The 57,671-nt window shown below is 40.9% G+C and carries 54 protein-coding genes (1 of these 54 running past the window's edge); 46 read left to right on the forward strand and 8 right to left on the reverse strand.

Annotated elements, in window-relative coordinates; genetic code table 11:
• Positions 1–1,011: 1,011 nt before the first annotated feature.
• A complete protein-coding gene (locus CVN76_RS15930) occupies positions 1,012–2,895 on the forward strand; it encodes a S8 family peptidase (RefSeq protein ID WP_100532095.1) in 1,884 nt (627 codons plus the stop codon).
• Between the two features lie 52 nt (positions 2,896–2,947).
• On the opposite strand, the gene CVN76_RS15935 is transcribed toward CVN76_RS15930, so the two are convergent.
• On the reverse strand, positions 2,948–3,526 hold the full coding sequence (locus CVN76_RS15935; RefSeq protein ID WP_232732279.1) for a VOC family protein: 579 nt from the start codon (positions 3,524–3,526) through the stop codon (positions 2,948–2,950).
• Positions 3,527–3,547: 21 nt separating this feature from the next.
• Positions 3,548–3,739: a hypothetical protein gene (locus tag CVN76_RS15940; protein WP_100532096.1), complete on the reverse strand. Its 192-nt coding sequence runs from the start codon at positions 3,737–3,739 to the stop codon at positions 3,548–3,550.
• A gap of 374 nt (positions 3,740–4,113) precedes the next feature.
• Between CVN76_RS15940 and CVN76_RS15945 the strand changes: the two genes are divergently transcribed.
• Positions 4,114–4,881, forward strand: coding sequence for a tyrosine-protein phosphatase (locus tag CVN76_RS15945; protein ID WP_100532097.1), 768 nt, complete (start codon positions 4,114–4,116; stop codon positions 4,879–4,881).
• Positions 4,882–4,926: 45 nt separating this feature from the next.
• On the opposite strand, the gene CVN76_RS15950 is transcribed toward CVN76_RS15945, so the two are convergent.
• On the reverse strand, positions 4,927–5,709 hold the full coding sequence (locus tag CVN76_RS15950; RefSeq protein ID WP_100532098.1) for an SGNH/GDSL hydrolase family protein: 783 nt from the start codon (positions 5,707–5,709) through the stop codon (positions 4,927–4,929).
• Positions 5,710–5,908: 199 nt separating this feature from the next.
• Between CVN76_RS15950 and CVN76_RS15955 the strand changes: the two genes are divergently transcribed.
• The 17 genes from CVN76_RS15955 (at position 5,909) to CVN76_RS16030 (ending at position 25,514) form a co-directional block, all read left to right on the forward strand.
• A complete protein-coding gene (locus tag CVN76_RS15955; RefSeq protein ID WP_100532099.1) occupies positions 5,909–6,649 on the forward strand; it encodes a YveK family protein in 741 nt (246 codons plus the stop codon).
• Positions 6,642–7,337: a CpsD/CapB family tyrosine-protein kinase gene (locus CVN76_RS15960; RefSeq protein ID WP_100532100.1), complete on the forward strand. Its 696-nt coding sequence runs from the start codon at positions 6,642–6,644 to the stop codon at positions 7,335–7,337. The genes CVN76_RS15955 and CVN76_RS15960 overlap by 8 nt, the downstream gene beginning before the upstream one ends.
• Before the next feature lie 96 nt (positions 7,338–7,433).
• Entirely contained in the window at positions 7,434–8,204 is a 771-nt protein-coding gene (locus CVN76_RS15965) for a tyrosine-protein phosphatase (protein WP_100532101.1), read from the forward strand.
• A 306-nt stretch (positions 8,205–8,510) separates the two neighbouring features.
• Positions 8,511–9,386, forward strand: coding sequence for a UTP--glucose-1-phosphate uridylyltransferase GalU (gene galU, locus CVN76_RS15970; protein ID WP_100532102.1), 876 nt, complete (start codon positions 8,511–8,513; stop codon positions 9,384–9,386).
• A 71-nt stretch (positions 9,387–9,457) separates the two neighbouring features.
• Positions 9,458–10,093, forward strand: coding sequence for a sugar transferase (locus tag CVN76_RS15975; RefSeq protein WP_232732281.1), 636 nt, complete (start codon positions 9,458–9,460; stop codon positions 10,091–10,093).
• A 53-nt stretch (positions 10,094–10,146) separates the two neighbouring features.
• The gene (locus tag CVN76_RS15980; RefSeq protein WP_100532103.1) at positions 10,147–11,271 is read left to right on the forward strand and encodes a glycosyltransferase family 4 protein; all 1,125 of its coding nucleotides are present in this window, start codon (positions 10,147–10,149) and stop codon (positions 11,269–11,271) included.
• Positions 11,272–11,318: 47 nt separating this feature from the next.
• Positions 11,319–12,332, forward strand: a complete 1,014-nt coding sequence (locus CVN76_RS15985) for a glycosyltransferase family 2 protein (protein WP_100532104.1) — start codon at positions 11,319–11,321, stop codon at positions 12,330–12,332.
• Positions 12,333–12,339: 7 nt separating this feature from the next.
• Positions 12,340–13,425, forward strand: coding sequence for an EpsG family protein (locus CVN76_RS15990; protein ID WP_100532105.1), 1,086 nt, complete (start codon positions 12,340–12,342; stop codon positions 13,423–13,425).
• A gap of 16 nt (positions 13,426–13,441) precedes the next feature.
• Positions 13,442–14,440: a glycosyltransferase family 2 protein gene (locus tag CVN76_RS15995; protein ID WP_100532106.1), complete on the forward strand. Its 999-nt coding sequence runs from the start codon at positions 13,442–13,444 to the stop codon at positions 14,438–14,440.
• Between the two features lie 477 nt (positions 14,441–14,917).
• On the forward strand, positions 14,918–15,997 hold the full coding sequence (locus tag CVN76_RS16000; protein ID WP_100532107.1) for a polysaccharide pyruvyl transferase family protein: 1,080 nt from the start codon (positions 14,918–14,920) through the stop codon (positions 15,995–15,997).
• Positions 15,987–17,462 (forward strand): murein biosynthesis integral membrane protein MurJ, encoded by a 1,476-nt coding sequence (murJ, locus tag CVN76_RS16005; protein WP_100532108.1) that lies wholly within the window; start codon positions 15,987–15,989, stop codon positions 17,460–17,462. The genes CVN76_RS16000 and murJ overlap by 11 nt, the downstream gene beginning before the upstream one ends.
• A gap of 234 nt (positions 17,463–17,696) precedes the next feature.
• Positions 17,697–19,532 carry a glycosyl hydrolase family 28-related protein gene (locus CVN76_RS16010; RefSeq protein ID WP_157805679.1) on the forward strand — a complete coding sequence of 612 codons (1,836 nt, stop codon included), beginning with the start codon at positions 17,697–17,699 and terminating at the stop codon, positions 19,530–19,532.
• A gap of 1,453 nt (positions 19,533–20,985) precedes the next feature.
• Positions 20,986–21,861, forward strand: coding sequence for a UTP--glucose-1-phosphate uridylyltransferase GalU (galU, locus tag CVN76_RS16015; RefSeq protein WP_100532110.1), 876 nt, complete (start codon positions 20,986–20,988; stop codon positions 21,859–21,861).
• Between the two features lie 109 nt (positions 21,862–21,970).
• Complete coding sequence (gene wecC, locus CVN76_RS16020) at positions 21,971–23,248, forward strand: UDP-N-acetyl-D-mannosamine dehydrogenase (RefSeq protein ID WP_100532148.1); 1,278 nt, start codon at positions 21,971–21,973, stop codon at positions 23,246–23,248.
• 221 nt (positions 23,249–23,469) lie between these two features.
• Entirely contained in the window at positions 23,470–24,612 is a 1,143-nt protein-coding gene (gene wecB, locus CVN76_RS16025) for a non-hydrolyzing UDP-N-acetylglucosamine 2-epimerase (protein ID WP_100532111.1), read from the forward strand.
• 288 nt (positions 24,613–24,900) lie between these two features.
• On the forward strand, positions 24,901–25,032 hold the full coding sequence (locus CVN76_RS32120; RefSeq protein WP_269800043.1) for a hypothetical protein: 132 nt from the start codon (positions 24,901–24,903) through the stop codon (positions 25,030–25,032).
• Positions 25,029–25,514 (forward strand): VanZ family protein, encoded by a 486-nt coding sequence (locus CVN76_RS16030; protein ID WP_100532112.1) that lies wholly within the window; start codon positions 25,029–25,031, stop codon positions 25,512–25,514. The genes CVN76_RS32120 and CVN76_RS16030 overlap by 4 nt, the downstream gene beginning before the upstream one ends.
• Before the next feature lie 571 nt (positions 25,515–26,085).
• Here the strand turns inward: CVN76_RS16030 and tagU are convergent.
• Entirely contained in the window at positions 26,086–27,015 is a 930-nt protein-coding gene (tagU, locus tag CVN76_RS16035; protein WP_100532113.1) for a polyisoprenyl-teichoic acid--peptidoglycan teichoic acid transferase TagU, read from the reverse strand.
• Between the two features lie 159 nt (positions 27,016–27,174).
• On the opposite strand from tagU, the gene CVN76_RS31070 reads away from it, so the two are divergent.
• The 4 genes from CVN76_RS31070 (at position 27,175) to CVN76_RS16050 (ending at position 30,636) form a co-directional block, all read left to right on the forward strand.
• Complete coding sequence (locus tag CVN76_RS31070; protein ID WP_157805680.1) at positions 27,175–27,315, forward strand: hypothetical protein; 141 nt, start codon at positions 27,175–27,177, stop codon at positions 27,313–27,315.
• A gap of 151 nt (positions 27,316–27,466) precedes the next feature.
• Positions 27,467–28,765, forward strand: coding sequence for a hypothetical protein (locus CVN76_RS16040; RefSeq protein ID WP_100532114.1), 1,299 nt, complete (start codon positions 27,467–27,469; stop codon positions 28,763–28,765).
• A gap of 319 nt (positions 28,766–29,084) precedes the next feature.
• Positions 29,085–30,122: a hypothetical protein gene (locus tag CVN76_RS31465; protein ID WP_198512582.1), complete on the forward strand. Its 1,038-nt coding sequence runs from the start codon at positions 29,085–29,087 to the stop codon at positions 30,120–30,122.
• Positions 30,123–30,453: 331 nt separating this feature from the next.
• Positions 30,454–30,636, forward strand: a complete 183-nt coding sequence (locus tag CVN76_RS16050) for a hypothetical protein (protein ID WP_100532115.1) — start codon at positions 30,454–30,456, stop codon at positions 30,634–30,636.
• 13 nt (positions 30,637–30,649) lie between these two features.
• On the opposite strand, the gene CVN76_RS16055 is transcribed toward CVN76_RS16050, so the two are convergent.
• Both CVN76_RS16055 and CVN76_RS16060 read right to left on the reverse strand, forming a co-directional pair.
• Entirely contained in the window at positions 30,650–31,915 is a 1,266-nt protein-coding gene (locus tag CVN76_RS16055; RefSeq protein WP_198512583.1) for a replication-associated recombination protein A, read from the reverse strand.
• A gap of 492 nt (positions 31,916–32,407) precedes the next feature.
• Positions 32,408–33,376, reverse strand: coding sequence for a nuclease-related domain-containing protein (locus CVN76_RS16060; protein WP_100532117.1), 969 nt, complete (start codon positions 33,374–33,376; stop codon positions 32,408–32,410).
• A gap of 338 nt (positions 33,377–33,714) precedes the next feature.
• Here CVN76_RS16060 and cymR point away from each other — a divergent pair, with 338 nt between their 5' ends.
• The 14 genes from cymR (at position 33,715) to CVN76_RS16130 (ending at position 47,315) form a co-directional block, all read left to right on the forward strand.
• Positions 33,715–34,134: a cysteine metabolism transcriptional regulator CymR gene (gene cymR, locus CVN76_RS16065; protein ID WP_100532118.1), complete on the forward strand. Its 420-nt coding sequence runs from the start codon at positions 33,715–33,717 to the stop codon at positions 34,132–34,134.
• Between the two features lie 60 nt (positions 34,135–34,194).
• Positions 34,195–35,340 carry a cysteine desulfurase family protein gene (locus CVN76_RS16070; RefSeq protein ID WP_100532119.1) on the forward strand — a complete coding sequence of 382 codons (1,146 nt, stop codon included), beginning with the start codon at positions 34,195–34,197 and terminating at the stop codon, positions 35,338–35,340.
• Between the two features lie 30 nt (positions 35,341–35,370).
• The gene (mnmA, locus tag CVN76_RS16075; protein ID WP_100532120.1) at positions 35,371–36,486 is read left to right on the forward strand and encodes a tRNA 2-thiouridine(34) synthase MnmA; all 1,116 of its coding nucleotides are present in this window, start codon (positions 35,371–35,373) and stop codon (positions 36,484–36,486) included.
• A gap of 124 nt (positions 36,487–36,610) precedes the next feature.
• The gene (locus CVN76_RS16080) at positions 36,611–37,276 is read left to right on the forward strand and encodes a tetratricopeptide repeat protein (protein WP_100532149.1); all 666 of its coding nucleotides are present in this window, start codon (positions 36,611–36,613) and stop codon (positions 37,274–37,276) included.
• Positions 37,277–37,313: 37 nt separating this feature from the next.
• Positions 37,314–39,722, forward strand: coding sequence for an SF1B family DNA helicase RecD2 (recD2, locus tag CVN76_RS16085; RefSeq protein WP_100532121.1), 2,409 nt, complete (start codon positions 37,314–37,316; stop codon positions 39,720–39,722).
• A 79-nt stretch (positions 39,723–39,801) separates the two neighbouring features.
• Positions 39,802–40,392 carry a LemA family protein gene (locus CVN76_RS16090; protein ID WP_100532122.1) on the forward strand — a complete coding sequence of 197 codons (591 nt, stop codon included), beginning with the start codon at positions 39,802–39,804 and terminating at the stop codon, positions 40,390–40,392.
• Positions 40,392–41,168, forward strand: a complete 777-nt coding sequence (locus CVN76_RS16095) for a TPM domain-containing protein (protein WP_100532123.1) — start codon at positions 40,392–40,394, stop codon at positions 41,166–41,168. Before CVN76_RS16090 ends, CVN76_RS16095 begins: the two co-directional genes overlap by 1 nt.
• A 162-nt stretch (positions 41,169–41,330) precedes the next feature.
• Positions 41,331–41,789 (forward strand): PRC-barrel domain-containing protein, encoded by a 459-nt coding sequence (locus CVN76_RS16100; RefSeq protein ID WP_157805681.1) that lies wholly within the window; start codon positions 41,331–41,333, stop codon positions 41,787–41,789.
• Positions 41,779–41,994: a hypothetical protein gene (locus tag CVN76_RS16105; protein WP_061143657.1), complete on the forward strand. Its 216-nt coding sequence runs from the start codon at positions 41,779–41,781 to the stop codon at positions 41,992–41,994. Before CVN76_RS16100 ends, CVN76_RS16105 begins: the two co-directional genes overlap by 11 nt.
• A 229-nt stretch (positions 41,995–42,223) precedes the next feature.
• Positions 42,224–43,300: an AI-2E family transporter gene (locus CVN76_RS16110; RefSeq protein ID WP_100532125.1), complete on the forward strand. Its 1,077-nt coding sequence runs from the start codon at positions 42,224–42,226 to the stop codon at positions 43,298–43,300.
• 312 nt (positions 43,301–43,612) lie between these two features.
• Positions 43,613–46,249, forward strand: coding sequence for an alanine--tRNA ligase (gene alaS / locus CVN76_RS16115; RefSeq protein WP_100532126.1), 2,637 nt, complete (start codon positions 43,613–43,615; stop codon positions 46,247–46,249).
• Between the two features lie 66 nt (positions 46,250–46,315).
• Positions 46,316–46,585 carry an IreB family regulatory phosphoprotein gene (locus CVN76_RS16120; protein ID WP_057911835.1) on the forward strand — a complete coding sequence of 90 codons (270 nt, stop codon included), beginning with the start codon at positions 46,316–46,318 and terminating at the stop codon, positions 46,583–46,585.
• On the forward strand, positions 46,585–47,010 hold the full coding sequence (ruvX, locus tag CVN76_RS16125; protein ID WP_064463555.1) for a Holliday junction resolvase RuvX: 426 nt from the start codon (positions 46,585–46,587) through the stop codon (positions 47,008–47,010). Before CVN76_RS16120 ends, ruvX begins: the two co-directional genes overlap by 1 nt.
• An 11-nt stretch (positions 47,011–47,021) precedes the next feature.
• On the forward strand, positions 47,022–47,315 hold the full coding sequence (locus CVN76_RS16130; protein WP_061143654.1) for a DUF1292 domain-containing protein: 294 nt from the start codon (positions 47,022–47,024) through the stop codon (positions 47,313–47,315).
• A 389-nt stretch (positions 47,316–47,704) separates the two neighbouring features.
• Here CVN76_RS16130 and CVN76_RS16135 read toward each other — a convergent pair whose 3' ends face one another.
• Positions 47,705–47,890 (reverse strand): hypothetical protein, encoded by a 186-nt coding sequence (locus tag CVN76_RS16135; RefSeq protein ID WP_100532127.1) that lies wholly within the window; start codon positions 47,888–47,890, stop codon positions 47,705–47,707.
• 295 nt (positions 47,891–48,185) lie between these two features.
• On the opposite strand from CVN76_RS16135, the gene mltG reads away from it, so the two are divergent.
• The 8 genes from mltG (at position 48,186) to CVN76_RS16175 (ending at position 56,516) form a co-directional block, all read left to right on the forward strand.
• Positions 48,186–49,328: an endolytic transglycosylase MltG gene (mltG, locus tag CVN76_RS16140; RefSeq protein ID WP_100532128.1), complete on the forward strand. Its 1,143-nt coding sequence runs from the start codon at positions 48,186–48,188 to the stop codon at positions 49,326–49,328.
• A gap of 255 nt (positions 49,329–49,583) precedes the next feature.
• The gene (locus CVN76_RS16145; RefSeq protein ID WP_100532151.1) at positions 49,584–50,252 is read left to right on the forward strand and encodes an O-methyltransferase; all 669 of its coding nucleotides are present in this window, start codon (positions 49,584–49,586) and stop codon (positions 50,250–50,252) included.
• Positions 50,239–51,168: a peptidase U32 family protein gene (locus tag CVN76_RS16150; protein ID WP_100532129.1), complete on the forward strand. Its 930-nt coding sequence runs from the start codon at positions 50,239–50,241 to the stop codon at positions 51,166–51,168. The genes CVN76_RS16145 and CVN76_RS16150 overlap by 14 nt, the downstream gene beginning before the upstream one ends.
• Before the next feature lie 31 nt (positions 51,169–51,199).
• Entirely contained in the window at positions 51,200–52,471 is a 1,272-nt protein-coding gene (locus CVN76_RS16155) for a peptidase U32 family protein (RefSeq protein ID WP_100532130.1), read from the forward strand.
• A gap of 1 nt (position 52,472) precedes the next feature.
• A complete protein-coding gene (gene udk / locus CVN76_RS16160; RefSeq protein WP_100532131.1) occupies positions 52,473–53,111 on the forward strand; it encodes a uridine kinase in 639 nt (212 codons plus the stop codon).
• A gap of 290 nt (positions 53,112–53,401) precedes the next feature.
• On the forward strand, positions 53,402–53,878 hold the full coding sequence (gene greA, locus CVN76_RS16165) for a transcription elongation factor GreA (RefSeq protein ID WP_061143648.1): 477 nt from the start codon (positions 53,402–53,404) through the stop codon (positions 53,876–53,878).
• Between the two features lie 129 nt (positions 53,879–54,007).
• A complete protein-coding gene (locus tag CVN76_RS16170) occupies positions 54,008–55,747 on the forward strand; it encodes a peptidoglycan D,D-transpeptidase FtsI family protein (RefSeq protein WP_100532132.1) in 1,740 nt (579 codons plus the stop codon).
• Positions 55,748–55,847: 100 nt separating this feature from the next.
• Positions 55,848–56,516 (forward strand): YrrS family protein, encoded by a 669-nt coding sequence (locus CVN76_RS16175; protein ID WP_157805682.1) that lies wholly within the window; start codon positions 55,848–55,850, stop codon positions 56,514–56,516.
• Positions 56,517–56,571: 55 nt separating this feature from the next.
• Here the strand turns inward: CVN76_RS16175 and CVN76_RS16180 are convergent, their stop codons facing one another.
• Positions 56,572–56,784 (reverse strand): DUF2536 family protein, encoded by a 213-nt coding sequence (locus tag CVN76_RS16180; RefSeq protein WP_057911652.1) that lies wholly within the window; start codon positions 56,782–56,784, stop codon positions 56,572–56,574.
• 269 nt (positions 56,785–57,053) lie between these two features.
• On the opposite strand from CVN76_RS16180, the gene CVN76_RS16185 reads away from it, so the two are divergent.
• A protein-coding gene (locus CVN76_RS16185; protein ID WP_100532134.1) for a class I SAM-dependent methyltransferase crosses the window boundary here: on the forward strand, positions 57,054–57,671 show its 5' portion. 21 nt of this gene lie beyond the right edge of the window; 618 of the gene's 639 nt are visible here — the first part of the coding sequence; the start codon lies at positions 57,054–57,056; its stop codon lies off the right edge, out of view.

Below are 57,671 nucleotides of genomic sequence, written 5' to 3' on the forward strand. Positions count from 1 at the left end.
CGCAGGAGTGTCGTTGCCTTCCGTTACATTCCACTCTGCGTGAAAATGAAGATGGAATTCCGTTTTCCATAGTATTGGAGGCTTTGTACATCGAACGTTTCATTCCACTGCAGGCACTCGCTTTCCGCGGGCGGTCCGTGAGCATCCTCGGCTTTCAGCCTGTGGTGTCTCACGTAGACGCGCAATTCCCGCAGGAGTGTCGTTGCCTTCCGTTACATTCCACTTTGCGTGATAATGAAGATAGAATTCAATTTACATATAGTTTTAGGTATGTCCATCGAACGTTTCATTCCACTGCAGGCACTCGCTTTCCGCGGGCGGTCCGTGAGCATCCTCGGCTTTCAGCCTGTGGTGTCTCACGTAGACGCGCAATTCCCGCAGGAGTGTCGTTGCCTTCCGTTACATTCCACTTTGCGTGATAATGAAGATAGAATTCAATTTACATATAGTTTTAGGTATGTCCATCGAACGTTTCATTCCACTGCAGGCACTCGCTTTCCGCGGGCGGTCCGTGAGCATCCTCGGCTTTCAGCCTGTGGTGTCTCACGTAGACGCGCAATTCCCGCAGGAGTGTCGTTGCCTTCCGTTACATTCCACTTTGCGTGATAATGAAGATAGAATTCAATTTACATATAGTTTTAGGTATGTCCATCGAACGTTTCATTCCACTGCAGGCACTCGCTTTCCGCGGGCGGTCCGTGAGCATCCTCGGCTTTCAGCCTGTGGTGTCTCACGTAGACGCGCAATTCCCGCAGGAGTGTCGTTGCCTTCCGTTACATACCTCTAAGACTAGTCAATAAGACGACCATTTTTATCTATTTATACATCTTCAGTTTTCGAGATTTCACAAGGGGAAATAAGGATGATTCCAAAACAAGTTGTTTACTGGATAAAAAGGTTAGTAAAACGATATCTTCCGGTATACAATCTAGTTAGGGATAATGGTAGAGTGAGATCTTGAGTGACCGACATCGATATTTATTCTTAATCATATTTTTTTGGAGTGATTTCATGTACAAATTTATTCAGGCGGTATTGCCGGTTGCCTTGCTGTTCATGTTCCTGCCACATAATCAGCAAGAGGCTGCAGCTGCAGAGGAGGCTCCGAAATCGGATGGTGTCATCGTCAAGTATAAAGAGACGGATGATGAGCCGATCAATGAGTTGATCGAGAAGGTCGAGGTTCCAAAAGGACAAACGACCGACAAGCTGATCGAGAAGCTTGAGAAACGGAAGAATGTCGAGTATGCCGAACCGAACTATCTGTTCAAGAAGATGGAAATGCCGAACGATCCAGCTTTCATAGACCAGTGGCATCATAAAAATCTTGGAACGGAAGCGGCCTGGGTAAAATCTATGGGCTCGAAGGAGATGATCGTGGCGATCATCGACGATGGAATCGACCGCAAACATCCGGATTTGACAGGGAAAATCGTCAACGCCTATGATACGGTCCGTAACCGGAAGAATATCTTGCCGGAAGGGCAGCACGGGACGCATATCGCCGGGATCATTGCCGGAAGTGCAAACAATAACATCGGCGGAGCGGGTGTTGCACCTAATGTAAAGCTGATGCCAATTAACGTTTTTGAAGGTGATTATGCCGATACGGCCGATATCATCAAGGCGATACATTATGCGATTGAGAAAAAAGCGAAGATTATCAATATGAGTCTTGGAGTCAACATGTATTCGGAGGCGTTGAATAAAGCCGTACAGGAAGCAGCAAAAAAAGGCATCTTGATTGCCGCGGCTGCCGGCAATGAAGGCGATATGGGGAAAAAAGTGCAGCGGGTATACCCAGCTGCATACAGTAACGTCATTTCCGTTGCGGCCACGGACGAAAAGGACAAGCGCCCCTATTATTCCAATTACGATTCAACCGTGGATATTGCAGCCCCTGGAGATGAGATCCTTTCAACCTTGCCACATGGTAAATATGGCTGGATGAGCGGAACATCGATGGCCACGCCCATGGTGGCGGGGGTAGCGGCCCTCATTTGGTCCAATGAGCCTAAGCTCAACAAAACGGAGGTTGAATATCGCCTCTATGATTCAGCGAAGGATCTGGGTACGAAAGGGAAGGACATATACTATGGAAACGGGAGGGTCAATGCCAAAAAGGCTCTTGAGATGAAGACGCTGACCAGGCCGAGCGTTAAAAAGATTTCCGATAAGGACATCAAGATCACCGGGAGCATCCCAGCCGATTTCCATACGGGAACCGTCTCGATCTATACCGATAAGAAACAGCTGGCCACATTGAAGATCAATGGGGAGAAGGCATTTACGGCGCCAGTTGCAAAACAAACAGCCGGCACGGTGATCTCTACGAGGGTCATCGATCCCTCGGGAAATAAAAGTGTGCCCGTTTCATTTAAAGTCGAAGATAAAACGGCGCCTAGTAAACCGTCAGTCAATACGGTAGGTGACAATACGGTAAAAGTAACAGGCAAAGCCGAAGCTGGCTCTTCCGTCACGGTCAAAAACCGCAGCACCACCCTAGGCAAAGCGAATGCCAACAGCGGAGGCGCCTTCACCGTAACGATGTCAAAAAAACAAAAAGCCGGTACCGTCCTCACGATCGCAGCAACGGATAAAGCTGGCAATTCAAGCCCGATCAAAACCATCACCGTGGCAGACAAAACCGCACCTGGTAAACCGACGGTCGACAAGGTCACGACAAAAACGACGATCGTCACAGGCAAAGCCGAAGCCAATTCCACTGTATCCATCAAGGTATCAGGGAAAGTGATCGGCTCGGCCACCGCAACGAATAAAGGCACCTTCTCGGTGAGAATCCCGAAACAAAAAGCAGGGAAGAACCTCTATGTTTCCGCTAAAGACAAAGCGAGAAATGTAAGTGAAGCAAGAAAAGTCACGGTTAAAAAGTAAGGCAAATACAGAAAACAGCCTCCCAATCTTCAATGTGGGGGCTGTTTTTGCATCAATCCTTATTGCCATACATCAATTCCGTGCTCCGACTGTATAGCTCAATGATATTGCCAAAAGGATCTTCACAATAAATTAAATGGTACGGCTTGTTCTTCCAAGTATTCCATAAATCGCTTCGCCTTTTACCGCCGGATTGCGCGATCTCATCGGCGAGTCTTTCAATATCATCCGAAATTAAGCAAATATGAAAAAAGCCCTGATACTCATCACGGTTACTCGGCGGCATCCTCGGCTCCTGGAATTCAAAAAGCTCGATTCCCACCTGATTATCCGCCAGCAAATGAGCATTGCGCATTTTTTTAACATGATTGCCAAGAAGATCGTTCGTCATATTCGGCTTGTCCTCGGCACTGGCATCAAACGAATACGGACCCGCCAATAACTTGAATCCCAACACCTGTTCATACCACGAAATCGCAGCATCCAAATCAGGCACAGCCAAACCGATGTGCGTAATTGCTGTCATATCCATCACCTCTGGTAATAAAATACCCTTTTTAGCCGGGGGACAAACGGTACTTTTGGCAACAAAAAAAAGAAGCAATAGCCAATACTGCTTCTTTGAATACATATATCGACCTCACGAAATCGTTTAAATTTCACCCTCTTCAAGCCTCCTATTATACTCAACTTTACTGATTAACCCTTTTGCATTACAGGTAAGGCAATCCGTATAAATATCGTAGGCACCTGTACCTGCACAAATATGGCATTTCACATGAGTTTCCGGAATATCCTTATGCATGAATGAAAAAATCTTTTCAATATACTGCAGAATAATCATATCCAAAACTCCTTTTTTTTCTATCATACTACGAAAAAGCGTGAAGGAAACCGGGAATACGATAACATTACGGAAACTTCATATAGGCATTACATAGTTTACATGGGGTTAAAGAATGCTAATCATCGCTTGGACTTCGAAAAGAGGAAACTTAAAAAGGCAATAGGAAATTCCTAATGGATTTAATTTCTTGAGTTAGCATTTATGAACAAAATCCCGCCTTCCTCCCTATTGTTCATTATAAAGAACGAAAGTAAGATTAAGAGAATCTACGAAAATAAAGCTCTATCACAAATATTTGTATAACGTTCATGTTAGATTCACGAATGAGAAGAACATGAATTGACCCGAAAGAGCGGAAAGAGGTTATAAAGATGATTGATATACACTCCCACATTTTACCTGGCGTTGATGACGGAGCCAAGCACATTACAGAGACTATAGCCATGGCAAAGCTTGCAGTATCGGAGGGTATACAGACCATCATTGCCACCCCTCATCATAAAAATGGTCATTTTGAAAATGAGAGAAACGATATTATAGAAAAAGTGGCAGAAGTAAATGAAGTATTGAAGGAGGAGTCGATTGATCTGGAAGTATTACCAGGTCAGGAAACAAGAATTTATGGGGATCTATTATTGGATTATCAGGATGAAAGGATCTTAACACTTAACGATGATGGAAGATATGTGTTCATCGAATTGCCATCGGATCACGTTCCTGCCTATACAGAACCTTTATTATATGAGATTCAAATGAAAGGGCTCGTTCCGATCATCGTTCACCCAGAAAGGAATCAGGAGTTTTTGGAATTTCCGAATCACCTCTACAAACTCGTTAAGCACGGGGCACTGACACAAATCACGGCAAAAAGCATTGTCGGCGGTTTTGGGAAGAAGACGAAAAAATTTGCCTTTCAGCTCATCGAAAAAAATTTGACTCACTATGTCGCATCGGATGTCCATAATACGAAAAGCCGCGCGTTCCATATGATTGAGGCTTTTGATGAAATCGAAAACAAGTATGGTGCCGAGATGAGATACCTTTTCATGAATAATGCCGAGCTCCTTGTCCAAGGAAAGCTCGCGTACAAGGAAATGCCGGAAAAAATCGAAACAAGAAAGTTTTTAGGCATATTTTAAAAAAAGCGCCACATCTACATAAAGTGGGATGGAGCGCTTTTGGCATTAAGGTTGCGTGATGAAGAACTCTTCCAAATATAAGCTCCATATTTTATAGCCATTTTCATTGGGGAGTTTTTGATTTTCGTTCAAGACATCCCTCATTTTTTCGGATGACAAATCAGGCCAATTACTCCAGTGGTTTAGGTACGGAATATCGTTAGCTTTAGCATACTTATCCAATTCCTTTACTTGATTGGGATAGTATGTGGCCTTGTATAAAGGATTAGGTGGTTGAAGCATGAACTGTGTGTCCTTGCTTTCGGATTGGACATCTTGAATGATCGACGTGATATTTTCGAGCGATTCTTCAATGGTGACATTCCCATTATCCTTTAAGGTGAAGGGTTCTAATAAAATTAAATCGGCAGTGGCATCCGCCAGCTCTTTTTGTTTGTTTTGGACAACGAATTGTGAAGACGTCATATCGTAGATGAGGCCATCGACTTGGACGGTGTCACCATATACAGTTTTTAGCTGCTTGGCTAAATCATCAGGTAAGTTATAAGCCTCATTGCCAAGGGAACTGGAACCAACCAACAAAATCTTGAACGGTTTCCCCTCCGACAATCTATGTTTATATAATTCTTTGCTTTCATTCGGCCAATTTCCGATGTATTTGACCAAGTTTTCCTGACTGGGACTTGAGGCACGGGTTTCCGTACTCACTTCTTTTGCCTTAGGCTGGCTGATGCTAACATCAGAGATTTTACCTTTCCAATGAATATTACCCATAACTATGGATGTGATGCTTAACAAAACAATAATAGTAGGTAAGAAGACTCTCATATGATTCCTCCGAAATATGCCGTAATTTGACAATTTATTTTTGTGATTTGTACCAATTTTTAAACAGGTGTACCAATTTATATGCAAAAAAGGGGTAATATATTTACCAAATTACCTAAAATTATGACAAAAAAAACAATGAATGGCAAGGTTTTGTGTTATAATACGGTTGCTGTTATTTTTTTAGTTGGAGGGTATCATGGAAGAAACGATTAGTATAAAGGAACTATTTTTGACTTTACGAAAGCGATTGAGCCTTATCATCACCATTACGGCACTGGCTGTTTTAGTGAGTGGAGCCGTCAGTTATTTTCTTTTGACGCCCATATACCAGGCGTCCACGCAGCTGCTGGTCAATCAATCGAAGAATGAAGAAGGACTATATAACTACAATGAAGTCCAAACGAATCTTCAGTTAATTAATACATATAATGTCATCATTAAAAGTTCGGCGATATTGGAATTAGTTAAGGAAGATCTAGATCTTGATATGACTGCAGCAGAGCTGAATGAAAAGATTTCGGTTACAAGTGAACAAAATTCACAAGTGGTCAACATCATTGTCGAGGATGAGAATCCACAAACGGCAGTCGATATTGCGAACAAAACAGCAGAAGTTTTTCAAAAGCAAATCGTGGAGATCATGAATGTAGACAATGTGACGTTATTGGCAAAAGCGGAGAATAAAGAAAATCCATCTCCTATCAAGCCGCAGCCGTTACTTAACATTGCCATCGCATTGGTTGTCGGATTGATGGCAGGTGTAGGACTTGCGTTCTTACTGGAGTATTTGGATAACACGATCAAGACAGAGCAGGATATAGAAAAACAACTAGGTGTGCCGATCCTTGGAGTCATTGGGACAATTGATGGTCAAGGGGATCATAGCTTGCGCTCCGAAAGAATGACTACACGTGGAAGAGGCGAAAAAATTGGCTAAAGATAAAAAGAAAAAGCTCGATTCTAAAAGAAAGCTGATTGCGAAGTTCAATCCAAAATCCCCGATATCGGAACAATTCCGCACCATCCGGACAAACATTCAATTCTCGGCTGTTGATGAAGAAGTACGTTCCATCATGGTCACATCCTCAGGTCCAGGCGAAGGAAAGTCCACAACAGCGGCAAATCTAGCTGTCGTATTCGCCCAGCAAGGGAAGACGGTCCTTCTTGTGGATGCTGACTTACGAAAACCGACTGTACACTATACCTTCAATTTACCCAACACCTTTGGAATGACCAATGTATTGACGAAACGCATGGAATTGCGCGAGGCTGTCGTAGAAACCGAGGAGAAGAACCTTTATGTGCTATCCAGCGGCCCAATCCCGCCTAATCCGGCCGAACTACTAGGTTCCAAAGCCATGAATGAATTATTCGATCGATTCAAAGAAGAATTTGACATCATCATCATGGATACACCTCCTGTATTGGCAGTTACGGATGCGCAGATCCTCTCGAATAAATGCGATGGCTCGATTCTCGTAATCTCAAGCGGAAAAACGGGAACGGAACAAGCCGTGAAGGCAAAGGAACTATTGACTGCTGCTTCCTGTAACCTAATGGGTGTCGTCTTAAATAATAAAAAAATGCAAAAAAACAACCAATACTACTATTATTATGGAAATTAATAAAAGGACTGCTTAGCTGGTGGCCTTTTGTAATCTACAAGAGTAAATATATGTTAAATTTGCAGGCTGAAAGAATCAGGAGAAAGGGGTGGCGGCATGATAGACATCCATTCCCATATATTGAATGGGGTTGATGATGGAGCTCAAACGATAGCGGATAGTATCGAGATGGCGAGAATGGCAGCTTTGGAAGGCATACATAAGATCATTGCGACACCGCATCACATGAATGGAAGATACGAGAATCGAAAACGAGATATCATCGCCCAAGTGGGTGACCTTAATGAAGTGCTGCAAGCGGAGGGCATATCATTGGAGGTACTGCCAGGGCAAGAGACAAGAATATATGGTGACATTTTGCGAGATTATGAACGTGATGAAATCATCACCTTGAATGATGGCGGTAAATATTTGTTCATCGAACTGCCGACGGCTCATGTTCCGCACTATACGGAACAATTGCTCACTGAAATACAATTCGGGGGATTGACTCCAATCATCGTCCATCCGGAACGAAACCAGGAATTAATCGAAAATCCAGATCTCTTATACAAATTCGTGACAAACGGAACACTTACGCAAGTGACGGCAGCCAGCGTTGCCGGTGCATTCGGCAAGAACATCCAAAAGTTTTCGATGCAGCTAATCGAAGCAAATTTAACACATTTCATTTCTTCAGATGCTCATAATATCACAAGTCGAAGCTTCAAGATGAACGAGGCTTTTGATGTGATCGAAAGGAAGGTCAGTGTCGATTTCGTCGACTTTTTCCTGGATAATGCAGAATTGCTTGTCGATAGTAAAACGGTTTATAAAGAGGCTCCCGAAAAGATTAAAAAGAAGAAGAAGTTTTTAGGCGTTTTTTGATCTGTCCAATTTCACGAATTTTTGGAATGATCGGTGAATTACTCTGCCATTTTTTGTGAGGTACAAGCAAATGAATCGTTAGAGGCCCGATATTAGCTGAATCTAATATCAGGCTGTGGCATTTGGACTTTAGTGAATCTTGCCAATTTTCATTGAATTGAAAAGTGCTGCCTTTTTTATATCGGATGAATGATCAAGAGTTTAACATATTTTTTCATTTCATAAAAAAATTAGAAGTATATATATGCACAGCTGCAAGTTCATTATTTACACGGAGATAACGAATAACTTGAGGGGGAGAACAGTATGAAAAAAGTAAAAAAAGCGATCATTCCAGCGGCGGGGCTAGGAACAAGGTTCCTGCCGGCGACTAAAGCGATGCCGAAGGAAATGCTGCCTATCGTGGATAAGCCGACCATCCAATACATCATTGAAGAAGCGGTGGCTTCAGGTATTGAAGATATCATTATCGTGACCGGAAAAGGCAAGCGTGCGATCGAAGATCATTTCGATAATGCATTCGAACTGGAAAATAACTTAATGGAAAAAAACAAATTCGAATTATTGGAGAAAGTCCAGGCTCCTTCCAAAGTGGACATTCATTACATCAGACAAAAGGAACCAAAAGGGTTGGGCCATGCTGTCTGGTGTGCACGGAAATTCATTGGAAATGAACCATTCGCCGTTTTACTTGGCGACGATATCGTCCAAGCGGAAACACCATGCTTAAAACAACTAATCAACGAATATGATAAAACCTTATCGTCTGTCATTGGTGTCCAAACCGTCCCTAGAGAAGAAACGCACCGTTACGGAATTGTCGATCCAGGCAGTCAAAACGGGCGACGCTATGAAGTCAATAACTTCGTCGAAAAGCCGGAAAAAGGGACAGCCCCATCCAACCTGGCAATCATGGGCCGATACATTTTCACCCCGGAAATATTCATGTTTCTGGAGAAACAAGAACTCGGAGCAGGCGGAGAAATCCAACTGACGGATGCCATCCAAAAACTGAACGAAATTCAACGAGTCTTTGCCTACGACTTTGAAGGAAAACGATATGACGTTGGTGAAAAATTCGGATTCATCCAGACCACGATAGAGTTTGCATTGAAGGATAACAATCTTAAAGATGATATTTTAGCGTTTATAGAAAACCTACTAGAAAAACAAAAGATATAAGAATAAATAGTAAGGGAGGAGCCAAATTGAAAGCTGTAGCAGTTGAGCAGAGTGTAGCATCATCTGACCGCATATTAACGGCTGACCAAGTAAATGCTAATGTAAGTTATTTAAGAATGAAAAGAATGATAGACATCATAGGTTCACTCATTGGAATCATTTTTTTATCCCCCGTTTTCCTGCTTGTAGCAATATTGATCAAAATCGAAGACCCAAAAGGACCTGTTTTCTTTAAACAGGTTCGAGTGGGAAAAGCCGAAACAGAATTCGAAATGTATAAATTTCGATCGATGGTCTCCGACGCCGAAGAGAGATTAAAAGACTTACTGGCCTTAAACGAAGTCTCAGGCGCCATGTTTAAAATGAAGGACGATCCCAGGGTCACCAAAGTCGGCAAGTTCATCAGAAAAACAAGCATCGACGAGCTGCCCCAATTATTCAACGTCCTAAAAGGTGAAATGAGCCTGGTTGGACCAAGGCCGCCTTTAAAAAGAGAAGTTGAACAATATACTGAGTATGATATCCAACGTCTATTTGTTACTCCTGGTTGTACTGGATTATGGCAAGTGAGTGGCCGGAGTAATTTAGAATTTCGTGAAATGGTTGATTTGGATATTAGATATATAAAAATAAGGTCGCTAAAATATGATTTTATGATTATTTTTAAAACAATAAGAGTCTTGTTAGGAACAAAAGATGCATATTAATTTGGTTGTTAATTTCCTTCTAGGAACTAATAAAGAAATAGACAGGTGAAATTATGGCAGGAAAAAAAATAGTATATATATGTGAATCAATTGGTGGTGGTGTTAGAAGACACTTGTTAGATTTGATCAACAATATAGATACAACTAAATATGAAGTATATTTAATATATGGGGCAGATGAGCGACTAGATGAAGTGTTTATTCAAGAGAAACAATCATTGCAGAAAAAAGGGATAATTCTATACCAGATTAAAGATTTTCAACGAAATATAAATGTCAAAAAAGATATTATATCCATACTTAAGTTAACCCAGTTACTTAAAAGTATAAAACCTGATTTGGTTCATTGCCACAGTTCTAAAGCAGGAGCGATAGGGAGGATTGCCTCATTTCTATTAGGGATAAAAGATGTGTTTTATACCCCACATGGCTACTTTTTCTTAAATGAAAATATGAATAATACAAAAAAATACACTTTTATTTGGATAGAGAAAGTATTATCTTTTTTGAGCAAAAAAATAATACATGTATCTTTTAGTGAAGAGAAAAAAGCTCTGGATTACAATGTAGTAAAAAAGGAAAAATCAATTGTCATATATAATGGAATTAACGCAATTAGTTTTTCTAAGAAATTAGATGATAACCCTAAAAAAGTTATAGGTACCATAGCTAGGATGGACGCACAAAAAAACCCTCAAAAATTTATAGATATTGCAGAAGAAATGTGTTATGTGGATGATAATGTGGAATTTTGGTATATTGGCAGCGGTGAATATTTTGAATCAATTAACAAAAAAATAAAATCTCAGGGTTTAGAAAATAGGATTAGGCTATTAGGATTTAAACCCAATGCAACAGAATTTTTGAGCAATTTTGATGTCTTTCTTTCAACTTCGTTATATGAAGGGATGCCATATGCTTTAATTGAGTCAATGTCTGTTGGAATACCTGTAGTAGCAAGTAATGTAACAGGTAACAGTGAAATAGTAATAAACGGATATAATGGATTTACATTTGAATTAAATGATAGGAAGGAGGCAGTAGATAAAATAAACCGTTTGATAAATGATGAGAGTTTGAGAAAAGAAACTTCGGAACATTCTGTATCAGAGTACAAAAAAAAATATAGTTTAGAAAGCATGATTTATCAATATGAAGAATTATATGATAAGAATTAACCTAATTTATATCATATTATTTGATATGAAAAATTTTGAGGTGTTTAATGTTTAGTTTAAGTGTTATTTTACCAATATATAATGTTGAAGCATATTTAGCTGATTGCCTAGATTCAATTATCAAAAGCATAGAAAAAGCTAATTGTAAGAAAAGAATAGAAGTAATTTTAGTTAATGATGGTTCCACAGATCAATCGATAACCATTGCAAAGTTATATTCTTCTAAATATAACTTTGTATACTTAGAAAAGAAAAATGGAGGTTTAAGTGATGCAAGAAATCATGGTCTTCAATTTGCTAATGGTGACTTTGTGGGTTTTATAGATAGCGATGATAAAGTATCAGAAGACTATTTTAGTAGTATTTTAAAGGCGATTGAAGATAACCCAGATTTAATAATATTTAACTGGTATGATTTTTTTAATGATGCCCCGATGGCAGATAAAATAGTAAGAGGGATGGATGATGAAAATTTCTTATGGACAATTCAGCCTAGTGCTTGGAATAAAATATACAAAAAAAGATTATTTAATGAAATAAAGTTTCCAAAAGGGAAAATTTATGAAGATGTAGGTACGATGTATAAAATACTGTCTAAAGTAAATGAATTTATATTTCTTGAACAGCCTCTGTATATGTATAGAAAAGGAAGACAAAATTCTTTGCTAAATACAATTAATCCGAAAATCAACCATATTTATGATGTTCTAGAAGACACCTATAAGTTTTATTTTCCTGAAATAAATAAAAATCAACTAGCGCAGGAGGGGCTTTGTTATCAATATGTTAAGTTGCTGATGTGGTCAAATATGTATAGACAAATAAAATATTATAAATTGAATATTTGGGGTTTTTATAAAAAAATGAATGAAACTAGAACTTTAATTAATAACAGATTTCCTAATTGGAAAAATAATAAGTTAATAGATGTAAACTCATTTTTTTTCAAAGAAAGATTCGGAAGTAACTATATTGAAAAAATAGATAGAATTGGTAAGAACTTTCCGTCTACTGTGTTACTTTTATTTATTATAATTTTTAAAAACATAAAAAGAAAGTAGAGAAAAAATGGAAATTTACATAATCCTGTATTTTTTATTGATCTATGTTGGATTATATACTGATGATGAATTCATAAGTTTAAATAAAAAGAAAATTATTAGTCCAAAACTGTTTCTTTTCTCATTTTCCATTATATTATATTTAATTTCTGCTACTAGGGTCGGTATTGGAACAGATTATGACCTATATAAAGGAATATTTTATGAGGGTTCAGAAAGTTGGCTTGAATTAGGTTGGGGATTTCAATGGATAAGTGATTTATTTAGATATTTAGGATTAGATTATCAATATTTTATTGCATTTAATAGTATGATTTTTATAATTGCAGTAACATATTTTATTTATAATTTTTCGGAATATAAATATATTTCTTTAATTACCTTTTTAGGAACCTATTCATACTTTTCTAGTTTTAATGGTTTTCGACAGTTTTCATCAATATCTATTGTGTTAATATCTTTGATTCTTTTTTTTCAAAGGAAAAATAAAGCTTATGCGATTATATTATTTATTATTTCACTAGGAATACACAGAAGTTCAATAATGTTCTTACCCTTGTATTTTATAAATTATATCCCAGTGAAAAAAAAGATGTTTTTATCAATAATGTTTATTAGTTTAATATCATTGTTTTTGGTTCCAGAGACTATAAAAAGCCTATTATTTGAAAAAGTATTAAATGCAAACAATTTTTTTGAAGAGAAATATGCAGGAACAGTACATGCAGCGGGTGTTGAAAGAGGAATAACCAACAAAATGTTTTATCTATTTTATTGGATCATGACATTTAGAGTTATACTAAATAAGTTTAAAACCAATGAAAAGGTAAATTGGCTCGATAAAATTTTCCTTTTGTATTTTATTGTAAACAGCTTCCTGCCTTATTCTAACTTAGTGAAAAGAATATCTTATCTCTTGGAATTAATGGCGCTATATATGATTCCAAAATTTATAAGTAGTAATAATTCGGTTTTAATTAGAAATGTACTAAAAATTTCAATAATTATTGTATTTTTAATTAGGTTAGTATATGTTTTAAATCAAAATGGTGACGGTGTTGTCCCATACGAATCCATAATAAGAATGTTCTAAATTAGGAAGTGAAATAATGGAAGTTAAGGTATCGGTGATTATTCCAGTATACAATGTTGAAAATTATTTAGAGCGTTGTTTAGATTCAATAATAAATCAAACTTATAATAACTTAGATATTATTATAATTAATGATGGGTCTACAGATAAATCATATTCAATAGCAAAGTCATATGCAAATAACGACAAACGAATTACATTATTGAATCAGAAAAATCAAGGACAAGCAAAAGCTAGAAATGTTGGTATAAGCATATGTACAGGGGATTACATACTTTTTGTGGATAGCGATGATTGGATTGAAAAAAATTGTGTGCAAAAGTGTTTAGACAGTGTTTTAAGAACTAAAAGTGAGTTAGTAGTATTTGATATTCGTTTATTTAAACAAAACGAAATAAAATATGAGAATTTCGATTTGACTATATTTAATAGCCATTCAGGACCCTGTAATAAGTTCTTTTCTAAACAATTATGGAAAGATAAAAAGTTTCCCGAGCATTATTGGTATGAAGATTTAGGGGTAATTCCTGTTATTGTAGGAAAATGTATAAACAAAGTTAAATTGAACGAAGCATTATATAATTATGATTTTACCCGACAAGATTCACAATCTCATCAAATTAATGTAAAAAAGAATAATGATATATTAGAAATGCTTGAATTAGTTTACCAAGAATTTAAAGAATATTCTCCGGAAATAGAATATTTGTTTATTAAACATCTAGTTTTAGGACTAATATTAAGAAAAGCTACATTAGTTAAGAATAATAAAAATAGAAGATATGTTATACAAAATGCTTTTAATTATTTAGAAAAACGGTTTCCAAACTGGAAGAAAAATAAATACTACATCAATAATGATTCCTTTTTATCAAAAATTGAGAAGTGTTTAGTACACTTGATTAATTATCGACAATATGCATTAGCATCTCTATTGTGGAAAAGCTTCAATAATTTAAATACAATAAGAAATTTAAATTATAAAAAACATCTCATGTTTAAAAAAGATTTTTGATAAAAGCTTTATATATTGTCAATAAAGGAAACTAATTTAGAAAATTAGCTTGATTTATATTAGTTATGGGATTTTAAAACATAGACTCCACAGTGGGTGCTATAGTCAGTCATTGTAGTTCTATTACTTAATTTCTAGGTATTAAAATATTAGAAACTATAAAATTGTCGGATATGCTAACTCATCTATTTCTCTTTATAAAATAGAATTAAAGAGTGCAGGAATTTAAAATGTTAGACTCCCTGTAACTTTAAAATAATCAGTGGGATATTAAAAATACATAAAAATTCTATTATTTCTCCATTAATTAGCTGCCTCTTAAAATGTCTTCCTAAAAGGTCTTATTAATTATAAAAAGCTATACCGTTCTAATATATATTTTAGTAAATTTTTGCTCTAGAATAATGTATTGTAATTATCTTATATGTTTTTATCAATGAATTTAAATCATAAATAATTTATTTAATTGGAGGATTTATGAAAGAATTGTTAGTAGACGCCTATTGTAATAAAAATTTAGGAGATGATCTATTTTTAAAAATTTTATTTGAAAGATATAATAACGTTAATTTTACAATTTTAAATGCACCAAAGGAATATAAAGAAATATTTAAAGGGGTAAATATCCAAAATAGTAATAAAAAACATAAATTGTTATTTAGATTAGCTCCTTTTTATTTCACCAAAAAATTTGAAGGGTTTCTTTTAATTGGCGGTTCAATGTTTATGCAAAATGAAACATGGAAAAAAGACATTAAAAAGAAAACAAGAGTAATTAACAATTTTATAAATGAAAAGAAAGAGGTATTTATTTTAGGAAGTAATTTTGGCCCGTTTTTTAATAATACCTTTTATGATAATTATAATAGGATTTTTAAAAACTGTAGTGATATTTGCTTTAGGGAATCTTATTCATATAATTTATTTAAACATTTAACTAATGTAAGGCTTGCCCCTGATATAGTTTTTCAGTTAAAGGAAGAGGAAATACCTAAAAGAAAAAATACTGTTGGATTCTCCTTAATTAATTTAGAAAATAGGAACAATTTGAGGGAATTCTCTAATCAATATCTGAATAAGATGTTGGAATTAATTAAGTCATATATAGATGATGGAAAAATTATAACACTATTCTCATTTTGTGATTCAGAAGGTGATATGGATGTTATTAATAAGATTTTAAATAGAATGTCTGTGGATTATTTAAATAAAATAAAAGTAATAAATTATACAGGAAATATAAAAGAATTTCTTAATGAATTTAAATCAATGGAAGTTATTATAGGATCTAGATTTCATTCGATTATCTTAGCACAAGTATTTAAACAAGGTTTTTATCCAATCATATATAGTGACAAAACATATAATGTTTTACAAGATATACAACTCAATGATTATTATAAATACATCAAAGATATTGATTCTCTTGATGTTAATCAAGTAATAGATATAGCTCAAAATAACAAAATTGATGATACAGAATTTTTTCGTGATTCTGAAAGTCACTTCAGTTTATTAGACGATTTTTTAAATAGGAATATAGTGGATGAGAAATAATAGAAGATCAATTAAACAATTATTATTAATGATTGGATTAACATTTGGCACTCAGTTTTGTTTATTGATAACAACTTCAATATTAGCATCTAAGTTTGGTGTTGGAGTCGAAATGGATGCTCTAACGCTTTCAAATAGTATTTCCATTTTTATTTATAGTTTTATTGGTGCCGGTGTTACAACTATATTAATCCCAAACCTTATAGATGAAGATAATAAAGAAGCTGTGAATACATTTCTAACGGTACTTTACAGTCTTGCTTTTACAGTTCTATTAATTTTAATTTTGTTCAAATATCCTATTATCACATTGGTATCAGGGGGGGGAAATAGTAATTTTGTTGAAATAGCTGCTAGACTGCTCCCCATTATTTTATTATCTCAATTTATTAATTCATTTTTAGGTTTTTCAAATGCAGTACTTCAGAATAAGGGGAGATTTAATTATCCTAAACTAACCACATTGATCACATCAATGCTATTAATGTTTTTATTAATGTTTTATAATCACATAACATTGTACACATACGCCATTTTCACATTAATAACAGTGCTTTTTAATGTGATACTCCAATTATTACAAGTAAAAAGAGTAGGTTTTCAATACCGTTTCAGCTTAAAACTTAAGGACAAAAGATTCGTCAAAATAATACATACTTTCTTTCCGATAATTTTAAGTACTGGATTATATCAATTTTCTCTTGTTATTGGTACTACGATAGCCACTCGATTAGGAGAAGGACAAAGTTCTATATTAAACTATTCTAATTCAATTACCTCCATGTTAAATATGTTGTTACTTGCAAATATTATGGCATTTTTATATCCAACTTTAGCAAGAAGTATTAAGTCCCAGAATCCACATACCAAGTTATTCGATTACTTTATATTTTTAAATGCTATTTTAAGTGTGATAGTAGTAATGTTTATCATAGTTGGAAAAGAAGGAATTACCTTATTATATGAGAGGGGGAACTTTTCGTCTTCCTCAACAGAAATTGTCTATAAATGCTCTCTTATTTATATTTTAGCCTTACCTATAAATGGAATGAGAGATTTAATTTATAGATATTTTTATGTCAATAGTGATACCTATACACCGTTTTTAAATAGCATTGTGGTAAGTATCCTAAATATAATAATTAGTATAATTCTATCTAATTTTATTGGTATATATGGAATTGTAATAGGAACAATGTTAACGTCTTATTTATCATTATTATTGATTTTGATAAAATTCAAAAAGAACTTTGGTTTTAATTATAATAAACGATCGTTTATTATTGAAAACCTAAAAATTCTCATGATAACTTTTTCTTCTATCATGCTTGCAGCATTATTAAAAAACTATTTTGCAGTGCAAAGTGAAGTATTTTCATTGTTCATATTTGTACCAATTATTATATTAATTTTTTGCTGTTTACTGTTTTTAACTAAAAGTAAGGTTTTTAATATTAATATCTAACAAAGCCCAAATTGGTCTGGTTAAAAAATTTATAAAAGTTTTCTTATTAATAGTCTGCTAATTTTAGAACATCCTAGTAACGGCTTGCTTTAGTTTATCCAACTTCAGGAGAACCCTATAATATAATAACGTATAAGTCTTAATAATTTTATTTTAGATAACCCATATAACAAATAGTATAAAAACCAAGTGTATTAGTAGAAATTAATTAAACCTTTATTAAGGGGGATAATTTTGAAAAGGAGAAATTTTTTAAAGAATTTTCTAATAGGAATTCTAGCTTTTATATTTGGCTATTCCATAAAGAAAGATGGAGGTATTGAATGGTTTCAGTATGATCAAATTAGTGAGGGAGATAAGAGTATTAAAGACAATAACTTTATAGTTGATAAACTCAACATTTTCTCCAAAAAGTTAGATGGCTATAATAATATAAAAGAATATAACGTTAAAGGTGATGGAAGTACCGGAGATGCTAAAGCTATACAAGCAGCAATAAACTATTTCAGACAGCAAACAATAAAAAGTAATTTTACTAAAATGGCAGTATTAAGGTTTCCCTCTGGAAAGTATATTATAGATGAAGAAATTAATTTATCCCCGTATGTCAAAATTAAATCTGAAGGCTATGTTGAATTTTGTGTTACTCACAATGGTACCGGATTTTATATAAGCCCAATGGCAGATGATCCGAAATTTAATAATTTCAGTCCGGATCATCTTAATAAAAATAGTTGGAATAGAGGTAAATATTTTGATGGATCAGATGGAGCAATTGTCTTTACTACGCCACTTAACAATGATAAAAGTGCTACAAAAACAATAGCAATTGAAATAGGAAGTAGAGATATTGAAAGCGATATTAGAACTCCTACTTCTCGATATACCATGGAAAATATAAACGTATTTGGATATGATAAAGCTATAAAAATTAATTCTGTAAATAATTATATAGGGACTTTTAAAAATTGCCAATTCGAAATAAATAACCACGCAATCGTTTACAAATCTCCTCCGGGAAAACAAATCAATTCAGGTGAAAATTTTGTATTTGATAACTGTATAATTGCCCTATCTAAAAAGGAAGCAATATTGATAGATGCCCCAGGTCATGATTTGATTTTTGAAAATACATCCTTTGATTTTAATTCTTCACCAATTTTTAAAAGCTTACGCTCAGGTACCTCTTTACGTCTAAATCATTGTTATATCGAAAAGATTGGCGACGGGGTAGGTAGCCAGTATATATATCAATCAGAATGTATCTCTCAGGGCGAGGTAGGTGGGAGAAATTCCTTTTATCTGAATAATGTTATTGCATATTTAAAAAGACCAGCGATTCTATTTAGTAACACATCAAACAAAGATATCGGATATATTAATGTATACCTAGATATAAATGGACTTGAAACTAGATATCAAGATACAGAAAATAAAGATCCATATAATCTAAAAAGCCGTTTTTTAGTAAATAGTCCTAAAATTTCTATATTGAATAGTAAAATTATTAATATGTCTATAATGAAAAGTCTGCTATCTAAAGATTTGAATCTTTTTAGGAATGGTGGTTTTACATTATCGACAATTAATACTGATTTGTCTGTTGAAGGTAGTGATGATTATTGGTTTATCTCCTCAAGTGCTGGAATTTCAAATCCTCTAGTAAAAAAAGAGGGGGTAGCAGGAAGCAATTGCATTAAATATAGTGTGAAAAGCCCTCATAATTCAATGAAATTAGAAAGTAAACATTACTACAATGTTGAACCGGGAGAAATGATATTTTTTTCTGCATTAATGAAGATAGATAAAATTAGTTCACACGCCGAAATGATCTATAGTTTAGAATGTTATGATCATACTGACAAACTAGTGGATACTTTAAATTATTATGATTATATAGGTACAGGTAAAACTATTAAATCGGTTGAGTCAAAATTTAGAGTGCCCCGTTCTTTAGGAGAATTTCAGATACCTTATGGTGTATATAAAATTAAACCAGTTTTAATTCTGAATAAATTTGTTTCTACGTTTGTCTGTGTCGATGAAGTTCATATAAGTAAATCAAAATAATTCTTTAAATAACTATCATTAATATACATGGTGGTTACATTTATATTGTAAGTAACTAATTACAGTAAAAACCTTGACAATCTAAGTTACCTATTTAACTCATCTAAGTTAGAGTAGATATTTCAGATAATAAATCCAAAAGTTAATATTCCCCATCCTGTTCGTGCTTTGGGCGATGGTGATTTTCTTTTTTCCTCGCAGGAGCAAAGCATGAACCATTTACAGGGCTGCATAAGAATCTTTGACTGGCGAACCAGAGAGATTCTTCTGTTCCTGCCCATTATTTATTCTGTGCTATCCTCTAGAATGTTTAAACTTCACTTGAACATGCATGGCCTCGAACCACCCTTCTTCTTTGACTGGCTCCTCATACATCCCTGCATCCTCCAAGTGATTTTTAATTGATTCTTCCTAAGATGATGGAGGAACTTGAGCTTTACTTATGTACATATTGTTTTACGATTAAATGCCACTTTTTTCAGCAATCGTATTGTTGCCCATCCTTGTTCATGTAATCCTCTAATCATAAAAAACTCCCAAGCCTTCAGCAGCGCCTCTCCAATTTTACATGTTCTGCCGTTAATAACTTAGTACCGTGAGGACATGTCCATTCATTTGAAGCACTTTTTCCACCAGTGTCTTTCATGTGTCTTGCTTTAAAAAACAGATAGATCACTCAGTAGCCACATTTACAGGTGAAAATCAGAGCATCCCCTGTTACTTCGTCATTCCATTTTCTTTTTGCATGGGGTGCAGCGTGCCTTAGTTTCTCGTGCAAAGGTCGATATATTTCACTACGAATCACAAAAATGACTTTTGTGGGGTTCGAAAAATGGGACAGGGAGTTTCAAAATTGAAACACCCTGTCCCATTAATCTTGCTAAAATGAAGATATATTGATATTACATCCAAACTGTAAGAAGGAGCTAGAACAAATTTTACATTTTCTCTTTTTGTGAAATTACTGCGTATTCTATTAGCAACAGTGAAAAAATCACGGATGCAAGTGAACGATATTTACAAAAGGTCGAAGATGAAATTCCACAAACGTCAGTGACAGAAGTGTTTTTTTAAAAAATCGGAAAGTTCATGAATCGGAACAATTCGCTGCGTTTCCCTCCGTTTCATGTTCATCTGGGATACAAAAATTCTTCATGCCAATTGAAGCAGACTTTACACATATCATTCAGCAAATGCTCATATTATCACAAATCAAAGCTTAAAAAGAAGCAGTTTTTAGGTATTTTTTTATCTGTCAAAATTTCAGAATTTAGGAATGGTTGGTTAATTGCGCTGCCTTACTAATGGGGAGAGGACCTATACGATTGTGAATATTGCTAATTTTCAATGAAGTTAACATTTCGTCTCTTTATAGATCGGACGTGCAACCCCAAAGTCCAACAGATTTTTTCTGGAAATATATTTATATGCCTTACCTGAGGGAGAGAACAGTATGAAAAAAGTAAAAAAAGCAATCATTCCAGCGGCGGGGCTAGGAACAAGGTTCCTGCCGGCGACTAAAGCGATGCCGAAGGAAATGCTGCCTATCGTGGATAAGCCGACCATCCAATACATCATTGAAGAAGCGGTGGCTTCAGGTATTGAAGATATCATTATCGTGACCGGAAAAGGCAAGCGTGCGATTGAGGATCATTTCGATAATGCATTCGAACTGGAAAATAATTTAATGGAAAAAAACAAATTCGAATTATTGGAGAAAGTCCAGGCTCCTTCCAAAGTGGACATTCACTACATCAGGCAAAAGGAACCAAAAGGGTTGGGCCATGCCGTCTGGTGTGCACGGAAATTCATCGGAAATGAACCATTCGCCGTTTTACTTGGGGACGATATCGTCCAAGCGGAAACGCCATGCTTAAAACAGCTAATCAACGAATATGATAAAACCTTATCGTCTGTCATTGGTGTTCAAACCGTCCCTAAAGAAGAAACGCACCGTTATGGAATTGTCGATCCAGGTAACCAGAACGGCCGGCGCTATGAAGTCCATAACTTCGTCGAAAAGCCGGAAAAAGGAACAGCCCCATCCAACCTGGCAATCATGGGCCGATACATTTTCACCCCGGAAATATTCATGTTTCTGGAGAAACAAGAGCTCGGAGCAGGCGGAGAAATCCAACTGACGGATGCCATCCAAAAACTGAACGAAATTCAACGAGTCTTTGCCTACGACTTTGAAGGAAAACGATTTGACGTTGGTGAAAAATTCGGATTCATCCAGACCACGATAGAGTTTGCATTGAAGGATAACAATCTTAAAGATGATATTTTAGCGTTTATAGAAAACTTACTAGAAAAACAAAAGATATAAGAATAACTAGTAAGGGAAGAGCCAAATGGAAAGCTGTCGCTTATATCCATAACCGGATAGGAAATGATTCATTCGGATGAGGCTTACTAAAAAAATGGAGATGATTGATTTGAAATCAAAGATTTGTATAGTTGGTTTGGGGTATATTGGGTTACCAACAGCAGCTGTTTTAGCGGATAAAGGATTTACGGTACATGGTGTAGATGTTAATGAAGAAGCGGTCCATTTAATTAACAATGGGCAGGTGCACATATATGAACCGGACCTAGAGAAAGTTGTGAAAAAGGTGGTAACAGCAGGTAAATTGACGGCAGATATCGAGCCTATGAAGGCAGATATTTATATTCTGGCTGTACCGACACCATTTAAGGAGAACCATAAGCCGGATTTGGCATATGTCGAATCAGCCACTAAATCGATCATCCCATATATTGAACCAGGGAACCTAATCATCCTTGAATCTACTAGTCCCATCGGTACGACTGAAAAATTGGCAGAGTGGATATTAAATGAAAGACCGGATTTAAGCATGGATGAAAAATCAAACCAAATTTTTATATCGCATTGTCCGGAACGTGTATTGCCTGGGAAAATACTGAAGGAATTAATTGAAAATGATCGTACTGTCGGCGGAATCAATAAGATGTCCACACAAAAAACTGCGGAATTTTATGAATCATTCGTTGAAGGGAAGGTCCTTCAGACAAATGCAAAGACTGCTGAATTAACCAAACTAACTGAAAACACATACAGAGATGTGAATATTGCTTTTGCAAATGAACTTTCCATGATTTGTGATGATCAAGAGATCAATGTTTGGGAATTGATAAAATTGGCTAATCATCATCCCCGTGTGGATATTTTACAACCTGGTCCTGGAGTCGGGGGGCATTGTATTGCGGTCGATCCATGGTTCATTGTGGATGCTGCACCTGAGAGAGCACAATTAATTTATACCGCAAGAAACGTCAATGATTCAAAGCCACACTTCGTTATTGATAAAATTAAAGAAGCAGCTACTGATCCGGCCCATTCCAAAATTGCCTGTTTAGGTCTTGCTTTTAAGGCAAACATTGATGATTTAAGAGAAAGCCCCGCTTTAGAAATCGTAAAAGATTTAGCTGAAATACTTCCTTCGACCATTTATGTAGTAGAACCTCATATTTCGGAATTACCGAGTGTTCTTAGAAATAAAAATATTGAATTGATAAACACGGAAGATGCAATAGCAAATGCCGACATATTGGTCATATTAGTGGATCATGATTACTTTAAAGCGATAGACAAAAATAGTATGAAGGAAAAACATATCATAGATACGAGGGGATTATATACAAAAAGTGAGCCATACGATAATGCAGCAACAGAAAAATACCTATCCGTTTGAGGCGATTAACATTGAATTATCTTTTAAGTACTAATAGGTACCCTAAACAAGAAGATTTATTTAGTATCTCACCATTCCTTACGTCACAGCGGATGATTTACCGTGGAAACCTTCATTCATCCATACGAATTTGACATAGTAGTTTGTATTAAAAGTTTCATTTCAAAAGGAATTTGGATTTTTTTGCATTCAACGAGAATTACTAAATGAAGGAGATAAGCATGGAAAGTAAAATTAAAATAATGACGATTTTCGGGACTAGGCCTGAAGCCATTAAAATGGCTCCTCTAGTATTGGAATTAAAGAAACATTCCGATACGATTGAATCCATCGTTACTGTTACAGCTCAGCACAGAGAGATGTTAGATCAGGTGTTAGAAGTATTTAATATAACTCCAGATTATGACTTGAATATCATGAAAGAACGTCAATCTTTGACAGGAGTTACGATAAATGCGTTATCCGGCTTAGAAAAAATTATGAAAGAAGTGCAACCAGACTTGGTTCTGGTTCACGGAGATACTTCAACCACTTTTGTTGCAAGTCTTGCAGCTTTTTATAACCAAATACCAGTCGGGCATGTTGAAGCTGGTTTAAGGACGTGGAATAAGTACTCACCCTTCCCAGAGGAAGTAAATAGGCAATTAACTGGAGTCATAGCCGATTTGCATTTTTCTCCAACAGTTCAATCAAAAGAAAATCTAATACAAGAAAATAAAAAACAAGAGACAATTATTGTAACAGGTAATACGGCTATCGATGCTTTAAAAACGACTGTATCAGATTCATATAAGCATGAACTTATAGAAGAAATTGGCTTAGATAAAATGATTTTGTTGACTGCTCATAGACGAGAAAATCTTGGAGAACCTATGAGAAATATGTTTAAGGCTATTAAACGTCTTTTAGAAGAAAACAGTAATGTGCAAGTAGTCTATCCTGTACATCGTAATCCTGCTGTCAGGGAAATGGCCAAAGAAGTATTAGGTAATCATAAAAGAATTCATCTAATTGAGCCGTTGGGTGTAATAGACTTCCATAACTTTGCTTCACGTTCATACCTTATCTTGACTGACTCGGGGGGAGTTCAAGAAGAAGCTCCATCATTGGGTGTTCCTGTGCTGGTTCTTAGAGATACAACAGAAAGACCGGAAGGAGTAGAAGCAGGAACATTAAAGTTAGTTGGTACTGATGAAGATATTATATTTCAGGCTGCACATGAGTTATTGAATAATAAAGATAAGTATAATGATATGGCTAAATCAGCAAACCCCTATGGAGATGGCAAAGCATCATATCGAATCGTTCAGGATATTTTATATCGTTTCGGTAAAATTGATAAGGCTCCATCGGAATTCAAATGATTTTAAGAGAGGTACCTTTGATAATTATAGGACCCTAAAAAGAAGTTATTATTATCTTAATCCTTTTTTGGAACAAGTAAATAAAGAAAATGTCTTCATTCTTCTTTTAATAGAATTCCGATGCCATAAAATAGTAAGTTGCGCACACTTATTAAAGCACTTCCACTTGCTAATCCCCAGCATATATGTAATTATCAAATAAATGAGCTATATTCCTTATATTTCAAAAATAGGGATAGGGAAACAGTAGGAGAAGGCGGCTCGATTATATTGGAGTGGGAGTTTGATATGGAGTTTTTTGAGATCTTAAGGGATACGTTTGCAAAAGGGGAGTCTGGAGAGGATATTACCCTGAATGAGCTGGTGGAGGAGCTTAAGGAAAAATTAAGCGGCATCATCGAGGAGTCTGATCGTTTATGATCCAAAAGTACATATTCCCCATCCTGTTCGTGCTTTGGGCGATGTTGATTTTCTTTTTTTCGTCGCAGACGTATGAGGAGCAGAGCATTACGCCTTTTTTGGCGCAGTTCAATACGCCGTATTGGTATGATCGGTTGGAGGGCATTTCATTCATGTATGGCGGGGTTGAGGTGAGTGCCCATACGGCGGGGGTTAATGGGTTTCTGGAGTTTTTCATTCGGAAGGGGGCCCATCTTTTTATCTTTTTCGTGTTTGGGTTGTTGACGTTGGGTGTTTGGCGCAGTTTTGTAAAGAATGCTGTTCTGGCGTTTGCAGGGGCTTTGGTTTGTGTGTTGCTTTATGCGGGTGCCGATGAGCTGCATCAAATGCTTACGGGCGGGCGGACTCCTTTGCTGCAGGATGTGGTGCTTGATACGTTTGGCGGTTTGCTGGGCATTTTTTGCTTTCTAATGTTTAACCGTTGGAGAGAGCGTCGAACGTGAAGAAATATGTCTGATACCGATACATATAGGGAAGGAGCATGTCCAACAACATGCTTCTTTTTTTGTCATGTAGCTGAAAATGGCGAATGGCGTTTGCGGTTTGAATGGGATTCCTCTCCTTTTTCGGGCATCAGAGCATGTACATTGAAAAAAGAGAGGGGATGCCTATGGGGAAGGAAGGGGATTCATTCCTCATGAGACATATTTCATTCTCGAGCGATCACTGATGGCTTTCAGAATGAACATTTTGTCCTGTTTGCTTAGCATAGCCCAGCTGCCTGCTTTGATTTTCATACGATTACACTCCTTTTGTTTAGGATCATTTATCATAGGCGATGAATGGCGGTTGATGGGTTCCGGGTCCAGAGATTAATAGAGTCGTTTGGTGAAAGGGGCAGGGGGAAGTTGGTTTTTTATTGGCTCATACTAGATTATACCGTCTTTTACCGTCTAATAAACAACAAAAATTCCAACAAATCTCTACAATTGACGTCCATTTTTTGTCAGAATATTGGACAGGCAAAAAGAAAAAGCTGTCAGAATGCGGGTTCCGGCAGCTCTTTCTTTTTGCTTATTTGATGTCCAATTGTTCTTTTAATTCGGATCGGACCATTTCTTTTTCTTCATCCGACACGATATTATAGTAGATTCCGTCGATTTTCTTTCCATCGCCAGGAATGGTTGATTGGGTAATGCTTTTGCTTGCGTCCCGGTAGTGCTTCTGGATATCCATCATGTCATCGAACGTCAGATTCGTCTGGATGTTTTTGCTTAGGGCATCGAAGACATCATCATATTTTGTCAAAGATGAGACGCTTGCGCCTTCTTTAATGACGGCTTCGATGATGGCACGTTGTCTCGATTGACGGCCATAGTCGCCATTCGGATCGTCATATCTCATTCGTGAATATTTAAGGGCATCTTCTCCATTAAGGTTGATGCTTCCCTTCGCGAAATGGACGCCCTCGTATGTGAAGTCCAAATCGTTTTGTACCGTTACGCCGCCGACGGCATCAACGATATCCTTGAAGCCTTCCATATTGATCTTCATATAATAGTCGATCGGGATGTCGAGGAAGTTCTCGACGGTATCCATCGACATTTTTGCGCCGCCGAATGCAAAGGCGTGATTGATCTTATCCTGTGTGCCATGGCCGACGATCTCGGTCCGTGTATCACGGGGGATGCTTAGCATTTTAACGGATTTTTTCTGTGGATTGACGGTCAAAACGATCATCGTATCCGAGCGGCCTTTGTCGCCATCACGTTCGTCGACCCCAAGCATGAGCATCGAGAAAGGCTCCCGATCGGATAGGGCAAGGTCCTTCGTTCGTTTGTCCGTATTGCGGTCTATGGGCGTATGCATTGAATCAACGGTTTTATTTAGGGCATTCCAGACGGAGTAGGCAAAAGCGCCTCCTGCTAATATGAAAAGTAGGACAATTATCCCGACTACCTTCAGCCAAGTCCGTTTCTTTTTCTTCTTTTTTTCGTGTCTCATAGATTACTTCCTTCCTCTTTTTGTTGCCACATTCTCTATTATATTTAATTTTTCGCGAAAATAATAGTATAATTTACTATTTTATCATAGCTTTTCCAATTTTTGGTGTTGTGGTGTGCGAGATAAATAGAACAGTAGTGAAGAAGGTGGTATGTGAAATTGTTTAAAGGTTTAGTCCAAAAGGAGTGGTTGGCGGGAATATCGACGCTGTTTCCAATGTTTCTTCTAAATTGGCAGGTCGGTATATTGATTTTCATGCACCGCAGTTTGCTGATTGTAAATGCTGCTTTCTTATATTGATTTAGACAGGCAATTGATCGGATTCAAAGTGTTTATTCGGGGTTTTTTCATGATGAAACAAAAAAAGCTTGATGAGGTGAACGGCGTATAGGAATATATAACTAGTGATATTATACTATCTTTTTTTAAAATGAAGGGGTAAGGTGTGCGAATGAGAGAGCTGAGAAAAGGTGTAATTGGATTTGGGGTGTTCATTCTTCTCCTGACATGGGGCGTCGTTGCTGAAGTGCAAGGCTCTACCTTGAATGCAGGCACAAATATTAAAGTACATGCAATCAACAAAGGAGCATTAGCCAGCAGCAAGGACAAGAAGGTTTATAAGGCTGCATTGCCGGAGGCTGGAGTTGTGACGTTATCGATCAAGCGTCATGCCAAGGCTTCATGGGAAGGTATCATCCAAAACGGTAAAGGGTTCAACTATACATACATGTATACGAGCAGTCGAAATGGCAGTTCAGACTTCGAGGAGGTGCAAGTCGGGCTTCCAAAAGGGACGTATTATATCACGATTGGTGATAATGGCGGGGCTTCCAGGGTTCCGTTTCAATTTTCGGTAAAGTACAGGAAGGATCACCATTTTGAAAAAGAGGCGAATGATACGGTAGCCGAAGCCAATGGCATTCACCTGAATGAGACATACAAAGGGGTAATCAGTACTTCCGATGATCATGATGCATTCAAGTTCACCGTTCCGCAAAGTGGCAATGTGGTAGTGTCAGTTAAACAAAGAGCTGGGACGAATTGGCACGGTGTGATTCAGGATCGATCAGGTAAGAAGGTGGGTGAGATATATACGAGCGAAAAGCAGGCCGTCACCTCTAACTTGAAAAAAGGCAGCTATTACTTAATCATGGACAACGCTGAAGAAACCATCGATGTTCCATACGCGTTCGCGATTTCGGATACCTCGCCTTCATTAAGGTCAGCCCAGATCGGAGTGTCCAATGAAGCGGGAAAGACGGATGTTATTAAGCTGAGCGGTCTGAAAAAGGGAACCATCATCAAAGTGTATGACGCGAAGAGCAGAGGGAAAGTGTTAGTGAAGGCGACAGCAACGGAAGCGTCATTGAAGGTAAAGGTGAAGCAGCTTGGGAAGAAATCGGGGAATATCTACGTTTCGGCCACACAGCCGCCATTGAGGGAAAGCGATCTTGTCGCTCGATCCTATCAAGGTGAAATCTCGCCTACCTTGAAAAAAAGCCAGGTGAAGGTAACGAATGGTAAAGGAAAAGCCGACCTCGTTAAAGTGGGCAGCCTGACTAAAGGGGATGTCATCAAGATTTACAGCGTCAATGGAGCCGTTTTGGCTAAGACCACCTCCAAAGGGAAACTGGCGAATGTGTCGATTAAGCAGCTTGGGAAAAAAGCAGGCAAGTTGTCTGCGACGGTGACCAAGCATCGGCAAAGGGAAAGCGCCCGTGTGACAATAACGTTCGGTAAGGAAAAATGATTCAATGACTGCAGATGATGGATGAAACCTTGAGATTTTCATAGTTTGGACTTAAAAAATAAATCAAGGGCGTGCAATGGCGCTTATATCAATACAAAGGACTCCGGGTGAAAAATCCCGGAGTTTTTCCGTAAAAAGAAGGGCGCTTTTTAGAATGATGAATAGACTGGAAAAAGTGATGCTTCATATGATATTTCTGGGCGTTCGACGATTTACTGCAAAATGGGTGATTGGAAGAGTCCGTAATAGAAACAAGGCGCATATATATGCAGTACGGATATCACTAAAGTATAAATAACTATTGGAGGCTAAAGGAAAAATGGCAGAGACTGTTAGTTTACCGTACCTTGAAGCTTTAGAGGGAAAATTTGTGAGGGTATATAAAGGCGGCCCTGAATCTAGAGAAGGCAGGCTTGTAGAAGTCCGGAGTGATTACATCGTTCTTCATACGGAAGAGAATCAATTCGTATATTACGCCATCGAGCATTTGAAGATCGTCGTCGAAAATGCGAAGAAGGCGCTTGATTTATGTCCGATCAATAATGGAGAAATTGTATATCCGGGAACTTTTTTAGGGGCACTGGAAACATTAAGGGATAGCTGCATTCAAGTGAATGGCGGCGGTCCGACTTCAAAAGTTGGCCGGGTTGTCGATGTGAAAGAAGAATTCTTGGTTCTATCCACGGAGAAAGAAGGGTTGGTTTTATTCCCGATTTCCCATATCAAAAGTGTAACGGTCGTGGAATTTGCGTGCCGTGAGATCCCATCTCAAGACCTATATGACGGTATCGATTCACTTAATGGCATTCTTTCAAGATTGATCCACAACTGGGTATCCGTAAGTGCAGGCGGCCCTGAGAGGGTAGAGGGAATCCTGATTGAAGTGGCTGAAGCGTACATCGTTGTTGTGCATAATGAAGAATTATTTTATGTGACAACGGAACATATCCAATTCATCGCTTTATCGGTTAGGATAGTGGAAACATGTTGTGAAAGCTCAAGCAGTTCTTCATGTGAAAGCTCATCAAGCAGTTCTTCATGTGAAAGCTCATCAAGCAGTTCTTCATGTGAAAGCTCATCAAGCAGCTCTTCATGTGAAAGCTCATCAAGCAGCTCATCATGTGAGAGCTCATCAAGCAGCTCATCATGTGAGAGCTCATCAAGCAGTATCGTATTTGAGAGCTCATCAAGCAGCTCGTCAGATGAAAGTTCATCCAGCAGTTCGTCAGAAGAGAGCTCATCAAGCAGCTCATCCAATGAGAGCTCAGGCAGAGGTCAGAGACGTGTCCGCTCAAATGCATTCAAGCAAATATGGCTTGAGAATTTGATTAAAGCAGCTAATCAAAACACCAAGTAAAAGGGAAGACCAAACAGGCACAGCAACCAAATGGAGTTGTTGTGCCTTCTTAATGCAATTGGACACGCTCTTTTTTAGTTGTTTGATTTTCTGGAAGGGAGCTCGCACTGCATCATCCTGCATACAGGAAAGGTCTAGGCGAAAGGGATGCTTGTTGAAATACTGCTCAAAAAAAATATGGTTTGTGGCTTCATGGGAATCATGAACAACTATCTCATCTGTTATTCACCTGTTTGTAAAACGATGTTCATCCCGATGGAGCTTTGAAGTGGTTTCGGTTTGTAATGACCATCCTGCTTATAAATATTGAGATCGCACATTGGGGATACAGGTGAAAAAGATTTCCACTCGAATGGTGGTGGCAGGCTTGTGGCTCCATCCGAAACATATTGGAATTTCAAGGGCTGTCAAAGGTAAGCTCATCGAAATGATGGGGCCCGATGGGGAGGCGTTTTTTGTCGATATGAGGTATGTAAATGGCTTTCACTTTCCAACGAAAGAACTCCGGGTCTAAGACTGATCCGGAGTCATTTTTTTTTCTCGATATTTTCATAGACGGAGGCAAGGGCTTGTTCAAATTTCCCGCTCTTTTTCGGCTTGTAATATTTCTTGCTGCGCAGTTTGTTTGGCAAGTATTGCTGCTTCACCCAACCATTTTCGTAGTCATGCGGATAAAGGTAACCGATGCCGCGTCCGAGCTCAGCGGCCCCTTTGTAATGGGCATCCTTAAGGTGATCTGGTACATCTCCGCTATGACCGCTGCGAATGTCGGAAAGAGCCGAATCGATCGCGGTGATGGCCGTGTTCGATTTGGGTGAAAGGCATAACTCGATCACCGAGTTGGCAAGCGGAATCCGGGCTTCAGGAAACCCGAGCCGTTCTGCGGCTTCGACTGCCGCGAGGGCCCTGGGACCAGCCTGAGGATTGGCAAGACCGATGTCTTCGTAGGCTATGACAACCATCCGGCGGGCAATGCTGACAAGATCGCCGGCTTCGACCAAGCGCCCCAAATAATGTAGAGCTGCATTCGCATCACTGCCGCGAATTGATTTTTGGAAAGCAGACAGGACGTCATAATGAGCATCTCCATCCTTGTCATGTGAGAAGCTTTTTTTCTGCATGCACTCCTCGGCAATATGTACATCTATCTTGATCGTACCGGATTCATCAGGTTCGGTGGAAATGACGGCAAGCTCCAGAGCATTTAGCGCACTTCGCACATCTCCGTTCGAAGCAGTCGCGAAATGGGTAAGGGCTTCAAGGCCGACTTCCGTATTATATGCACCGAGCCCGCGCTCCTCATCATGAAGTGCCCGCTCCAAGGCTTTGATTAAATCAACGGTCTCCAACGATTTTAATTCGAAAATCTGACACCGGCTGCGGATTGCCGGATTGATGGCATGATAAGGGTTGCTCGTCGTTGCACCGATCAAGGTGATCATGCCGTTTTCCAGATAAGGCAAAAGGAAATCCTGTTTCGCCTTATCAAGTCGATGAACCTCATCCAGCAGCAGGATCACCTTGCCGGACATTTTTGCCTCGGCTGCGACAATCTCCATATCTTTCTTATTATTGGTCACGGCATTAAGCGTCCGGAATGCAAACTTCGTACTCCCGGCAATCGCGCTTGCAATCGATGTCTTCCCAATTCCCGGAGGACCATACAGGATCATCGAGGAAAGCTGCTTGGCTTTAACCATTCTCGCGATTATTTTCCCTTCACCAACCAGATGCTCCTGCCCGATGATCTCATCAATCGATCGAGGCCGCATCCTGTAAGCCAGCGGTTTAATATTCATTGCGCACCTCTCCTTTTTATATAAGGTATCACAAGTCATGGGTGAAATGCGCTGATTATGCTGTTCATGACAGTAAAAATCATATTTAACCTTCCCATTACGAAGGTTGATTCGTCCCAGTCAGGAAAGTATCGTCTATTCTGCGCGCTAATTCGTCCCAGTCAGGGAAAAATCGACCAATCAGCGTGATAATTCGTCCCAAGCAGGAAAAAATCGACCAATCCGTGCGCTAATTCGTCCCAGTCAGGGATAAATCGACCAATCAGCGTGATAATTCGTCCCAGTCAGGGATAAATCGACCAATCGGCGCGTTCATTCGTCCCAGTCAGGAATAAATCGACCAATCAGCGTGATAATTCGTCCCAAGCAGGAAAAAATCGACCATTCAGCGTGATAATTCGTCCTAGTCAGGGAAAAATCGACCATTCAGCGTGATAATTCATCCTTGCCAGAAATAAAACGGCCTTCCAGAAAAATTAATTCGTCCTAGCCTTCTATAAGAGAATGTAATAGATAAACTCTGCCTTTGGTATGTCCGGAATGTTTCAGTTTCATTGAAGTAAGTAATTTTTTTGCGCTTGATGGAGAATGGAGTTGGAGGAAGTTTCGAAATTCGCTGTTGGTTATGGAAGGTTTTACGAGATATACATAATCTATAAGTGCGGAAATATGAGCATCATGGGAAGTATCCAGACATGTACGGCAAATCCACTTTCTATGCCGCTCCATGGAATATGCGTGACACTTTTGGCAGAAGACACCAGTTTGAAGGGCGGAACTTGGTATTCCATACGTTTCTAAAGGTTTAGGAATAAAAGCGGTATGCCCATCAAGCAATACATTCGATAAACGTTTTATAGCTCTTCTTGAAAGAATCTCTTCGGTAAGCTTATTATTTAATTCCGCAATTTGCAGAAGAATACGATCCTTGCGTATTACTTTTCCACTAATCTCTTTATTGGCTGCCCGAATGATAGTTGAAGAATTGGCACTGACTACGAGGGTTTCAACTGGAAGGTTATTGATATTTCTTGTTTTTAACCAGTCTAACAGGTGCTTGCGCTGCATGCTCACCTGCAATATTGGATCGTCAAAAGCTTCGGTTTTTCCATCTGGATTTGTACGGATAAGTTGATTGAATGTGTTGTCAAAAAACATTTCACCAGCGATGTTTTTAACTTCAACGATCAACAGGAAGAAGGGTGTGAGGATGAGGATGTCCATTTGGAACGGAAAGGGTGAACCGCTTAGTCGGAGGTCATGAAAGAGTAAATAGTCTTTTTGAGGAAGGGCTTTGAGTAAATTGAAGACTCTGTATTCACCTTTGTAGCCTGCCCGGATTTTTTTGATGTCTTCGTTTATTGCTGGCTGCCTTTCATGCCCAGGAGGTAAACGCCTCATGAGGGATTCTAGCATGTCGATCTTTAAAGGCATTTTGCAATCTTTAATGATCATTGTAATCACTCCTTTTAGGATTTAAGTAAAGTATTCTCCATTAATAAATGAGTTTCCTGTAATCTGGAGAAATAAATGAATCATAAAATCAAACTTCCCTTTAATCCGTCCGCCCCAGGGAAAATCCGACCCAGCGAGCAAATAATCCGTCCGCCCCAGGGAGAATTCGACCCAACGAGCGAATGATCCGTCCGTCGTGATAATGGGTCCTTTCTCTTTTCCGACCTTTCCAATTAGGATAATTTGTAAAATTAGAGGTGGTTGAATGCATTTCTGGCGGGAATATGCTATAATTTCATAAGAATTTAGAAACGGATAAATAATTTGAGGTGTATTTTATGAAGATATCTACTAAAGGTCGTTATGGTTTAACGATCATGATCGAGCTTGCAAAACATTATGGTGAAGGTCCGAAGAGTTTGAAATCGATTGCGCAGACGCATAATTTGTCCGAGCATTACTTGGAGCAGCTGATTGCGCCGCTTCGTAATGCGGGATTGGTGAAGAGTGTGCGTGGTGCTTATGGCGGGTATGTTTTGTCTAAGGATCCCCAGGAAATTACTTCGGGTGATGTCATACGCGTATTGGAAGGGCCGATCACTCCGGTTGAAGGAATCGAGGAGGAAGAGCCGGTGAAGCGCCAGCTTTGGATTCGCATCAGGGATGCCGCGAAGGATGTATTGGATAATACGACGCTGATGGATTTGGCGAATTACAAGGATACGGGTGAAATCGATTCTTATATGTACTATATTTAAGTGATCAGCGATGCGCCTATTTTGTAGGCGCTTGCGTTTTTTAATGGAGGGGACAAGAAAGTGGAGAGAATATATTTAGATCATGCGGCGACTTCACCGATGCATCCAAATGTAATCGATAGGATGATGACCGTCATGAGCCATGACTTTGGTAATCCTTCGAGCATTCATGCTTTCGGGCGGGAGGCGCGTCATGTTTTGGATGAGGCCCGTTCAAGCATTGCCAAAAGCATCGGTGCCGGACGGAATGAAATCATTTTCACGAGCGGTGGAACAGAGGCGGATAATACGGCCATCCTTGGGGTTGCGAACGCCTATAAAGAAAAAGGAAAGCACATCATCACGACGGAGATTGAGCATCATGCGGTTTTGCATACTTGCCAATATCTTGAGAAGTCTGGCTTTGAACTCACTTATTTGCCTGTGAATGAAGCGGGGCTTATTTCCGTTGCCGATTTAAAGGCCGCTTTGCGCGAGGATACGATTTTGGTTTCGATCATGTTTGGCAACAATGAGGTCGGGTCGGTCCAGCCGATTGCCGAAATTGGGCAGCTGCTTAAAGGACATCCGGCCATTTATCATACGGATGCGGTTCAAGCATATGGTTTGATGTCCATTGACGTTCATGAGTTGGGCGTGGATTTACTGAGTGTATCAGCTCATAAGATTAACGGTCCGAAGGGAATCGGCTTTCTATATATCCGTGAAGGGTTGAAGTTGAGTCCGCATCTTTATGGCGGGGAGCAAGAACGCAAACGCCGGGCGGGCACGGAGAGTGTGCCGGCCATTGCTGGTTTTTCAGAAGCCGTGTTGATCGCACAAAATACGATGGAACGTAAGTCTGCGGAATACAGGCACTTTAAAGACGTATTGCTTGCCGTCTTAGATGGGGCGGATGTACAATATGAAATTAACGGATCTAGCGAACATTCGCTGCCGCATGTGGTGAATCTAAGTTTTCCCGGCACGAATGTTGAATCGATGCTCGTCAACCTGGACTTGGCAGGTGTTGCGGTGTCGAGCGGATCCGCTTGTACGGCAGGGTCCATCGAGCCCTCGCATGTACTTGTCGCAATGTTCGGCAAGGATTCTGAGCGGACGAAAAATTCGATTCGCTTCAGCTTCGGTTTGCACAACACGGAACACGTTGTCAGGTCTGCGGCCGAAACGACCGTGAAAATCATTAACAGATTAGTGGGAAGGTAATCCTTCCTTTAAAATAAAAGAGGTGACAGGATGAATAAAGCACCACAGGATACCCGCGTCGTCGTAGGTATGTCAGGAGGCGTGGATTCCTCTGTGTCAGCCCTGCTGTTGAAGAATCAAGGCTATGATGTGGTCGGGATCTTCATGAAGAATTGGGATGATACGGATGAAAACGGAGTTTGTACGGCAACGGAGGACTACAATGACGTCATTGCCGTTTGTAATCAAATCGGCATCCCCTATTATGCAGTCAATTTCGAAAAGCAATATTGGGACAAAGTGTTCACTTATTTCTTGGATGAATATAAAGCGGGCCGTACTCCGAATCCGGATGTCATGTGCAATAAGGAAATCAAGTTCAAGGCATTTCTTGAGCATGCGGTAAGCCTTGGAGCGGACTATGTGGCCACAGGGCATTACGCGCAGGTCGAATATCGTGACGGAGAATACAAAATGCTTCGCGGTGTCGATAATAATAAAGATCAAACGTACTTCTTGAATCAGCTTACGCAAGAACAATTGCAAAAAGTCATGTTCCCACTTGGGCATATCGATAAAAAAGAAGTCCGTGAAATGGCGAAAGAAGCGGGGCTTGCAACGGCAACGAAAAAAGATTCGACTGGGATATGTTTCATTGGCGAACGCAATTTCAAGGAGTTTTTAGGCAATTACCTTCCTGCCCAACCAGGTGATATGGTCACGATGGACGGCAAGGTCATGGGCAAGCATGATGGGTTGATGTATTACACGATCGGTCAGCGTCACGGCCTTGGGATCGGCGGCAGCGGCGATCCTTGGTTTGTTGCGGGAAAAGACTTGAAGCGTAACGTTTTATATGTGTGCCAAGGCTTTGATAATGATGTGCTGTATTCCAATTCCCTTCTTGCCGTGAACGTCAGCTGGGTGGCACAGCATATTCCGGCAAGGGAATTTACCTGTACGGCAAAATTTAGGTACCGTCAAGAGGATAGCGGTGTAAAAGTGAAGGTCTTGGAAAATGGTGATGTCGAGGTCATCTTTGACGAGCCCGTCCGTGCCATCACACCTGGACAAGCGGTCGTATTTTATGATGGTGAAGTATGCCTTGGCGGCGGTACGATAGATGAGGTATTTAAAAAAGGTGAAAAACTGACTTACGTAGGGTAAAATAAGCATGTCCCCAGCTGTGTTTGCGGTTGGGGACTTCTTTTGGATTGCGGGGGCGGCCCGCCTGAAATCGACCGCTGGCTTATGCTATACTTTTTATTATGAAAATGGAGTGTGAATGAATATGGATAAAAATCAACAAGGCATCGAATTTATGCAACAAGGAAAATACGAGGAAGCGGCGAAGGTCTTCAATGAGGCCATCGAGGAAAATCCGAATGAGCCTGTTGCCTACATAAACTTTGGAAATGTACTGACTGCAGTGGGTGAAACGGATAAAGCGGTCAAGTTCTACAAAAAGGCGATAGAGCTGGATGAAAACGCAGCTGCAGCATATTATTCATTAGGAAACTTATATTATGAATCCGATTCTAAATTAGTTGAGGCGAAGGACATGTTTGAGAAAGCAATTCGATTGGGATTGGATAACAGTGATGCATACTTCATGCTTGGATTGACTTTGATGGCATTGGAACAGCCTAAATTGGCGATGCCTTATTTACAGAGAACGGTGGAGCTGAGCCCTGAGGATGTTGATGCGAGATTCCAATATGCGCTATGCCTTGCAAATGCTGAACTGTATGATGAATTGATCAATCAGCTGAATATAATAGTGGAACAGGATCCAGGCCATGCCGATGCGTATTATAATTTGGGTGTCGCGTTTGCCGGATATAAGGAAGATGCAGAGGCGGCCATCGCTTACTTTGATAAGGCGCTGGAAGCACAGCCTGACCATATGCTGGCAGGGCACGGTAAAAAACTGATGGAAGAAATGAATGCCGAGTAAATAGAAGGCATATGCATGGAAAAGGAGGGGAGTAGCGTTGAGCCAGCAAGATTCGTTGGATTTGTTTGCAGAAGAGAAAATGTTCATGAAGGGTAGCCATTTGGTGACGATCTTTCATAATGAAGAAAATATGTACTCGGTTGTAAGAATTCGCGTGCATGAAACGAATCTGAGTTATGAAGAGAAAGAAGCTGTCGTAACCGGTTATTTTCCAAGGATGCATGAGGATGAAATTTATATTTTTTATGGGACCTTGAAGGAACATCCGCGTTTTGGCCTTCAATTTCATGTTGAGCATTTTCGCAAGGATTTGCCTCAGTCCAAGGAAGGCATCGTCAGTTATTTGTCCGGTGACCTGTTTAAAGGGATTGGGAAAAAAACAGCCGAAAGCATTGTTGATACGCTAGGGGATAAGGCAATTTCCAAGATTCTGGCTCAGCCATCGTTACTTGATGATATTCCGAAGCTATCTGGTGAAAAAGCGAAAGGCCTCTATGATACGTTAGTTGAGCATCAAGGCCTGGAGCAGGTGATGATTGCTTTGAATCAATATGGCTTCGGTCCGCAGCTCTCGATGAAGATTTATCAAATGTATAAGCAGGATACGATTTCCATGGTCCAGGGCAATCCGTATAAGCTTGTGGAGGATATTGAAGGGATTGGTTTTGGTCGGGCGGATGAGCTTGGGCATCAGCTCGGCATTTCCGGCAGCCACCCCGATCGAATCAAGGCTGCTTGCTTGTATACGCTGGAATCCCAGTGCCTCCAGGACGGAAATATCTACATAGAAGCCGAGCAGCTATTGGAAGCGGTAAAAAAGCTGTTGGAGGAAAATAAGCGGGATCGGATCGAGTTCACGAACATTTCCTCGGAAATAATCGAATTGACCGAAGAAGGAAAAATCGTTGTCGAAGATCAACGGATTTATCCTCCATCCTTATTTTATTCCGAAAAGGGAATCGTGATGAACATCAAGCGGCTTCTCGACCAAACCGAGTATGAAGACCAATTTCCGGAATCGGAATTTTTGCTTGCACTTGGCGAGCTGGAGGAGCGGCTTGGTGTTTCCTATGCTTCAGCCCAAAAGGAAGCGATTCAGACAGCCCTGCAATCACCCATGTTAATCTTGACAGGGGGGCCGGGTACCGGTAAGACGACGGTCATCAAGGGAATCGTCGAGCTTTATGCCGAGCTGCATGGGGTATCAATGGACTTGAATGATTATAAAAAAGAAGGAAGCGATCCATTCCCATTCGTCCTTGCGGCTCCCACCGGGCGTGCGGCGAAACGTATGGCTGAATCGACCGGTCTTCCCGCCGTCACGATTCACCGTTTGCTGGGGTGGAATGGGAGTGAAGGCTTTTCGCATGATGAGGATAATCAGCTGGACGGGCGGATCGTGATCATTGATGAGGTATCCATGGTGGATACGTGGCTCGCCCATCAATTATTCAAAGCCCTGCCGGAAAATGTCCAGGTGATATTGGTTGGCGATGAAGATCAACTGCCATCAGTCGGTCCTGGACAGGTTCTGAAGGACTTGCTTGCATCGAATTGTGTACCGACTGTCAGTCTTGAGCATATTTATCGTCAAGCGGATGGCTCTTCGATCATTGAATTGGCCCATGATATCAAAAAGGGAAGGCTGCCAGATGATGTGACGAAGCAGCAAGAAGATCGCTCGTTCATTCGCTGCCAGACCGGCCAAATCGCCCAGGTTATCGAGAAGGTGGTCGCAAATGCCCGGACGAAGGGCTTCACGGCCAAGGATATACAGGTGTTGGCACCCATGTACAGAGGACCTGCCGGCATCGATGCCTTGAATAAAATGCTTCAGGAAGTGTTCAATGGCAATAGCGATGAAAAGCGGCGGGAAATCAAATTTGGCGATGTGATTTACAGGACGGGAGATAAGGTGCTGCAGCTGGTGAACCAGCCTGAGGAAGGGGTCTTTAACGGCGATATGGGAGAAATCGTATCGATATTGTTCGCTAAGGAAAATACCGATCATGTCGATAAAGTCATCATATCGTTCGAGGGGATCGAAGTGACCTACACGAAGCAGGATCTGAACCAGATTACACATGCGTATTGCTGCTCCATCCATAAGTCGCAGGGAAGTGAGTTTCCCATCGTCATTTTGCCAGTGGTGAAAAGCTATTATCGGATGCTCCGACGCAATTTATTATATACCGCGATCACCCGCAGCAAGAATTTCCTGATTCTTTGCGGGGAAGAAGACGCATTCCGCCTCGGGATCGAACGGAATGATGAAATGCGCCGGAAAACGACGCTGCGTGAAAAGCTGCGCGAGGTTTTGAGCGAAGAGGATGCTCCGGTTGAAAAGGGAATGGTGCGTGAGCAGGAGGCAAGCTATCTTGATATCCTCATGCATGCCGACCCGATGATCGGGATGGAGAATGTTACTCCTTATGATTTTATGTAACATGTTTTGTTCATCAAATTGCTGAATTCTGTTTTATAATCATAGTTTTGGTGGAATGACTATAAAATATAACTTGTATATGAAAGAGCAGGGGGGGACCAGATTGAAAAAAGGATGGATAATAGGGATAGTCGTTGTCGTTTTGCTAGTGATATATGGGGCAGCCTCATATAACGGGCTTGTCAGTGCCAATGAAGATGTCGACAATAAATGGTCACAGGTGGATAATCAATTGAAGCGGAGAGCGGATTTGATTCCGAACCTCGTCGAAACGGTAAAGGGATATGCGAAGCACGAAACGGAAGCCATTAAAGCGGTGAGTGATGCTCGCTCCAAGCTGGCAGGTGCCAATTCCACTGAAGGTGCGATCCAAGCCGATCAAGAGCTGAGCGGTGCTTTAAGCCGCCTTTTAGTTGTCGTCGAGAATTATCCGGATTTAAAGGCCAATGAGAACTTCAAGGGACTCATGGACAGCCTGGAGGGGACGGAGAATCGTCTGACGGTGGCCCGTAAAGATTATAATGATGAAGTCACCACTTATAATAAGACGATCAAACGCTTTCCGAAGAATTTGATGGCGGGAGCGTTCGGGTTCGAGACAAAGCCGTATTTTGAAGTGACCGATCAAGAAAAAGAAACGCCAAAGGTTGATTTCGGGAGCGATAAATAATGAAAAGACTCGCTGTGTTTGCGCTATTCTTCATTTTTACGTTACAATTTGCAAACGTAGTCGCAGCACAACCGAACATCCCGGAACCAGTTGGGGATATCTATGTCCAGGATTTTGCCGGAGTGCTAGATGATCAGGAAAAATCGGAACTGATCGAACTTGGAAAGCGCTTGGATGACGCTACGAAAGCACAGATTTCCGTATTGACCGTGGATTCGATGGAAGGGTCCGAGATCGAGGCGTACTCGGTCGAGGCATTTAGATCATTCAAGCTTGGTGATGCCGAGCTGAACAACGGAGTTCTCATCGTGCTTGCCAAGGAAGAACAGAAAATCCGCATCGAAGTGGGGTACGGTCTGGAAGGGGCCATTACCGATATAAGAACGGGACAGATTTTGGACAATGTTGCCATTCCAGAGCTAAAAAAAGGGAATTATGATGCTGCACTGACTGAAACGTATAAGGCCGTCTATAACGATGTCACGGAAGAATATAAATTGGGCGAAGAGTTTCATCAAGACCTTTCCGTCCAGCCGGAGCCAGAGCCAGATACCTTTCAGCCATCCGGTTTACAGATAGTTCTCTTTATCATCGTCATCATCATCGTTTTCATCCTCGATGCCAAATTTTTCAAAGGATTTTTCCTTCAGACGCTCCTTAATATCCTCTTGATATTCATCAGCCGCGGCGGCGGTGGCGGAGGAGGCCGAGGCGGCGGCCCACGCGGAGGAGGCGGTGGGAGTTCCGGTGGCGGAGGCTCCAGCAGAGGTTGGTAAAATGAATTGACCGTGCCTAGCTGCACCCCTAACAATTTGGGGTGCTTTTTTTTATGCCTTGGCATCAATGGAATGTGTAGCGAATCGACAATGGAAAACCTTTCAGCACATTATTTTCATGATGAAAGAAATAATAAAAATGTTCGGAAAGGCGGGATGACCTTGCGGACGTTTTCTTTATTGAAAGGGATGCCGGTTTTCACGATTAGAGGAGAACGTATCGGCACCGTCCATGATTTAACGATTTCAGAATCGGGTCAGGTAACCGGCTTGGTCATTCATCAGCAAGCATTGTTCAAGAGGGCCTTCCACTTGCAATTGGCCGATATATCATCTTATGGACAAGACGGGATCGTCATCAAGCTCAACGATTCAACCACGAGGAAAATGCCTGCGGATTCCATTTGCCTGACGAAGGACGAACTATTGGGGCGGATGCTTTTTTCGGAAATGGGTGAGGAGCTTGGTTTACTGCAGGATGTATATTTTAAGGAACAAATGGGCACGATTATAGCGTATGAAACAACGGATGGGTTTTTCTCGGAGTCGACAGTGATCCAATCAAAACAGCCGCCTACGTTTGGGAAGGATACCATCATTGTTTCAGTTAATGAACAGTGAGGTGTCCATTTTGGAAATTAAATGCCCGAATTGCCGCAGTAAAGATGTAGGTAAAATTGGCGTAAACCAATATTATTGTTGGAATTGTTTTATTGAAATGACCTTATCCGAAGGGATCATTAATACGCACCAGGTCGAGGAAGATGGAAGTTTAAGCTCATTGGACGATTTGTTTGAAGAAAATGACCGCCGCTTCAGTATGTGATTATCGGAAGAGGTGTTTGAAATGGCTAAACGTTCACGCAATAGTGTTATGAACTTTGGTTCGGACATGTTGAATTCAAAGAGGCTCAAACGGAGCATGAAGAAAATCCGTAAAAGATTAAAGTCAATATTATAACGTGTGGCTTTGGTGTCCTTTTCACAGGACACTCTTTTTTATGTATGAAAACCGGCTGCCTTTCGAAGAATAAACGAGCGGGAGGTGTTTGAAAGTGAGTATTCGTGTAAAATGGTTTTATCGCCTCGGGTTTTTATTGCTCTTATTCTTCGTCATTTATATTTTCATGAAACTTCAACCATTGTGGGGACCGGTTGTCGCTGTATGCGTGACAGTCCTGATTCCTTTTTTGATCGGTGCGTTCATCAGTTACTTGCTGCATCCGGTAGTCGAATATTTAAATGAGAAAGGGATGCGTCGCTGGCTTTCGATTACGATCATCTATATAGTATTTTTCGGGGGAATCGGCTTTGCCGTGTATAAAGGAATACCAGTGATTGTCAGTCAGGTACGGGAGCTTTCGGAAAGCGTGCCGGAATTGGTCGAACAATACCGGAGCCGGATAGACAAGCTCAATCATCAAACCGCAGCCTGGCCGTTCGGAATTCATGAAAGAGTGGAAGAAGGCATCCTCCTATTCGAGGGCTGGTTGAAGCGCATGCCTGAAAAAGCGATGGGGTATGCCGTGAAAATGATTGACTTCATCGTCTTGATTGCCTTGATTCCATTCGTCGCCTTTTATATCCTGAAGGATTTCACCGCCTTGAAAAAAATGGCCTGGTATATGACCCCGAAAAAATGGCGCAAGCAGGGGCGGGCCTTCGTCCGTGATGTCGATGCATCGCTTGGCAGTTACATTCGTGGGCAAATCATCGTCTGTGCCGTGATCGGCTTGTTATCCTCGCTGCTTTTTTGGATCGTCGGAATGGATTATCCGCTGCTATTGGGCGCAATCATCGGGATAACGAACGTCATACCGTACTTCGGCCCGATCATTGGCGCCATTCCCGCCGTGATCATCGCTGCGACGATATCGGTGAAAATGGTGGTGATCATTGCGGTCATCGTACTCGTCCTTCAATTTCTTGAGGGAAATGTCCTTTCCCCGCTAATTGTCGGCAAAAGCCTGCATATGCATCCGCTCTTCATCATGCTGGCATTATTGGCCGGTGGCGAAATCGGCGGCATCACGGGGATGGTCCTGTCCATTCCGATTCTGGCCGTGCTGAAAGTTTTTGTATTGCATGCGCGCGTTCACTTTAGAAAGAAGCCGCCGCTTATTGACAAATAAAAGTCTTGTGAATATAATCCATTACATAAGATAATTCGTTGAAGGATGAAGTATGCTGAAGTCCACCAAGAAGAGAGGGGTCCCCTAGGCTGAGAGGGATTGCCAGGTGAAGAGCGGCAGAAAGCTAGTCCCGAGAGCAGCTAATACCTGCCGTCATGCCGCGTTAAGGCTTTTATGAAGGTGATGGGCATAGGATTTTTCTGCGTCCGTAATCAGGGTGGTACCGCGAGTTGACTCTCGTCCCTGTTTTTGGGATGGGGGTTTTTTGTGTGCTCAAAAATTACATAATCATTATTAAAGGAGGATATATATATGAAGTATTTAACTGGTGCTCAAATCCGCCAAATGTATTTAGATTTTTTTAGTGAAAAAGGCCATAACATTGAACCGAGTGCGTCTTTGGTTCCTCATGAAGATCCATCATTGCTTTGGATCAACTCCGGGGTGGCGACGTTAAAGAAATATTTCGATGGACGGGTGATTCCCGAAAATCCGCGGATCACGAATGCACAAAAGGCGATTCGTACAAACGATATTGAAAACGTAGGGAAGACGGCACGTCACCATACGTTTTTCGAAATGCTGGGCAACTTCTCGATTGGCGAATACTTCAAAGAAGAAGCCATCACATGGGCATGGGAGTTTTTGACTGATGAAAAATGGATTGGGTTCGACAAAGATAAATTAGCCGTGACCATCCATCCTGAAGATGATGAAGCATTTGAACTTTGGAATAAAAAAATCGGTGTTCCTGCTGAAAGGATCATTCGCCTAGAAGAAAACTTCTGGGATATCGGAGAAGGTCCAAGCGGTCCCAACACAGAAATTTTCTATGATCGCGGACCTGCATACGGGGATGATCCGAATGATCCGGAATTATATCCTGGCGGGGAAAACGAGCGTCATCTAGAAGTCTGGAATCTTGTGTTTTCTCAATTCAACCATAATCCGGACGGTTCTTATACACCGCTTCCGAAGAAAAACATCGATACGGGCATGGGTCTCGAGCGTATGGCTTCCGTCGTTCAAGATGTGGCCACGAACTATGATACCGATCTATTCATGCCAATCATCCGCGCTGTCGAAGAAATCGCCGATGTGAAATATGGTGTAGACACAGAAAAGGATGTTGCCTTCAAGGTCATCGCCGATCATATCCGTACGGTGGCATTCGCAGTTGGTGACGGAGCTCTTCCATCCAACGAAGGCCGTGGATATGTATTGCGCCGCTTGCTCCGCAGGGCGGTTCGATATGCGAAGCAAATCAACATCAATCGTCCATTCATGTTCGAGCTGGTGACTGTCGTTGGTGAAATCATGAAAGACTTCTACCCTGAGGTCCTCAATAATAAGGATTTCATTGCAAAAGTAATCAAGAATGAAGAGGAACGCTTCCATGAAACCCTTCATGATGGATTGGCCATCCTTTCCGAGGTCATTAAAAAGGAAAAGGAAAAGGGGAACTCGACCATTCCTGGCAGTGATGCTTTCCGTCTATATGACACATACGGCTTCCCAATCGAGTTAACGGAAGAATATGCCGAGGAAGAGGGCATGACGGTCGATCAAGCTGGATTCGAAAAAGAAATGGATGCCCAGCGTGAACGTGCACGGTCAGCACGCCAAGATGTGGATTCGATGCAAATCCAAGGCGGAGTGTTGGGAGATATTAAGGTCGAAAGTGAATTTGTCGGTTATGATCAAGTTGCGGTCGATGCCAAGGTTGCGGCCATCATAAAAAATGGCGAACTTGTAACTGAGGCACAGGAAGGTGAGGAAGTGCAGGTGATTCTGGACAAAACTCCTTTCTACGCGGAAAGCGGCGGACAAATAGCGGATAAAGGCACGATGGCAAGTGAATCCGTGAAAGTGGAAGTCCATGATGTTCAAAAGGCGCCAAATGGTCAAAACCTGCACCGGGTAACGGTCATTGCCGGCACTTTACTGACAGATTCCGATATCGTAGCTGCGGTCAATCAAGAAAACCGCATCCATATCACTAAAAACCATACAGCGACACATCTGTTGCATCAGGCGTTAAAAGACGTTCTCGGTACACATGTCAATCAGGCTGGTTCACTCGTACAAGCTGAGCGCCTTCGCTTCGACTTCTCTCATTTCGGACAGATAACCGCCGAAGAAATAGAGCACATCGAAACGATTGTAAATGAAAAGATTTGGCAAAGCCTGCAAGTGAATACCGACTACAAAAATATTGAAGAAGCAAAAGCGATGGGCGCGATGGCTTTGTTTGGCGAAAAATACGGCAAGATTGTCCGTGTCGTTCAAATCGGCGATTATAGCCTTGAGCTATGCGGGGGCGTACATGTCCCGAATACCGCGGTGATCGGGCTGTTCAAAATCGTTTCCGAAAGCGGAATCGGTGCAGGCACGCGCCGGATCGAAGCGGTGACGGGTGCCGGAGCATACCAATTGATGACTGATCAAATCGGCATCTTGAAAGAGGCATCAGCTAAATTGAAAACGAATTTGAAGGATGTCCCTTCAAGAATTGAAACGGTCTTGGCTGAGGTGAAGGACCTTCAACGTGAAAATGAAAGCTTGACTGCTAAATTAAGCAATATTGAAGCAGGAAGCCTCGTTTCTAACGTGAAAGAAATCAATGGGGTACAAGTATTGGTGGCCAAGGTTCAAGCTACGGACATGAATAACCTGCGGGCCATGGCGGATGATTTGAAACAAAAGCTTGATTCTGTCATTATCGTATTGGGATCGGCCCAAGGTGATAAAGTCAATTTGATTGCAGGTGTCACGAAAGATTATATCGATCGCGGTTTCCATGCAGGCAAATTGATTAAAGAAGTGGCTTCCCGCTGCGGCGGCGGCGGCGGCGGACGTCCGGATATGGCCCAAGCCGGCGGAAAAGACCCGGAAAAATTGGATGCAGCACTTAATTTTGTTGAAGAATGGGTCTTAACGATTTCATAATCCATGAAAAGTGTTGTACAATGTAGGTAATAGTGGATTTTGGACGCTGAGGAGAGGTGCATGTCAATGAGTTCGTTTGATAAAACGATGAAATTTAATTTTCCCGAAGAACCATTCGAAAGAGATGTACAAGAAGTATTGTCTCAAGTTTATGTTGCACTTCAGGAAAAAGGGTATAATCCGATCAACCAAATCGTCGGTTATCTATTATCTGGTGACCCGGCTTACATCCCGCGCCATATGGATGCCCGAAACATCATCCGTAAGCTTGAACGCGACGAAATCATCGAAGAATTGGTCAAGTCGTATCTTAAGAAACATCGAGAGGAATACTAATGCGCACAATGGGGCTTGACTTAGGTTCAAAAACCATCGGCGTCGCCGTAAGCGACGCGATGGGCTGGACTGCACAAGGTTTGGAAACGATCAAAATTAACGAAGCTGGAAATGACTTCGGCTTTAAACGTCTCAATGAAATTATAAAAGAGCATGAAGTTTCTAAAATCGTCCTCGGTTTACCTAAAAATATGAACGGGACTGTAGGACCGCGAGGCGAGATCAGCCAAGATTTCGCTAAGCGATTAGAAAAAAAATTCAAGCTGCCGGTGTTTCTCTGGGATGAACGGTTGACAACTATGGCGGCTGAACGTGTCCTTCTTGAGGCGGACGTGAGCCGAAGCAAACGTAAGAAAGTCATTGATAAAATGGCTGCTGTCATGATCCTGCAAGGTTTCTTGGACAGACAAACAAATTCAATATGAGGTGAATGCAAATGGAACACGGTGAAAACAACATTACAGTAGTAGATGAAAACGGAAACGAGCAGCTTTGCGAAATCCTTTTCACATTCGATTCAGATAAATTCAACAAATCTTATGTCCTTTACTATCCGATGTCTGCAGAAGATGAAGAGGAAGAGATTGAAATCCACGCTTCTTCATTCGTACCGAGCGAAGATAATAAAGATGGTGAGCTTACTCCGATCGAAACCGAAGAAGAGTGGGATCTAGTCGAAGAAATGTTAAATACATTCCTTGACCAGGAAGAAGCCGAAGAAGAAGAATAAACAAACGAAAAAACTGACCTGGTTTTTAATGTATCCTTTGTAAAGGACCTTTAAATAAAACCAGGACCTGAAGGAGATGCTGCCTGTATGTTACAGGCGGCATCTTTTTTTGCGGTTTTCTGGTGTGGTTGATTTCCCCTCCAGGTCTTGGCGCTGAGCCCCTGGCAAGAGCTTTTCCTTGATAAAATGGGTGATAGTATCATGACTTCGCGTTTTCACAGCTTTCATGCCAGTATATAAAGTAACCTTATCGGATGCTACATAGGCAAATAGGCAGCTGTTTTCTGGGAGGTTATGCACTTGACCCGCGAGTTTGGTGCTCGACTCGCCAAATCGGCAACACAATCATATTGGTTTTAATGCTTTTTCATTTATGTACCAATGAAGCTTTATCTTTTCTCAGCGAACAAAAGGATAAAAGTCGCTAAAGGACCTAAAAATAAAGAGAGCAAGAACCAATTCAACGCCGTTCTATTTTTACCTTGAGCGAGTCCTGCATTTATGAGTGCCAACGTCCCCCACCCGACAAAATAAGAATTATCCAATTCCTTTACACCGCCTTCCCTTTCATTCAAATATGATCCTATCTAAGATTATTCCGTTTCGGGGATGATATGTCTACCATAAAAGTGGAAATTCGTATAACCCTCATTCAAATGGAGCTGGAATCATATCACTATTTTCCTGGTTAAAAACTCCCGGGATTGACAAAACTAGTGCGATTTTGCCATAAATAGATGAATTATGAAGGTAGTTTCACAAAAAACATGTAATTTTTTGTTGGTTTTAGTATAATGTTCGAAGCAAAGTCTAATTAGAGAAAGCATCATCTAGAAGCCATTCTGTAGTTGGTGTGAGTTTGCAGGGGGAATGAAAATGGATGAAAAAGATCATAATTTATCTAAAAAGGAACATATTCAAATGAAATTGTTGGAACGGCAAGGAGAAGCCAGGCTTGTTCGTAAGATCATCATGATTACGATAGCTTCGCTTATTTTACTAATCGGGATTGTTGGTCTCGTGGGCTTCTTATATATTAATTCGGCCATGAAACCCGTCGACCCTGACGATGATACCATCAAGAAAGTGAAAATCCCGATCGGTTCTTCCGTGAACGGAATTTCTACATTGCTTGAAGAGCAGGGAATCATCAAGGACGCACGCGTATTCAAATACTATATTAAATTCCGCAATGAATCCGGATTCCAGGCAGGTGAGTATAAATTATCACCTTCCATGCCGATTGAAGATATCGTCACAAGCATCAAAACCGGGAAACTGATGAAAGAAGCGGCATTGAAGATTACGATCCCTGAAGGGAAGCAGCTCGTCCAAATTGCCGATATCATTGCCGTAAAGACGGGACAAGAACCAAAAAAAGTCTTTAAGGAATTGAATGATAAGAAATTCGTTAAGTCCATGCAGGAACAATTCCCGGAGCTATTGACTTCGGAAATCGAAAATGAAAAGGTTTTATATCCGCTCGAAGGGTATCTTTTCCCGGCAACCTATGATTTCTATGAGGAAAAACCAAACTTGGAATCGATCGTCGTCGAGATGCTGAAAAAAACCGATGAAACGCTTCAGGCATATAAACCGCAGATGGAAAAAGATGATTATTCCGTGCACCAGATGCTGACCTTCGCTTCGCTTGTGGAAGAAGAAGCGACGGCGCAAGTCGATCGGGGAAAAATTGCCTCCGTCTTCTACAACCGTATCAAGGAGGATATGCCGCTTCAAACGGATCCTACCGTGCTGTATGCAAAGGGGTCCCATAAAAGCCGGGTGTATTATAAAGACCTGGATGTGAAGTCCCCATATAATACGTATAAGAATAAGGGGCTGCCGCCAGGACCGATTGCCAATGCTGGAACGACATCGATCGAAGCGGCATTGAAACCAGAAAAAACGGATTTCCTATACTTCTTGGCCACACCGGAAGGAGAAGTCCTATACTCCAAAAACCTGGAGGACCATAATCTTAAAAAGGCAGAGCATATTTCCAATAAATAAAAGCACAGCAACGAAGGGGGAGAGATATTACCTTCCCCTTGTTTTTATGATAGAATAGTACAAGTGAATTTTCGGATCCGTTTTAGCGGTGATCAGTGACTCGGCGAATGCCGGGTTTTATTTTGAAAGATAAGGAAATGCAGCTCATCAAGCATATTTGCTTCAGCCCATGGTGATAACTTGCAGGCATTCGAACCTGGCTTGTACGGCATGGACTGGCCGAGTGCTTTCGTTTTTCTTATCATTGGAGGAAACATCTTGAACGGAAAAATAGAACAATATCTTCATTCCTTGATTCCGGAGCGTACGGGGCTGATCAAGGAGATGGAAGATTTCGCATTGGAAAATAATGTGCCGATCATGGAGCCGGAAGGCATTGAGGTACTGCTTCAGATCTTAAGACTCCATCAGCCGCAGGCAATATTGGAGGTCGGATCGGCAATCGGCTATTCCGCCATAAGGATGGCCGAAACGCTGCCAGGAGCCAAAATCGTGACGCTTGAGCGCAATGAAGCTCGTATTGGGCAGGCAAGGGCCAACATCGAGAAAGCTGGACTGAATAATAGAATCGCCCTCATTGAAGGGGATGCGCTTGAGGCAGGGCCGAAAGTAGCCGAACACGGACCATTCGATATCATCTTCGTTGATGCCGCCAAGGGGCAGTATAAGCGATTCTTTGAATTGTTTGAACCATACCTTGCCGAAGCTGGAGTAATCATTACTGATAATGTATTATTTAAAGGCTTGGTCGCAGAAAACATCGAAGACATGGAAATGACGAGACGTAAGCGAGCTCTCATCAAAAAAATCAGGGACTTTAACATGTGGTTGCATGACCATCCTCATTTCGATACCGTAATATTGCCGATTGGCGATGGTGTAGCCATAAGTAAACATAGAGGTGACAAAAATGAAAAAGCCTGAATTACTCGTGACCCCGACAAGTGTCAATCACATCGCGGAGCTTATTGAAGCTGGCGCTGACGCATTCGTCATTGGCGAGCAGCGTTACGCTCTTAGGCTGGCAGGGGAATTCATAGTTGAGGATGTCAAGAAAGCGATAGAGATGGCGCATGCCGCAGGCAAGAAAGTGTATGTGTCCATGAACGCCATTTTTCATAATGAAAAGGTGGACGAGCTTGAAGACTACGTCACCTTCCTTAAAGAAGCCGGTGCAGACCGGATCGTTTTCGGTGATCCGGCAGTCTTGATGGCAGTCCGTGCCGTTGCTCCCGAAATGCCGTTGCACTGGAATACGGAAATGACGGTGACGAACTGGTACACCTGTAATTATTGGGGGAAACGCGGTGCAGTCCGTGCCCTCGCTGCCCGTGAAATAAGCTTGGACGAAATAATCGAAATGAAGGAAAATGCCGAGGTCGAGCTTGAAGTGCAGGTACACGGCATGACTTGCATATTCCAGTCCAAGCGTACGCTTCTCGGAAATTACTTTGAATACCAAGGCAAGGAATTGGCAGTGGAAAATCGTCAGGAAAGCAGAAATATGTTCTTGCATGATAAGGAACGAGAAAACAAATATCCGATTTATGAAGATGAAAATGGTACACATATCATGAGCCCGAACGATATGTGCATGATTGATGAACTGCAGGAATTGATTGAGGCGGAGATCGATTCATTAAAAATTGAAGGATTGTTGCAAACCCCTGAATATATTACGGAAATGACAAAGCTATACCGGGAAGCGATAGACTTATGTGCAGAGGAGCCCGACCGGTATGAAGAGTTGAAAATGGATCTTTACGAAAAAGTCAAAGCGATCCAGCCGGTTAGCCGGGAGTTGGATACAGGATTCTTCTTCAAAGAGTCGGTTTATTAAGAAAAGGGTAAGAGGAAGAGGAGGAATAGCCTTGAATGCTATTGCTGATAAAATTTCCAGGATCGTGGATGGAAAAAGAGTCATTGTAAAAAAACCTGAATTGCTGGCCCCGGCTGGCAACCTGGAAAAACTAAAAATAGCGGTCCATTATGGCGCAGATGCCGTTTTCATTGGCGGACAGGAATATGGCCTTCGTTCCAATGCCGGAAATTTTACGTTTGAGGAAATGACCGAAGGCGTCGAGTTCGCGAAGAAGTATGGTGCGAAAGTATATGTAACGACTAATATCTTCGCGCATAATGAAAATATCGATGGTCTTGAAGAATACTTGGAAGGCCTTCAGGAGGCTGGCGTTCATGGAATTATCGTCGCTGATCCCCTGATCATCGAGACGTGCAAAAGAGTCGCCCCGAAAGTGGAAATCCATTTGAGCACACAGCAATCCCTTTCGAACTGGAAGGCTGTCCAGTATTGGAAAGAGGAGGGCTTGGAGCGTGTCGTGCTGGCACGTGAGACAAGTGCCGAAGAAATCCGTGAAATGAAGGAAAAGGTCGATATTGAAATCGAAGCTTTCGTACATGGTGCGATGTGCATTGCTTATTCAGGACGCTGCACGCTTTCGAATCATATGACGGCTCGCGATTCAAACCGCGGCGGCTGTTGCCAGTCATGCCGTTGGGATTACGATTTATATGAGCTGGATCAAGACGGGGAAAAGCCTTTATTCGAAAAAGAAGATGCTCCATTCGCCATGAGCCCGAAAGACCTTAAGCTGATTGAATCCTTGCCGGGCATGATCGAAATCGGCATTGATAGCTTAAAAGTCGAAGGAAGAATGAAATCGATTCATTATATTGCGACTGTAATCAGCGTCTATCGCAAGGTCATTGATGCTTATTGTGCCGATCCCGATCATTTCACGATCAAGCAGGAATGGCTGGAAGAGCTTGATAAGTGTGCGAATCGTGAGACGGCATCATCCTTCATGGAAGGGGAAATTCCTGGGTATAAACAGCAAATGTTCGGGAATCATACCGTAAAGACTCGCTTCGACTTCGCTGGATTGGTGCTCGATTACGACGAGGAAACGAAAATCGCGACCATGCAGCAGCGTAATTTCTTCAAGCCTGGAGATGAAGTCGAGTTTTTTGGGCCGGAAATCGAAAACTTTACGCAAAAAATCGGAACGATCTGGGATGAGTCAGGCAACGAGCTGGAGGCAGCTCGCCATCCGCTTCAAATTGTCCGCATTCAGGTAGATGATCGAGTATATGTGAACAATATGATGCGGAAGGAGAATTGACATGACAAGAAAAAAACCAGTGGTCATCGGAGTTACAGGAGGGTCGGGATCAGGTAAAACAAGTGTTACCCGTTCCATTTTTGAATTCTTTCAAGGACACTCGATCTTGATGCTCGAACAAGATTATTACTATAAAGATCAAAGCCATCTGCCGTTTGAAGAGCGGTTGAAAACGAATTATGATCATCCGCTGGCATTTGATAATGATTTGCTTATCGATCACATTAACGCATTGCTGCGCTATGAAACGATAGAGAAACCCGTTTATGATTATTCGATCCATACTCGTTCCGAGGAGGTCATCACCGTTGAACCGCAGGATGTCATCATTCTTGAGGGGATTTTGGTGCTGGAGGATGAACGTCTCCGTGATTTGATGGACATGAAGCTATATGTGGATACGGATGCGGACCTGCGAATCCTCCGGAGGATGACCCGTGACATTAAAGAACGCGGCCGTTCCTTAGAATCGGTCATCGATCAATATATCAGTGTCGTCCGCCCGATGCACAACCAGTTCATCGAACCGACGAAACGCTATGCCGACATCATCATTCCTGAAGGCGGACAGAACCATGTTGCGATAGACCTGATGGTGACTAAAATTCAAACAATCCTTGAACAAAAGTCTTTTTTGTAATAACATAGCATAAATAATGATAGGTGCCATTTTCCTCCGTTTTTGAAAGAATCCCATTTATTTAGGGGGAAATACTGGACAAATGTTGGAAAACGCAATACTCTATTCTTGATACAGAACGAACCGGCTGCTAACCGCAGTCGGTTCATATACTAAAGAACGTTTGTTTCTTAGTATCGGTTGTGCGTGCTTTTTAAGTCGCGCACTAATATAGTTTGACTCGAGTTTTTAGAGTTAAGACCTGTATAGTACATAAACTTGGCATAAAGAATTTGAAGGAGTGAAGGGTTTTGGCAATTGAAAAAGAATATCCAATGACTAAAGAAGGCAAGTTGAAACTTGAACAAGAACTGGAACAATTAAAAACGGTTAAACGGAAAGAAGTAGTGGAGAGAATCAAGATTGCCCGCAGTTTTGGGGACCTTTCCGAGAACTCCGAGTACGATTCGGCAAAAGAGGAGCAAGCTTTCGTTGAAGGCCGTATCACAACGATCGAAAACATGATCCGCAATGCGAAAATCATCGAAGGCGATGATTCGAATACAGATACCGTTTCACTTGGGAAGACGGTAACATTCGTTGAACTTCCTAATGGTGACGAAGAGACCTATTCCATCGTTGGTAGCGTTGAAGCGGATCCATTCGAAGGGAAGATCTCCAACGATTCCCCGATCGCGAAAAGCCTGATGGGCAAAAGAGTCGGTGACAAGGTATCGATCATGACACCTGGCGGCGAAATGAGCGTCAAAATCGTATCCATCAGCTGATCCACTTACAGATTAAAGAGGATGTCCATATGGGCCTCCTCTTTTTTGTGGGAAAAAATGTTGCGGCAAAGTTGTTCATAATTGTTTAAAAATTCGCACCTCGTCAACAATGTTTACGAGGTGTATTTTATGAAAAAGAAACGATTGAGGTTGCTGGCTATTTTTTTGACCACTTGCATGCTGATACTCATAGGCAGGCTTGTTTACATTCAGCTTGTATCGACAGAATCTTTTTCAAAGCATGATGTGAACCTGATAGAAGCAAGCGTGGAGCAGCGTTCCCAAATATTGAAGATTGATGATGGACGCGGAAAGTTTTATGACAGGAAAGGGGAGCCGCTTGCTCATGAAGAAATCCCCACGCTCGTGCTGTTTCCATTTCTGAAAAAAATGACATGGCCTATAGATGAGATTGCTTCGATTATCGGCAGATCGGAAAGTGAGCTGAAGCGGGCAATCGAACAAGCGGATGAACCATTCATTTTCGGCGGGGATGACCCGATCGAGTTGACGGCGAGCCAATCGAAGGCGATCAATCAATTGAAGATTCCCGGCGTCTTTGCCGTGAACGAAAAACTGTATCACAATCAAACACCCGCAGCGCAATTGATCGGCACGACGAATATATCGGATGCTGAGAAGAAAAAACGTTATCCGGACTTGAATTTATCCCCCGAAACGAAAATCGGCAATACAGGACTGCAAAGGACCTTTGATGAATTTTTGCTTTCGGCTGGGGAATCGAAGCTCGTTTTTCATGTGGACGCAAGCGGCGGCCCGATGTTTGGTGTCGATGTTAAATACGTGGAACCGGCCAACCCCTTGTATCCTGTGAAGGTCGTGACGACGATCGATAAACAAATACAGGAAAAGGCGGAAAAGCTGGTCGATGAACGCGGCATAAAAAAAGGCGGACTCGTGCTGATCGATATCAAAAAAAGTGAAATCGTCGCGATGGTATCGCGTCCGGCCCTAAATATTAAAGACCCGAATGGAGCAGGAGCAGTCAATATGATGCTAACTCAAAAAACGCCAGGGTCCGTCTTTAAAACGGTCACGGCCGCAGCCGCCATCGATCATAAGGCGGCTAGTCCCTCCAGGACATTCAATTGTAACTTGACGATTGATGGAAGGACGGATAAGCAGAGGGAATTGGGGATGCTGAATTTTGAAAGCAGCTTTGCCCAAAGCTGTAACAGGACATTCGCCGAATTGTCACAGGAAATTGCCGAGAAGGATCCTGACTTCCTGGAAAACTATGCGAAGAAGTTAGGGTTGATAGGTGAAACGGGCTGGCAAGGTGATGTATATCATACGAAAGTCACTCAGTTGTACCATGAACAAACCGGAAAGGTCTGGCACGACGATGATTTAAAGAAAGATCCCAAGATGATTGCCAAAACCGCCATCGGCCAGCAGGACGTCCAAACGACACCCCTGGCGATAGCGAACATGATGGCTACGATCGCCCGCGGCGGCAAGAAGGAACAAGTCAAAGCCGTTTCCAAGGTTGAATTCAACAATAGTACGACTGTGGTCGACTTTAAGAATCAAAGCATGGGAGGGGAGACACTTTCTCCGTATACGGCGATGAAGATGCAGCAGCTCCTAAGGAAGGTTGTGACCGAAGAAAAAGGGACCGGTGCTTCCTTGAGAGATTTGCCTGTGGAGGTTGCTGGTAAATCAGGAACAGCTCAGACGAATATAGAAAAAGGGGAGCTCAATAAATGGTTTGCTGGCTACTTCCCTTATAAAAATCCCGAATATGCGCTAGTTACCGTGAATTTTGAAACGAAGGAGAATAGCTCCAGCATGACGCCGCTTTTTTCAGATATTGTAAAAGTTATATACGCCAAGGACCAGGACTGATACGAGATATGACGAAAAGTGTAGGAAACCCTTCCCTTCTATCTGCCGCTGAATCATGTTAAAATGGGGCAGTAATGAAATGGTAAGGGAGGAATGGACCTTGGGCTCACGATTCAATCAGCGAGATCAAAAAAGAAAAGTAAATAAAATATACAATATCGCAATAACCATCGTTTCCATTTTAATCGTCATTGTTGCCATCACCATTTTCTTAAGTGATGGGGGAACTGAAGCTAATCCAACCACGACTGAACCGAAGCAAATTACCGATAAAGATAAGGGCAAAGTGGACAAGCCTGCTGGGAAAGTGGAAGAAAAGGATTCAGAGAAGGAAGCGGACGAAGATCTTAATGCAACGGAGGAAGAGGAAGAAAAGGCAACAGAGGATGAAGAAGCTTCGGATAAAGCGGGAGATGCCGAGCTTGTGGAAGTGGAAGGAAGCGGAGATGGCAATGTTGCGGCCACCTATAAGAGTGAGGGCTGGAAACCAGTCGGGACCGAGCAATCCGGTGAGCATACGACAAGCTTTCAAAAGGGCTCCGTCGACTGGAACGAAATGAGTAAAGCCATTGCGCTCGGAGCTGGGATCGATCAAGGCGGCATGAGGCTATGGTGGCTTCAAAACGGCGGTTCGCCCAACACGGCCATCGGTACCGTATCTGAAGGGGACAATCCAAAAACCTATCGGGTCCATATTGAATGGGTCGACGGCTCTGGATGGAAACCTGTAAAAGTCGAAGAATTGAAGGTTAATGATAAACGCAAATAGTCCCAAACTAGTAAGCCCCCGGAAGGAACACTCCTCCGGGGGGCTTTTTGCTTGGTCATTTTTTTGCCTTGAAATGAACGACAGCACTATAAAAACGTCTGCCTTCCTCGCTTACATACATTTGATGTGAGACCGAATGAACCTGGAGCATGATCGCTTTATTGATTTCGATTTGCGCCTGGATTTTTTCTTCGAGATTCTTGATGCTTTCTGCCTCGAAAAACTCTATTTTATCTTCGAATAAATTTAAGTCGAGCTGAAAATTCATTAAGGCTTCCCTCCAACATAGTAGATAATGCTAGTTTAACACACCATTTTAGCCGAATCTAAAACGGAATGAGGGTTTGCCTAAAAAAACGGCACGGTTTTTCATATTATTTCATATTATACTTATAGGTTTTATTGTATTATAATAAAAGAGTGCTTAGGCGAATCTTTGCTGCATGGTGAATTTGCCTAAATAAACAGCACTGTTTTGTGTTTAAATCATATTATACTTATAGGCTTTATTATATTATAATAAAAAGGTGATAAAAAATGGGCAGAGAATTTTTGGATTTATTTGAGGAATGGTCGAAATCGTATGATGATACTGTCGGTGGACACGATATTGAATATCAAGAGGTATTTAAACACTATGATAGGATCTTGGATAGCGTGACGAATCGGGCTCATGGCCATGTTTTGGAGTTCGGAGTGGGCACCGGGAATTTAACGGAGAGATTATTGAAAAAAGGCCTTAAGGTTACGGGAATCGAGCCTTCACCAGCAATGAGGGAAATTGCGGTTGGCAAGTTGGGCGATAGAACGGAAATAGCCGATGGCGATTTCATGGATTTCCCGGAGCCGGAAAGTGTGGATTCGATCGTCAGTACGTATGCATTTCATCATTTAACGGATGAAGAAAAAGAAAAAGCGATAGCCAGCTATGGAAAGTTACTGAATACTGGTGGTAAAATAGTGTTTGCGGATACGATGTATCAATCAAAGGAAGCGCATGAAAAAGCGATTTCCGATGCAAAGCAGGCAGGCTTTCATAATTTGGCGAACGATTTGCAAACGGAATATTATACAACCATTCCTTTTTTGGAAAGTGTTCTTGAAGAGCATGGGTATTCTGTGAACTTCGAGCGCTGCAATCAATTTGTCTGGATT

The organism is Bacillus sp. mrc49 (assembly GCF_002803435.1).

What these genes read in the sequence shown, in the direction of transcription:
- CVN76_RS16060 (WP_100532117.1), bottom strand. Translation starts at nt 33,376, where the DNA reads ATGATCATTAAAGATTGCAAAATGCCTTTAAAGATCGACATGCTAGAA.
- CVN76_RS16030 (WP_100532112.1), top strand. Translation starts at nt 25,029, where the DNA reads ATGATCCAAAAGTACATATTCCCCATCCTGTTCGTGCTTTGGGCGATG.
- CVN76_RS16130 (WP_061143654.1), top strand. Translation starts at nt 47,022, where the DNA reads ATGGAACACGGTGAAAACAACATTACAGTAGTAGATGAAAACGGAAAC.
- CVN76_RS15940 (WP_100532096.1), bottom strand. Translation starts at nt 3,739, where the DNA reads ATGATTATTCTGCAGTATATTGAAAAGATTTTTTCATTCATGCATAAG.
- CVN76_RS16150 (WP_100532129.1), top strand. Translation starts at nt 50,239, where the DNA reads ATGAAAAAGCCTGAATTACTCGTGACCCCGACAAGTGTCAATCACATC.
- CVN76_RS15955 (WP_100532099.1), top strand. Translation starts at nt 5,909, where the DNA reads ATGGAAGAAACGATTAGTATAAAGGAACTATTTTTGACTTTACGAAAG.
- CVN76_RS16040 (WP_100532114.1), top strand. Translation starts at nt 27,467, where the DNA reads ATGAGAGAGCTGAGAAAAGGTGTAATTGGATTTGGGGTGTTCATTCTT.
- CVN76_RS16090 (WP_100532122.1), top strand. Translation starts at nt 39,802, where the DNA reads ATGAAAGAGCAGGGGGGGACCAGATTGAAAAAAGGATGGATAATAGGG.
- CVN76_RS16120 (WP_057911835.1), top strand. Translation starts at nt 46,316, where the DNA reads ATGAGTTCGTTTGATAAAACGATGAAATTTAATTTTCCCGAAGAACCA.
- wecB (WP_100532111.1), top strand. Translation starts at nt 23,470, where the DNA reads ATGGAAAGTAAAATTAAAATAATGACGATTTTCGGGACTAGGCCTGAA.
- CVN76_RS16180 (WP_057911652.1), bottom strand. Translation starts at nt 56,784, where the DNA reads ATGAATTTTCAGCTCGACTTAAATTTATTCGAAGATAAAATAGAGTTT.
- CVN76_RS15965 (WP_100532101.1), top strand. Translation starts at nt 7,434, where the DNA reads ATGATAGACATCCATTCCCATATATTGAATGGGGTTGATGATGGAGCT.
- CVN76_RS15995 (WP_100532106.1), top strand. Translation starts at nt 13,442, where the DNA reads ATGGAAGTTAAGGTATCGGTGATTATTCCAGTATACAATGTTGAAAAT.
- CVN76_RS15985 (WP_100532104.1), top strand. Translation starts at nt 11,319, where the DNA reads ATGTTTAGTTTAAGTGTTATTTTACCAATATATAATGTTGAAGCATAT.
- galU (WP_100532102.1), top strand. Translation starts at nt 8,511, where the DNA reads ATGAAAAAAGTAAAAAAAGCGATCATTCCAGCGGCGGGGCTAGGAACA.
- udk (WP_100532131.1), top strand. Translation starts at nt 52,473, where the DNA reads ATGACAAGAAAAAAACCAGTGGTCATCGGAGTTACAGGAGGGTCGGGA.
- CVN76_RS16105 (WP_061143657.1), top strand. Translation starts at nt 41,779, where the DNA reads ATGAACAGTGAGGTGTCCATTTTGGAAATTAAATGCCCGAATTGCCGC.
- CVN76_RS16000 (WP_100532107.1), top strand. Translation starts at nt 14,918, where the DNA reads ATGAAAGAATTGTTAGTAGACGCCTATTGTAATAAAAATTTAGGAGAT.
- CVN76_RS16080 (WP_100532149.1), top strand. Translation starts at nt 36,611, where the DNA reads ATGGATAAAAATCAACAAGGCATCGAATTTATGCAACAAGGAAAATAC.
- murJ (WP_100532108.1), top strand. Translation starts at nt 15,987, where the DNA reads ATGAGAAATAATAGAAGATCAATTAAACAATTATTATTAATGATTGGA.
- CVN76_RS32120 (WP_269800043.1), top strand. Translation starts at nt 24,901, where the DNA reads ATGGAGTTTTTTGAGATCTTAAGGGATACGTTTGCAAAAGGGGAGTCT.
- CVN76_RS16170 (WP_100532132.1), top strand. Translation starts at nt 54,008, where the DNA reads ATGAAAAAGAAACGATTGAGGTTGCTGGCTATTTTTTTGACCACTTGC.
- tagU (WP_100532113.1), bottom strand. Translation starts at nt 27,015, where the DNA reads ATGAGACACGAAAAAAAGAAGAAAAAGAAACGGACTTGGCTGAAGGTA.
- CVN76_RS15950 (WP_100532098.1), bottom strand. Translation starts at nt 5,709, where the DNA reads ATGAGAGTCTTCTTACCTACTATTATTGTTTTGTTAAGCATCACATCC.
- CVN76_RS16095 (WP_100532123.1), top strand. Translation starts at nt 40,392, where the DNA reads ATGAAAAGACTCGCTGTGTTTGCGCTATTCTTCATTTTTACGTTACAA.
- CVN76_RS15990 (WP_100532105.1), top strand. Translation starts at nt 12,340, where the DNA reads ATGGAAATTTACATAATCCTGTATTTTTTATTGATCTATGTTGGATTA.
- mltG (WP_100532128.1), top strand. Translation starts at nt 48,186, where the DNA reads ATGAAAATGGATGAAAAAGATCATAATTTATCTAAAAAGGAACATATT.
- ruvX (WP_064463555.1), top strand. Translation starts at nt 46,585, where the DNA reads ATGCGCACAATGGGGCTTGACTTAGGTTCAAAAACCATCGGCGTCGCC.
- CVN76_RS15930 (WP_100532095.1), top strand. Translation starts at nt 1,012, where the DNA reads ATGTACAAATTTATTCAGGCGGTATTGCCGGTTGCCTTGCTGTTCATG.
- galU (WP_100532110.1), top strand. Translation starts at nt 20,986, where the DNA reads ATGAAAAAAGTAAAAAAAGCAATCATTCCAGCGGCGGGGCTAGGAACA.
- CVN76_RS15980 (WP_100532103.1), top strand. Translation starts at nt 10,147, where the DNA reads ATGGCAGGAAAAAAAATAGTATATATATGTGAATCAATTGGTGGTGGT.
- cymR (WP_100532118.1), top strand. Translation starts at nt 33,715, where the DNA reads ATGAAGATATCTACTAAAGGTCGTTATGGTTTAACGATCATGATCGAG.
- mnmA (WP_100532120.1), top strand. Translation starts at nt 35,371, where the DNA reads ATGAATAAAGCACCACAGGATACCCGCGTCGTCGTAGGTATGTCAGGA.
- CVN76_RS15935 (WP_232732279.1), bottom strand. Translation starts at nt 3,526, where the DNA reads ATGTATTCAAAGAAGCAGTATTGGCTATTGCTTCTTTTTTTTGTTGCC.
- alaS (WP_100532126.1), top strand. Translation starts at nt 43,613, where the DNA reads ATGAAGTATTTAACTGGTGCTCAAATCCGCCAAATGTATTTAGATTTT.
- CVN76_RS31465 (WP_198512582.1), top strand. Translation starts at nt 29,085, where the DNA reads ATGGCAGAGACTGTTAGTTTACCGTACCTTGAAGCTTTAGAGGGAAAA.
- CVN76_RS15945 (WP_100532097.1), top strand. Translation starts at nt 4,114, where the DNA reads ATGATTGATATACACTCCCACATTTTACCTGGCGTTGATGACGGAGCC.